The organism is Pseudomonas sp. NMI760_13 (assembly GCF_021283245.1).
Classification (GTDB): Bacteria; Pseudomonadota; Gammaproteobacteria; order Pseudomonadales; family Pseudomonadaceae; genus Aquipseudomonas; species Aquipseudomonas peradeniyensis.
Map to the genome: position 1 here is coordinate 54,334 of NZ_JAJSRC010000002.1, position 55,654 is coordinate 109,987.

The 55,654-nt window shown below is 65.8% G+C and carries 51 protein-coding genes and 1 other RNA gene (2 of these 52 running past the window's edge); 20 read left to right on the top strand and 32 right to left on the bottom strand.

Features of this window, described 5'->3' with window-relative positions; all coding sequences use genetic code 11:
• The 5 genes from LU671_RS02115 to LU671_RS02135 form a co-directional block, all read left to right on the top strand.
• Positions 1-553: the final stretch of a TonB-dependent receptor gene (locus LU671_RS02115; protein WP_232854811.1), read on the top strand. It extends 1,781 nt beyond the left edge of the window; only the last 553 of its 2,334 coding nucleotides appear in the window; its start codon lies beyond the left edge, outside the window; the stop codon is at positions 551-553.
• 17 nt (positions 554-570) lie between these two features.
• A complete protein-coding gene (locus tag LU671_RS02120; RefSeq protein WP_203648898.1) occupies positions 571-2,244 on the top strand; it encodes an aryl-sulfate sulfotransferase in 1,674 nt (557 codons plus the stop codon).
• A 326-nt stretch (positions 2,245-2,570) separates the two neighbouring features.
• On the top strand, positions 2,571-4,013 hold the full coding sequence (gene gabD / locus LU671_RS02125) for an NADP-dependent succinate-semialdehyde dehydrogenase (protein ID WP_028688580.1): 1,443 nt from the start codon (positions 2,571-2,573) through the stop codon (positions 4,011-4,013).
• Positions 4,014-4,196: 183 nt separating this feature from the next.
• The gene (gene gabT, locus LU671_RS02130) at positions 4,197-5,474 is read left to right on the top strand and encodes a 4-aminobutyrate--2-oxoglutarate transaminase (protein ID WP_203648896.1); all 1,278 of its coding nucleotides are present in this window, start codon (positions 4,197-4,199) and stop codon (positions 5,472-5,474) included.
• A gap of 137 nt (positions 5,475-5,611) precedes the next feature.
• A complete protein-coding gene (locus LU671_RS02135) occupies positions 5,612-6,937 on the top strand; it encodes a response regulator (protein ID WP_232854812.1) in 1,326 nt (441 codons plus the stop codon).
• Positions 6,938-7,049: 112 nt separating this feature from the next.
• Here LU671_RS02135 and LU671_RS02140 read toward each other — a convergent pair whose 3' ends face one another.
• The 3 genes from LU671_RS02140 to desA form a co-directional block, all read right to left on the bottom strand.
• Complete coding sequence (locus LU671_RS02140) at positions 7,050-7,502, bottom strand: type II toxin-antitoxin system PemK/MazF family toxin (protein ID WP_232854813.1); 453 nt, start codon at positions 7,500-7,502, stop codon at positions 7,050-7,052.
• Positions 7,503-7,653: 151 nt separating this feature from the next.
• A complete protein-coding gene (locus LU671_RS02145) occupies positions 7,654-8,643 on the bottom strand; it encodes a GGDEF domain-containing protein (protein ID WP_232854814.1) in 990 nt (329 codons plus the stop codon).
• Positions 8,644-8,783: 140 nt separating this feature from the next.
• Positions 8,784-9,968, bottom strand: coding sequence for a delta-9 fatty acid desaturase DesA (gene desA / locus LU671_RS02150; protein ID WP_050703307.1), 1,185 nt, complete (start codon positions 9,966-9,968; stop codon positions 8,784-8,786).
• A 151-nt stretch (positions 9,969-10,119) separates the two neighbouring features.
• Here desA and dibA point away from each other — a divergent pair, with 151 nt between their 5' ends.
• On the top strand, positions 10,120-12,015 hold the full coding sequence (dibA, locus tag LU671_RS02155) for a phosphodiesterase DibA (protein WP_232854815.1): 1,896 nt from the start codon (positions 10,120-10,122) through the stop codon (positions 12,013-12,015).
• A gap of 172 nt (positions 12,016-12,187) precedes the next feature.
• On the opposite strand, the gene LU671_RS02160 is transcribed toward dibA, so the two are convergent.
• The 7 genes from LU671_RS02160 to LU671_RS02190 form a co-directional block, all read right to left on the bottom strand.
• On the bottom strand, positions 12,188-12,832 hold the full coding sequence (locus tag LU671_RS02160; protein ID WP_125466000.1) for a methionine ABC transporter permease: 645 nt from the start codon (positions 12,830-12,832) through the stop codon (positions 12,188-12,190).
• Positions 12,822-13,931 carry a methionine ABC transporter ATP-binding protein gene (locus tag LU671_RS02165; protein WP_232854816.1) on the bottom strand — a complete coding sequence of 370 codons (1,110 nt, stop codon included), beginning with the start codon at positions 13,929-13,931 and terminating at the stop codon, positions 12,822-12,824. The genes LU671_RS02160 and LU671_RS02165 overlap by 11 nt, the downstream gene beginning before the upstream one ends.
• Before the next feature lies 1 nt (position 13,932).
• Entirely contained in the window at positions 13,933-14,733 is an 801-nt protein-coding gene (locus LU671_RS02170; protein WP_232854817.1) for a MetQ/NlpA family ABC transporter substrate-binding protein, read from the bottom strand.
• A complete protein-coding gene (locus tag LU671_RS02175) occupies positions 14,726-16,117 on the bottom strand; it encodes an LLM class flavin-dependent oxidoreductase (RefSeq protein WP_203648870.1) in 1,392 nt (463 codons plus the stop codon). Before LU671_RS02175 ends, LU671_RS02170 begins: the two co-directional genes overlap by 8 nt.
• Entirely contained in the window at positions 16,117-17,298 is a 1,182-nt protein-coding gene (locus tag LU671_RS02180; RefSeq protein ID WP_203648868.1) for an SfnB family sulfur acquisition oxidoreductase, read from the bottom strand. The genes LU671_RS02175 and LU671_RS02180 overlap by 1 nt, the downstream gene beginning before the upstream one ends.
• Positions 17,299-17,444: 146 nt before the next feature.
• Positions 17,445-18,689: an SfnB family sulfur acquisition oxidoreductase gene (locus LU671_RS02185; RefSeq protein ID WP_203648860.1), complete on the bottom strand. Its 1,245-nt coding sequence runs from the start codon at positions 18,687-18,689 to the stop codon at positions 17,445-17,447.
• 375 nt (positions 18,690-19,064) lie between these two features.
• The gene (locus LU671_RS02190; protein ID WP_232854818.1) at positions 19,065-20,045 is read right to left on the bottom strand and encodes an NADPH:quinone oxidoreductase family protein; all 981 of its coding nucleotides are present in this window, start codon (positions 20,043-20,045) and stop codon (positions 19,065-19,067) included.
• 157 nt (positions 20,046-20,202) lie between these two features.
• Between LU671_RS02190 and LU671_RS02195 the strand changes: the two genes are divergently transcribed.
• Entirely contained in the window at positions 20,203-20,604 is a 402-nt protein-coding gene (locus tag LU671_RS02195) for a flagellar basal body-associated protein FliL (protein WP_110734175.1), read from the top strand.
• On the opposite strand, the gene LU671_RS02200 is transcribed toward LU671_RS02195, so the two are convergent.
• The 4 genes from LU671_RS02200 to LU671_RS02215 form a co-directional block, all read right to left on the bottom strand.
• Positions 20,605-21,714 carry an ABC transporter permease gene (locus LU671_RS02200; protein ID WP_232854819.1) on the bottom strand — a complete coding sequence of 370 codons (1,110 nt, stop codon included), beginning with the start codon at positions 21,712-21,714 and terminating at the stop codon, positions 20,605-20,607.
• On the bottom strand, positions 21,715-24,438 hold the full coding sequence (gene rbbA, locus LU671_RS02205; protein ID WP_232854820.1) for a ribosome-associated ATPase/putative transporter RbbA: 2,724 nt from the start codon (positions 24,436-24,438) through the stop codon (positions 21,715-21,717). It abuts the gene before it with no gap.
• Entirely contained in the window at positions 24,435-25,394 is a 960-nt protein-coding gene (locus LU671_RS02210; protein ID WP_050703321.1) for an HlyD family secretion protein, read from the bottom strand. Before LU671_RS02210 ends, rbbA begins: the two co-directional genes overlap by 4 nt.
• A gap of 93 nt (positions 25,395-25,487) precedes the next feature.
• On the bottom strand, positions 25,488-25,937 hold the full coding sequence (locus LU671_RS02215; protein ID WP_232854821.1) for an EVE domain-containing protein: 450 nt from the start codon (positions 25,935-25,937) through the stop codon (positions 25,488-25,490).
• A gap of 176 nt (positions 25,938-26,113) precedes the next feature.
• On the opposite strand from LU671_RS02215, the gene LU671_RS02220 reads away from it, so the two are divergent.
• Positions 26,114-26,269 (top strand): hypothetical protein, encoded by a 156-nt coding sequence (locus LU671_RS02220; RefSeq protein ID WP_203648837.1) that lies wholly within the window; start codon positions 26,114-26,116, stop codon positions 26,267-26,269.
• Positions 26,270-26,276: 7 nt separating this feature from the next.
• Here LU671_RS02220 and LU671_RS02225 read toward each other — a convergent pair whose 3' ends face one another.
• From LU671_RS02225 to LU671_RS02240, 4 genes are all read right to left on the bottom strand, one after another.
• Positions 26,277-26,885, bottom strand: coding sequence for a 5-formyltetrahydrofolate cyclo-ligase (locus tag LU671_RS02225; protein ID WP_232854822.1), 609 nt, complete (start codon positions 26,883-26,885; stop codon positions 26,277-26,279).
• A 61-nt stretch (positions 26,886-26,946) separates the two neighbouring features.
• A non-coding RNA gene (ssrS, locus tag LU671_RS02230) (6S RNA) lies at positions 26,947-27,126 on the bottom strand.
• A 17-nt stretch (positions 27,127-27,143) separates the two neighbouring features.
• Positions 27,144-27,461, bottom strand: coding sequence for a cell division protein ZapA (locus tag LU671_RS02235; protein ID WP_203648834.1), 318 nt, complete (start codon positions 27,459-27,461; stop codon positions 27,144-27,146).
• Entirely contained in the window at positions 27,458-27,667 is a 210-nt protein-coding gene (locus tag LU671_RS02240) for a TIGR02449 family protein (RefSeq protein ID WP_023631616.1), read from the bottom strand. Before LU671_RS02240 ends, LU671_RS02235 begins: the two co-directional genes overlap by 4 nt.
• Before the next feature lie 146 nt (positions 27,668-27,813).
• Between LU671_RS02240 and LU671_RS02245 the strand changes: the two genes are divergently transcribed.
• Genes LU671_RS02245 through LU671_RS02265 form a run of 5 tightly spaced genes read left to right on the top strand, consistent with a single transcriptional unit; the run spans position 27,814 to position 32,626 of the window.
• Positions 27,814-28,368, top strand: coding sequence for a YecA/YgfB family protein (locus tag LU671_RS02245; RefSeq protein ID WP_232854823.1), 555 nt, complete (start codon positions 27,814-27,816; stop codon positions 28,366-28,368).
• 21 nt (positions 28,369-28,389) lie between these two features.
• Entirely contained in the window at positions 28,390-29,724 is a 1,335-nt protein-coding gene (pepP, locus tag LU671_RS02250) for a Xaa-Pro aminopeptidase (RefSeq protein WP_232854824.1), read from the top strand.
• Entirely contained in the window at positions 29,721-30,920 is a 1,200-nt protein-coding gene (gene ubiH, locus LU671_RS02255) for a 2-octaprenyl-6-methoxyphenyl hydroxylase (protein WP_186712116.1), read from the top strand. Before pepP ends, ubiH begins: the two co-directional genes overlap by 4 nt.
• Positions 30,917-31,399: a DUF4442 domain-containing protein gene (locus LU671_RS02260; protein WP_203648827.1), complete on the top strand. Its 483-nt coding sequence runs from the start codon at positions 30,917-30,919 to the stop codon at positions 31,397-31,399. Before ubiH ends, LU671_RS02260 begins: the two co-directional genes overlap by 4 nt.
• Positions 31,400-31,408: 9 nt before the next feature.
• Positions 31,409-32,626 carry a 2-octaprenyl-3-methyl-6-methoxy-1,4-benzoquinol hydroxylase gene (locus LU671_RS02265; RefSeq protein WP_203652568.1) on the top strand — a complete coding sequence of 406 codons (1,218 nt, stop codon included), beginning with the start codon at positions 31,409-31,411 and terminating at the stop codon, positions 32,624-32,626.
• 33 nt (positions 32,627-32,659) lie between these two features.
• Here the strand turns inward: LU671_RS02265 and LU671_RS02270 are convergent, their stop codons facing one another.
• Positions 32,660-33,460, bottom strand: coding sequence for a phosphatase PAP2 family protein (locus LU671_RS02270; protein ID WP_232854825.1), 801 nt, complete (start codon positions 33,458-33,460; stop codon positions 32,660-32,662).
• A gap of 108 nt (positions 33,461-33,568) precedes the next feature.
• Between LU671_RS02270 and hslO the strand changes: the two genes are divergently transcribed.
• The 3 genes from hslO to LU671_RS02285 all read left to right on the top strand — a co-directional run bounded on the left by hslO (position 33,569) and on the right by LU671_RS02285 (position 36,843).
• Complete coding sequence (gene hslO / locus LU671_RS02275; RefSeq protein ID WP_232854826.1) at positions 33,569-34,471, top strand: Hsp33 family molecular chaperone HslO; 903 nt, start codon at positions 33,569-33,571, stop codon at positions 34,469-34,471.
• 179 nt (positions 34,472-34,650) lie between these two features.
• Positions 34,651-36,192, top strand: coding sequence for a phosphoenolpyruvate carboxykinase (locus LU671_RS02280; protein WP_186712112.1), 1,542 nt, complete (start codon positions 34,651-34,653; stop codon positions 36,190-36,192).
• A gap of 216 nt (positions 36,193-36,408) precedes the next feature.
• Positions 36,409-36,843, top strand: a complete 435-nt coding sequence (locus LU671_RS02285; RefSeq protein WP_186712110.1) for an acyl-CoA thioesterase — start codon at positions 36,409-36,411, stop codon at positions 36,841-36,843.
• Here LU671_RS02285 and LU671_RS02290 read toward each other — a convergent pair.
• The 5 genes from LU671_RS02290 to fdhD form a co-directional block, all read right to left on the bottom strand.
• The gene (locus LU671_RS02290; protein ID WP_232854827.1) at positions 36,833-37,489 is read right to left on the bottom strand and encodes a response regulator; all 657 of its coding nucleotides are present in this window, start codon (positions 37,487-37,489) and stop codon (positions 36,833-36,835) included. The genes LU671_RS02285 and LU671_RS02290 overlap by 11 nt on opposite strands.
• A gap of 118 nt (positions 37,490-37,607) precedes the next feature.
• Entirely contained in the window at positions 37,608-38,417 is an 810-nt protein-coding gene (locus LU671_RS02295) for a CheR family methyltransferase (RefSeq protein ID WP_232854828.1), read from the bottom strand.
• Positions 38,418-38,626: 209 nt separating this feature from the next.
• A complete protein-coding gene (locus LU671_RS02300; RefSeq protein ID WP_050703337.1) occupies positions 38,627-39,106 on the bottom strand; it encodes a glycine zipper domain-containing protein in 480 nt (159 codons plus the stop codon).
• Positions 39,107-39,467: 361 nt separating this feature from the next.
• Positions 39,468-41,813 (bottom strand): FdhF/YdeP family oxidoreductase, encoded by a 2,346-nt coding sequence (locus LU671_RS02305; RefSeq protein ID WP_232854829.1) that lies wholly within the window; start codon positions 41,811-41,813, stop codon positions 39,468-39,470.
• A gap of 8 nt (positions 41,814-41,821) precedes the next feature.
• Positions 41,822-42,649 carry a formate dehydrogenase accessory sulfurtransferase FdhD gene (gene fdhD, locus LU671_RS02310; RefSeq protein WP_203648788.1) on the bottom strand — a complete coding sequence of 276 codons (828 nt, stop codon included), beginning with the start codon at positions 42,647-42,649 and terminating at the stop codon, positions 41,822-41,824.
• Positions 42,650-42,824: 175 nt separating this feature from the next.
• Here fdhD and lysM point away from each other — a divergent pair, with 175 nt between their 5' ends.
• On the top strand, positions 42,825-43,265 hold the full coding sequence (gene lysM, locus LU671_RS02315) for a peptidoglycan-binding protein LysM (RefSeq protein WP_028689196.1): 441 nt from the start codon (positions 42,825-42,827) through the stop codon (positions 43,263-43,265).
• 111 nt (positions 43,266-43,376) lie between these two features.
• Here the strand turns inward: lysM and yrfG are convergent, their stop codons facing one another.
• Entirely contained in the window at positions 43,377-44,039 is a 663-nt protein-coding gene (gene yrfG, locus LU671_RS02320; protein WP_232854830.1) for a GMP/IMP nucleotidase, read from the bottom strand.
• A gap of 64 nt (positions 44,040-44,103) precedes the next feature.
• Here yrfG and nudE point away from each other — a divergent pair, with 64 nt between their 5' ends.
• Positions 44,104-44,670, top strand: coding sequence for an ADP compounds hydrolase NudE (gene nudE, locus LU671_RS02325; protein ID WP_232854831.1), 567 nt, complete (start codon positions 44,104-44,106; stop codon positions 44,668-44,670).
• On the top strand, positions 44,667-45,494 hold the full coding sequence (gene cysQ, locus LU671_RS02330) for a 3'(2'),5'-bisphosphate nucleotidase CysQ (RefSeq protein WP_232854832.1): 828 nt from the start codon (positions 44,667-44,669) through the stop codon (positions 45,492-45,494). Before nudE ends, cysQ begins: the two co-directional genes overlap by 4 nt.
• A 112-nt stretch (positions 45,495-45,606) precedes the next feature.
• Here the strand turns inward: cysQ and LU671_RS02335 are convergent, their stop codons facing one another.
• The 7 genes from LU671_RS02335 to rfbB are packed head-to-tail and all read right to left on the bottom strand — an operon-like array spanning position 45,607 to position 52,669.
• Positions 45,607-46,062, bottom strand: coding sequence for a thioesterase domain-containing protein (locus LU671_RS02335; RefSeq protein WP_203648777.1), 456 nt, complete (start codon positions 46,060-46,062; stop codon positions 45,607-45,609).
• Positions 46,059-47,465: a sigma-54-dependent transcriptional regulator gene (locus LU671_RS02340; RefSeq protein ID WP_232854833.1), complete on the bottom strand. Its 1,407-nt coding sequence runs from the start codon at positions 47,463-47,465 to the stop codon at positions 46,059-46,061. Before LU671_RS02340 ends, LU671_RS02335 begins: the two co-directional genes overlap by 4 nt.
• Positions 47,462-49,276: a sensor histidine kinase gene (locus LU671_RS02345; protein ID WP_232854834.1), complete on the bottom strand. Its 1,815-nt coding sequence runs from the start codon at positions 49,274-49,276 to the stop codon at positions 47,462-47,464. The genes LU671_RS02340 and LU671_RS02345 overlap by 4 nt, the downstream gene beginning before the upstream one ends.
• A gap of 39 nt (positions 49,277-49,315) precedes the next feature.
• Positions 49,316-50,176: a dTDP-4-dehydrorhamnose reductase gene (rfbD, locus tag LU671_RS02350; protein ID WP_232854835.1), complete on the bottom strand. Its 861-nt coding sequence runs from the start codon at positions 50,174-50,176 to the stop codon at positions 49,316-49,318.
• The gene (gene rfbC / locus LU671_RS02355) at positions 50,173-50,718 is read right to left on the bottom strand and encodes a dTDP-4-dehydrorhamnose 3,5-epimerase (protein WP_186712097.1); all 546 of its coding nucleotides are present in this window, start codon (positions 50,716-50,718) and stop codon (positions 50,173-50,175) included. Before rfbC ends, rfbD begins: the two co-directional genes overlap by 4 nt.
• Complete coding sequence (rfbA, locus tag LU671_RS02360; protein ID WP_203648764.1) at positions 50,715-51,590, bottom strand: glucose-1-phosphate thymidylyltransferase RfbA; 876 nt, start codon at positions 51,588-51,590, stop codon at positions 50,715-50,717. Before rfbA ends, rfbC begins: the two co-directional genes overlap by 4 nt.
• Positions 51,587-52,669, bottom strand: a complete 1,083-nt coding sequence (gene rfbB / locus LU671_RS02365) for a dTDP-glucose 4,6-dehydratase (protein ID WP_203648756.1) — start codon at positions 52,667-52,669, stop codon at positions 51,587-51,589. Before rfbB ends, rfbA begins: the two co-directional genes overlap by 4 nt.
• A gap of 187 nt (positions 52,670-52,856) precedes the next feature.
• Between rfbB and LU671_RS02370 the strand changes: the two genes are divergently transcribed.
• On the top strand, positions 52,857-55,654 hold the 5' portion of the coding sequence (locus tag LU671_RS02370) for an aminotransferase (protein ID WP_232854836.1). 103 nt of this gene lie beyond the right edge of the window; the window shows 2,798 of its 2,901 coding nt (coding positions 1-2,798); its start codon is at positions 52,857-52,859; its stop codon lies off the right edge, out of view.

The following is a 55,654-nucleotide window of genomic DNA, read 5'->3' on the forward strand; positions in this document are numbered from 1 at the left end:
CAACCGTGTGCAGTACCTGGCCAACGCTGGCAGCGTGCGTTCTCGCGGCCTGGAGTTCGAAGCCACGGCCCTGCCGATCCGAGGCCTGACGGTGAACTTCAACGGTTCATGGAACGACGTGCGCTACACCGACTACAAGGATGCGCCGTGCCCGCCCGAGGTGAGCCTGGCCAACCCTGCGGCCACCTGCGACCTGTCCGGTCACCAGGTGGTTGGTGCTTCCAAGTACATCGCCAACCTCAACGGCCAGTACAAGTGGCAGCTCGGCGAACGCATCGAGCCCTACGTCACCGCCAGCTACGCGTTCCGCTCCAAGGCCGTCGGCACCATCGATGACTCCGACTACGGCCAGATCCCCAGCTACGCCATCGTCAACCTGTCCACCGGCGTGCGCCTGGACCAGGGCGACGGCGTGCTCGACCTGTCGCTGTGGGTGAAGAACGCCGGCGACAAGACCTACTTCACCAGCCTGTGGAACTCCGCCAACGGCGGCTATGCCGGCGTGCTGGGCACTCCGCGCACCGTGGGCGCCACCGCCCGTTACGACTTCTGAGCACAAGGAGCTTTGCCATGAATGCCAAGACCCAACCGCACGACCTGCCCGAAGGCGCCTGCCTCACCGCCAAGGTACCCGACCGCGACCAAGCCCTGCTCGGCGACGTGGTGGTCAACCCTTACCGCCTGGCGCCGCTGACCGCGATCATCCGTGACGGCGGACGCACCCTGAGTGCCGCCCATGTGCGGGTGCTGGGCCGCGGCGAGGGCGGTGTCGATATCGTCTACGACGTGTCCGACCGCTCGCTGTGGACCTACGGCGGCATCCCGGTATTCGGCCTGTACCCCGACCACGTCAACCAGGTCGAGGTGAGCTACAAGCTCGATGGCGAACGTATCCGCGAGCGTTACGAAATCTACGCCCCGGCGGTGCGCCTGCCGGTGGTGGCGAAGCAGACCGCCGCGCTGCCCGAGGTGGAGCCGGTCAAGGTCGCGCCCGGTTTCGAGCAGCGTCTGTACCTGTTCAACCACCTGCTGGCCGAGATCCCCGGTGGGCGTGCCTTCAAGTGGAACGGCCTGGGCGGCGCCGCCGAGTGGGACTCGGTAGGCAACAACTGGATCGCCGACAGCAACGGTGACGTGCGCTGGTACCTGGACATAGAGCAGATCCACGACTCCAACCACCGCGACGGCCTGGGCGGCACCATGGGCTTCCACCAGACCCGTGACGGCAAGCTGATCTGGGGCCAAGGCCAGACCTACTCCAAATACGACCTGCTGGGGCGCAAGGTGTGGCAGCGCAACCTGCCGGACAAGTTCGCCGACTTCTCCCACGAGATCCGCGAGACGGTGAACGGCAGCTACCTGCTGCGGGTCGGCACCAGTGACTACCGTCGCCCGGACGGCAAGCGCGTGCGCTCGATCCGCGACCATATCATCGAGGTCAACGAGGCCGGCGACGTGCTGGACTTCTGGGACCTGAACCAGATCCTCGACCCGTACCGCGGCGAGCTGCTGGAAACCCTGGGCAAGGCCGCGATCCAGCTGCCGGACGGTGTGCAGAAACAGGACGACCGGCTGGCCAACGAATTGGCCGAAGGCGACCTGCCGTTCGGCGACACTCCCGGCGTCGGTACCGGGCGCAACTGGGCCCACGTCAATGCCATCGACTACGATGCCGATGACGACAGCATCATCGTTTCAGCACGGCACCAGGGCGTGGTGAAGATCGGCCGCGACAAGCAGGTGAAGTGGATTCTCGCCGCGCCGCAAGGCTGGCCGGCACGTTTGCAGGACAAAGTTCTCAAACCGGTGGGCGAGGGTTTCGAATGGTCCTGGACCCAGCACACTGCCTGGCTGACCGGGCGCGGCACGCTGACCGTGTTCGACAACGGCTGGGGCCGCGACTTCGGGCCGACGAAACTGAGCGGAAACTACAGCCGGGCGGTGGAGTACCGCATCGACGAGGCCAAGGGCACGGTCGAGCAGGTGTGGCAGTACGGCAAGGAGCGCGGTGACGAGTGGTACAGCCCGATCACCTCGGTGGTGGCGTACCGGGCAGAGACTGATACCCAGTTCATCTACTCGGCTTCGGTGAATTTCCTGACGCCCGAGAAGCTGACGACCAGCGTGCTCAATGAAGTGCGTCGCGGCACCCAGGAGGTGGCGGTGGAGCTGAAAGTGCACAGTCGCCAGCCGGGCAGCGTGGGCTACCGGGCGCTGGTGATCGAACTCGACAAGGCTTTCTGATCCAATCCTTCCCCCGGCAGGTTATCGACTAACCTGTGCTGGCCTCTTCGCGGGTAAACCCGCTCCCACAGGTTCACCGCCGATCCTGTGGGAGCGGGTTTACCCGCGAATGGGCGACGCGAATTTCGGACAGGGTGTTCAACCATTCGTTCTTTTTTTCGAACAGCCTATTGTCCAACACCCCAACCCCCGCTTAGCATTCCGTTTGAGATTTCAAACGCTCGGCACCCAGGCGTCGAACACCCTGGTGCACGAATTTGTGACGGCCGCCCCCGCTCGGGGGCGCCTTTTCAACAATCAATAATTCGCAGTAAAGGGAAGCCGACATGCAGCTCAAAGACGCTCAGTTGTTCCGCCAGCAGGCCTTCATCAACGGTGAATGGCTGGATGCGGACAGCGGTCAGACCATCAAGGTGACCAACCCGGCCACCGGTGAGGTGATCGGTACCGTGCCGAAGATGGGCGCCGCCGAGACCCGCCGCGCCATCGAGGCCGCCGACAAGGCGCTGCCGGCCTGGCGCGCACTGACTGCCAAGGAGCGTGCCGGCAAGCTGCGTCGCTGGTTCGAGCTGATGATCGAGCACCAGGACGACCTGGCCCGCCTGATGACCACCGAGCAGGGCAAGCCACTGGCTGAAGCCAAGGGCGAGATCGCCTATGCCGCCTCGTTCATCGAGTGGTTCGCCGAGGAAGCCAAGCGCGTGTACGGCGACGTCATCCCTGGCCACCAGCCGGACAAGCGCCTGATCGTCATCAAGCAGCCGATCGGTGTAACCGCCGCCATCACCCCGTGGAACTTCCCGGCCGCGATGATCACCCGTAAAGCCGGCCCGGCCCTGGCCGCCGGTTGCACCATGGTGCTCAAGCCCGCTTCGCAGACCCCGTACTCCGCCCTGGCCCTGGTCGAGCTGGCTACCCGTGCCGGCATCCCGGCCGGTGTGCTGAGCGTGATCACCGGCAGCGCCGGCGAAGTCGGCTCCGAGCTGACCGGCAACTCCCTGGTGCGCAAGCTGTCCTTCACCGGCTCCACCGAAATCGGCCGCCAGCTGATGGAAGAATGCGCCAAGGACATCAAGAAGGTTTCCCTGGAGCTGGGCGGCAACGCTCCGTTCATCGTGTTCGACGACGCCGACCTGGACAAGGCGGTCGAAGGCGCGATCATCTCCAAGTACCGTAACAACGGCCAGACCTGCGTCTGTGCCAACCGCATCTACGTGCAGGACGGTGTCTACGACGCGTTCGCCGAGAAGCTGAAAGCCGCCGTGGCCAAGCTGAAGATCGGCAACGGCCTGGAAGAAGGCACCACCACTGGTCCGCTGATCGACGGCAAGGCTGTCGCCAAGGTCCAGGAGCACATCGAGGACGCCGTCGCCAAGGGCGCCAAGGTGCTGTCCGGTGGCAAGATCATCGAAGGCAACTTCTTCGAGCCGACCATCCTGGTCGACGTGCCGAAAACCGCCGCCGTCGCCAAGGAAGAGACCTTCGGCCCGCTGGCGCCGCTGTTCCGCTTCAAGGACGAGGCCGAAGTCATCGCCATGTCCAACGACACCGAATTCGGCCTGGCCTCGTACTTCTACGCCCGCGACATGAGCCGCGTGTTCCGCGTCGCCGAGGCCCTGGAATACGGCATGGTGGGTATCAACACCGGCCTGATCTCCAATGAAGTGGCGCCGTTCGGCGGCATCAAGGCTTCGGGCCTGGGCCGTGAAGGCTCCAAGTACGGTATCGAGGACTACCTCGAAATCAAATACCTGTGCATCAGCGTCTGATCGCCAGGTAAACGCTTTTACCTCTGCCAGCGGGGCGCGAGAGCGACGTCTCGCTGGCCTTTTTGACATAGCGGTACCTGGTGGCCAGGGCATGTGTGGCAGTCGATCAACGAATACTGTGCACGCCTGCATCCAGCCACCCCCGAATAAAAGCGCCGCAGAACCGGCGCAATTGAGGGCACTATGAGCAAGACCAACGAATCCCTGATGCAACGCCGTGTCGCCGCCGTCCCACGTGGCGTCGGCCAGATCCACCCGATCTTCGTCGATACCGCGAAGAACTCGACGGTGATCGACGTCGAAGGCCGCGAACTGATCGACTTCGCCGGCGGCATCGCGGTACTGAACACCGGCCACCTGCACCCGAAAGTGGTAGCCGCCGTGCAAGAGCAGCTGACCAAGGTCAGCCACACCTGCTTCCAGGTGCTGGCCTACGAGCCCTACGTCGAGCTGTGCGAGAAGATCAACAAGCTGGTCCCAGGCAACTTCGACAAGAAGACCCTGCTGGTCACCACCGGCTCCGAAGCCGTTGAAAACGCCGTGAAGATCGCCCGTGCCGCCACCGGCCGTGCCGGCGTGATCGCCTTCACCGGCGGCTACCACGGCCGCACCATGATGACCCTGGGCCTGACCGGCAAGGTTGTGCCGTACTCCGCTGGCATGGGCCTGATGCCAGGCGGCATCTTCCGCGCCCTGTTCCCGAGCGAACTGCACGGTATCAGCGTCGACGACGCCATCGCCTCGGTCGAGCGCATCTTCAAGAACGACGCCGAGCCGCGTGATATCGCCGCGATCATCCTCGAGCCGGTACAAGGCGAAGGCGGCTTCCTGCCAGCGCCGAAAGAGCTGATGCAGCGCCTGCGCGCGCTGTGCGACCAGCACGGCATCCTGCTGATCGCCGACGAAGTGCAGACCGGCGCCGGCCGTACCGGTACCTTCTTCGCCATGGAACAGATGGGCGTCGCGCCTGACCTGACCACTTTCGCCAAGTCGATCGCCGGCGGTTTCCCGCTGGCCGGTGTGTGCGGCAAGGCCGAGTACATGGACGCCATCGCCCCGGGCGGCCTGGGCGGCACCTATGCCGGTTCGCCGATCGCCTGCGCCGCGGCCCTGGCCGTGATCGAAGTGTTCGAGGAAGAGAAACTGCTGGACCGCAGCAAGGCTGTCGGCGAGCGCCTGACCGCCGGCCTGCGTGAAATCCAGAAGAAGCATTCGATCATCGGCGATGTCCGTGGTCTGGGCTCGATGATCGCCGTGGAAGTCTTCGAGAAAGGCACCCACACCCCGAACGCCGCCGCCGTTGCCCAGGTGGTCGCCAAGGCTCGCGACAAGGGCCTGATCCTGCTGTCTTGCGGCACCTACGGCAACGTCCTGCGGATCCTGGTTCCGCTGACCGCCGAAGACGCGCTGCTGGACAAAGGCCTGGCCATCATCGAAGAGTGCTTCGCCGAACTGGCCTGAAAAATGTGACACGCTTCAGAAAAAAACCCGCCTCGGCGGGTTTTTTTTGTGCCGTTGGCCGGCATCAGGCGCTAAGGTTGTACGAGGATTCCGTGGAAGCTGCGATGGATCGCGCGTCATAGCCTGGAGAATAGCCCATGAGCGCTGTCGACCCCGTCCCCCCCTGCGTGCTGATTGCCGAAGGCGATCCCTGGGTGCGCGACATGCTCAGCGAAATGCTGCTCAGCGTGCGCTGCGACGCCCGCCTGCAGGTCTGTGCCGATGGCTCCGAGGCGCTGAGCGCGCTGGCGGCCAAACCCGACCTGATTATCGCCGCCCGTGAACTCTCAGGGTTCGACGGCCTCGATCTGCTGCGCAAGGTGCGCGCCAAGGGCGACAAGCCCGGCTTGCCGTTCATCCTGATGAGTGACCGCACCGATAGCGCCAGTGTGCGCGAGGCGCTGCCGTTGCACCCGACCGCCTACCTGAGCAAGCCACTCGACCTGGATAACCTGCGCAAGCGCCTGGAAAACCTGCTGCTGGCGGTGGGTGAGCAGATCGCCTGCCCGGTACCGCCGTTGCAGCCGGGCGCGCAACTGCCGGCCTACCTGGAACAGCGCCGGGCCAGCGCCGATGGCGGCCCGCTGTTCGCCGATGTGCAGGTGGCGGTCAAGCGTGCCCTCAACCCTCACGGCCTCAACCTCAAGGTGCTTGAGGAAGAGGTGCGCAACGACCCGCAGATCACCGGCGTGCTCATCGCCGCCGCCAACAGTGCCGCCCTGCACCGCGAAGCGCCGGTACAGACCCTGCTGCAGGCACTGAACAAGCTTGGCAGCACCCAGAGCATGAACCTCATCCTCGGCCTGACGCTCAAGCGCAGCGCCCGTTTGACCGACCCGCTGCTGGCGCGGCACGCCACCCATTACTGGAACCTGTCGCTGCACACCGCCGAGTACGGCCGCACCCTGGCGCGCATGCTCGAGGTGGACGAAGCACGCTGTTACTGTGCGGGGCTGCTGCACTGCCTGGGTGACCTGGCGGTGCTGCGCACCTTGCAGGAGTGGCGCCTGGCCGGTGGCGAGCTGGACGAGGACCAGGTGGAGCTGTCGCTCAACGAATTCGGCGCGCCGTTCGGCTCGGCGCTGCGCACCCGCTGGCGCCTGCCGCTGGACCTGCGCGAGCTGATCGCCGCGGTGTACCAGCTGGGCGGCGGCGTCTACTCCCGGGAGATCCTGGCGATGAACCTGGCCGGGCAGCTGTCGCGGCTCAAGCCCAGCGAAGGGCTGGAGAAGGTCGCCAGCAGCAAGACGGCGCGCTTGCTCAAGCTTGGGTTGCCGGAGCTGTCGCGGCTGCGCAAGGTGGACCCTGAGGCGCTGGCGCGGGAGGAGGCCGAGCGTCAGGAAGCACAGGCTGCCGAAAGCGAATTGGAGGTCGTGCCAATGGCGAGCGCAGCTGAAGGCGCTGGAGAGGAAAAACAGATTTGAGAGGGCAAAAAACCCAGCATGGGCTGGGTTTTTGCAGGTCCCTCAAGGGGGATAAGACGCAGAGTGCCTCTAAGGGCTACGCGTCTCACGATAGGTAAAACGGTGGAATCTGTCAATTTTTGAGCAGACTTCCAGCGTTTATGACTTTCACCATGGCGCGCTGAATCCGCTCGATTAACTCACGGTCCAGAACCTGATCCAGGTACCCTCGGTTCAGGGCGCGCGGTTTGAACAGGCGCTCACGACTTACCTGTGCGACCAGATCCGCTTTGGCCCAGCGCTCTTGCTGCTTGAAGTATGGAAGGTCTTGAATCAGGTCGGCAGGAAGGTGGACATGCCAACCTCGACCAGCCTTGTGCATATCTTTCGTGGTGGACAGTGGCACGACAATGCAGGCGTTCGAATTGATCTTGCTGTTGATCACCACGACAAGGCGGTGCTTGACCATCTCCGGTCGCAATCGGAAGTCAAAGCGGCTTGAGCAGGTACCGCCCTGCTCGAGACGATAATCACCGAAGTTGCATTCCAGCAACTGCCCGATCCTAGGCTCGAATCTGATTGCCATACACCACCCTGGTACAGTTCCAGGGGTTCAGGATGACATCCTCAGATTCTAGAAACGTGGCCGCACAGGCAAAAGAGAAAGTTCGTACCTGGGTCCTGCGCGGTAGAAGAGAGCCTCTGTCAGGCTATTCACCGTTCGGCAGGTAAGAGGATCATCCGCGGACAATCTGGTTTTTGCCCTGACGCTTGGCTCTGTACATCGCCGCATCGGCCCGGGCGAACAGGCTGTCGAGGGTGTCGTCTTCGTCGGTCAGCCCGGTCAGCCCCTGGCTAACCGTCACACCGTAGGTCTGCTGCCCATGGCTGAAGCTCAACCGCTGGATTTCCCGCTGCAGACGCTCGGCAATCTGCTCGGCCACCTGCGCGGTGCAGCCGGGGAACACGGCGGCAAACTCCTCGCCACCGATTCGCCCGAACTGATCGCCACGGCGCAGGACGGCCTTGCCGCTGTCGGCGATGCGCTGTAGCACCTGATCGCCTTCCTGGTGGCCGTAGGTGTCGTTGATGTGCTTGAAATCGTCGATGTCCAGCAGCAGGAAGGCCATTGGCGTGCCGTCCTCGCGGGCGCTGTCGAAGGCCTGCTGGGCGCATTCGAAGAAGTGCCGGCGGTTGCTGCTCTGAGTGAGCACGTCGGTGGTGGCCAGCCGTTGCAACTCGCCTTCGAGCTGTTTCTTTTCGGTGATGTCCTCGGCGATGCCGACGATGATCACCCGCTGGTCGCCCTCGCGCTGCTGGTTGATGTAGCACTTGTCGCTGAGCCAGCGCACCTCGCCGGCGGCATTGAGGATGCGGTACTCACGGTCCTCGACGGTGCCCTTGACCAGCACCTGGGCCAGGCTGCGCTCTGCGTACTCCAGGTCGTCCGGGTAGATGGCGTCGCGCCATTCGTTGTAGTCGGCCAGTACCAGGCTGGCCGGGCGGCCGAAGATGCGCTCGTAGGCGGGGCTGACGTAGAGCACCTGGCGGGTTTCCCAGTCGAAGGCCCAGAGCACGGCGTTGACGCTGTCGAGCAGCGAGCTGTACAGCTGCTCGCGTTCGCTCAGGCGAGCCACTTCGCCTTGGGCGTGGAGCAGGGCCAGCAGGGTCTGGGCGGCTTCTGGGCGGGGAGTGCTGGCAGGTGTGGGTGGGAGGTCTTTGGCCATGAGCACGGAACATTTCTCGACGATGGGCGTGCGGCCACGGTCCGGCCCGCCACGCGGGCGATATGCCGGGTTTGAGTCGGTTTTCGGGGGGGAAGTTCCGGCCGGCACGCCCCATTGCGGGGCATGCCGATCAACGGTGTTCAGGCGCCGTTGGGGCGCAGCGAGTAAGTCTTGAGCTGGGCGGCGAAGTCACGCAGCGAGTGGATGCCACTGGCCTCAGCCTCGTGCACCCAATCCTTCATCGCGGCGAGCATGTCATGGCCGTTGGCGCTGGTGCGCGCCCAGATCTGCTGCAGTGCCAGACGCTTTTCGTAGATGGTCTTGAGTGCCTGGCTGTGGGCCAGCATCGACTCGATGCGCACGTGGTGGCGGTCCTGCAGCAGGCTGGTCTCCCGCGAGAGCAGGCGCTTGGCACGGCGGAAACGGTGGCGCACCGAGGCGTCGACCTTGTCCAGTTCCTGCTTGACCAGCGGGCCGATCACCAGCTTGCGGTACTGGGCCATGATCTGGAAGCGGTTGTTGAGGATGGCCATGGCGGTGTCCATGTCCAGCGACGCCTTGCCTTCCACGCGATGGGCGATGGGCGCGACGCGCTGCACCTTGGCCAGGCGCAGCAGGCTCAGCAGGCGGATCCACATCCAGCCCATGTCGAACTCCCAGCGCCGCACCGAGAGCTTCGCCGAGTTGGGGTAGGTGTGGTGGTTGTTGTGCAGTTCCTCGCCGCCAATGATGATGCCCCACGGCACCAGGTTGGTGGCGGCGTCGCGGCATTCGAAGTTGCGGTAGCCCACGGCATGGCCCAGGCCGTTGACCACGCCAGCGGCCCAGAACGGGATCCACATCATCTGGATCGCCCAGATGGTGATGCCGATGGTGCCGAACAGCAGCAGGTCGATCACCGCCATCAGGGCGATGCCGCCGAGCTTGTAGCGGGTGTAGAGGTTGCGCTCGATCCAGTCGTCCGGGCAGTTCTTGCCGTAGATACGCAGTGTTTCCTCGTTGCGCGCCTCTTCACGGTACAGCTCGGCGCCCTTGCGCAGCACGGTGCCCAGGCCCTTGTGCACCGGGCTGTGCGGATCGTCCGGGGTTTCGCACTTGGCGTGGTGCTTGCGGTGGATGGCGGTCCACTCGCGGGTGTTCTGCGCGGTGGTGAGCCACAGCCAGAAACGGAAGAAATGCTTGAGCCCCGCGTTCAGCTCCAGGGCGCGGTGCGCCGAGTAGCGGTGCAGGTAGATGGTGACGCTGACGATGGTCAGGTGGGTCATCAGCAGGGTGACGGCGACCAGTTGCCAGGCCGACAAGTCGAGTAGACCGTAGTACCACATAACGGGAAAGACCCTCGAAAACTCAGGGGGAACAGCACTCGCATTATCCCCGGGTGGGTAAATAAAACCAGTCGCTCTTTTAGATAGGAGGTCACAGGGTGTTTCAGCCCTTATAATGCCCCTTCCTTTTTCATGGGCTCATCCACCCGACATGTCTGTTTCCGTTCGCGACGCCTTGCGCATGGCCGGGCTCTACGTGGTGTTCTCGATCCTCTGGCTGGCAGCGTCCGAGGGGGTTCTGCACAGCATGACCGAGGACCCGCTGGCACTGACCGTGGGGCGTCAGATCAACGTCGTGGTGTGGGTGCTGCTCAGCGCCCTGCTGATCTTCGTCTCGCGCGCCCGGCTGCTGAACTTCATCGGCATCGGCGCGCGCCTGCGCAGTGAAGACCGCGAGCGCCTGCGCATGGCCGCGGCGGTGTTCGACAGCACCCTGGAGGGTGTGCTGGTGACCGACCGCAATGGCCTGATCGTGCATGTCAATCGCGCATTCATGCGCATCACCGGCTATCAGCTGGAAGAGGTCATCGGCCAACGCCCGAGCAAGTTCAAGTCCGGCCGCCATGGCGCGCCGTTCTACCAGCAGATCTATGCCGCCCTGGCCGAGAAGGGCGAGTGGAGCGGAGAAATCTGGAACCGCCGCAAGAGTGGCGAGATCTACCCGCAGTGGCAGACGATCTGCGCCATTCGCGATGACAGTGGCGCGCTCAGCCATTACGTCGCGGTCTTCAGCGACATCAGCGCGATCAAGCACACCGAGGAAGAGCTGGCCTATCTCGTCCATCACGACCCGCTGACCGGCCTGCCCAACCGCCTGCTGTTCAACGACCGCGCCATGCAGGCGATGGCCGCGGCCCAGGCCAACAAGCGCGGCTGCGCCCTGCTGCTTCTGGACCTCGACCATTTCCAGAGCATCAATGACGGCCTCGGCCACACCATCGGCGACCAACTGCTCAAGCTGGTCGGCGAGCGTCTGCGCGAGGTGCTGGGCAGTGGCGTGACCCTGGCCCGGCTGGGCGGCGACGAGTTCGGCGTGCTGGCCGAGAACTGCCAGCAGGTCGGCCAGGCCGGCAAGCTGGCGCAATCGATCATCGAGCGTTTGAAGGAACCGTTCTGCTTCGAAGGCAACCGCCTGTTCATCAGTGTCAGCATCGGCATCAGCCTGTTCCCCAGCGATGCACTGAGCGCCGAGCAGTTGCTGCGCAACGCCGACTCGGCGCTGTTCAAGGCCAAGAGCAACGGCCGCGCCTGTTACGCGCTGTACACCGAGGAGCTCACCGCCCATGCCCAGCAGCGGGTCGAGACCGCCGGCGAGTTGCGCCGTGCCCTGGAGCAGCAGGAGTTGCGGGTGTTCTTCCAGCCGGTACACGACCTGTTCACCGCTCGGATGATCGGCGTCGAGGCGCTGGTGCGTTGGCAGCATCCCCAGCGGGGCCTGGTCCCGCCCGGGGAATTCATCCCCATCGCCGAGCGCACTGGGCTGATCGCCGAGATCGACGCCTGGGTCCTGCACCAGGCCTGCCGGCAGATGGTGCAATGGCAGACCGAGGGGCGACAGCTGGCGTTCGTCGCGGTGAACATCTCCAGCCGCCTGTTCAGCCAGCGTGACCTGTACCGGCAGGTGGCCGATGCATTGCACGACACCGGGCTGGATCCTGCGCTGCTCGAACTCGAAGTGACCGAGAGCGCGGTGATGGAAGACCCTGAAGTCGCTCTGGAGCAGTTGCACCGCCTGCGCGAACTGGGCGTGACATTGGCCATCGATGACTTCGGCACGGGCTATTCGTCATTGCTGCGGCTTAAGCGGATGCCCGTGCAGAAGCTCAAGATCGACCAGGGCTTCGTCGCGGGCCTGCCCCATGACGAGGACGATATCGCCATCGTGCGGGTAATCATCGCCCTGGCCCGGAGCATGGGCATGCAGGTGCACGCCGAAGGGGTCGAGCAGGCGGAGCAGGCGCGGTTCCTGCTGGAACAGCAATGCCAGCTGGGGCAGGGCTACTGGTTCGGGCGGCCGGTGCCGGCGGCGGAGCTGCACTGGGGCTAAGCCTTGTGCATACCGTTGTAGGAGCGGCCTTGCCGAGGCGTCGGACCGGCCGGAAAGGGCTGCGAGGCGGCCCCAGGATTTCAGCGTTGATACAAAAATTGCCGGGGCCGCTTTGCGGCCCTTTCCGGCCGGTCCGACGCCTCGGCAAGGCCGCTCCTACACCCGAAATACATCAACGCTTGTTCAAACCTTTGGCCAGACGGTCCCCGCCCAGCTGGATCACCGCCACCAATGCCACCAGCATCACGATCACGGTCAGCATGATCTGGCTGTCGAAGCGCTGGTATCCATACCGGTAGGCGATATCCCCCAAGCCACCGGCGCCGATCGCGCCGGCCATGGCCGACGAGTTGATCAGTGTCACCAGGGTGATGGTGAAGCCGCCGACGATACCCGGCAGGGCCTCGGGCAACAACACGTGCCAGACGATGTGCCAGCGCCGGCAGCCCATGGCCTGGGCGGCTTCGATCAAACCATGGTCGACCTCGCGCAGGCTGACCTCGGCGATCCGCGCGAAGAACGGCGTGGCGGCGATGGTCAGCGGCACCACGGCCGCCCACACGCCATAGGTGGTGCCGACCACCAGGCGGGTGAAGGGGATCAGCGCGACCATCAGGATCAGGAACGGGATCGAGCGGAACAGGTTGACGATGGCGCCCAGCACCCGGTTCAGTGCCGGGGCCTCGAAGATCCCGCCCTTGTCGCTGGTGACCAGCAGCACCGCCATCGGCACCCCGACGAGCAGTGCGACCAGCGAGGACACGCCGACCATCAGCAGGGTGTCGAGCAGGCCTTGCAGCAGGCGATCAATCCACATGGCCGAGTACCTCCACATCCGCGGCCCAGCGACGGGCGCGTTCGAGCAATTGGTGGGTGTCCAGCGGCGAGCCGCGCACGGACAGGATGAACTGCCCCAGGGCATGCTCGCCGATGGTCTCGACGCCGCCCTGGAGCAGCCGCACGCGCCCGCCCAGGTCGTTGAACAGGGCGCTCAGCTCCGGTTCGCCGACCAGGGTGAGCTTAAGCACCACGGCCGCGTCGCGGCTGACCGGCTGGGCGCGCAGGCTGGCCTGCAAGGCTGCCGGCAGCTTGGTCTGCAGCGGTGCGAGCAGGGTGCGGGTGACGTCGTGGCGCGGCGTACCGAATACCTGCCAGACCTCGCCCTGCTCGACGATCTCGCCACGTTCGAGCACCACCACGCGCTGGCAGATGTCGCGGATCACCGCCATCTCGTGGGTGATCAGCACCACGGTCAGGCCCAGGCGCCGGTTGATGTCGCGCAGCAGTTCGAGGATCGAGGCGGTGGTTTCCGGGTCCAGCGCCGAGGTGGCCTCGTCGCACAGCAGGATCTCGGGGTCATGTACCAGGGCCCGGGCGATGCCGACGCGCTGCTTCTGCCCACCTGACAGCTGCGCCGGGTAGACGTGATGTTTTTCCGCCAGGCCGACCAGCTCCAGCAGCTCGCGCACCTTGCGCTGGCGCTTGGCCTTGGCCACGCCGGCCACCTTCAGCGGGAGCTCGACGTTCTGCCACACGGTCTTGGCCGACATCAGGTTGAAGTGCTGGAAGATCATGCCGATGCGCCGGCGCAAGGCCACCAGGCGGTCCTCGTCGAACGGCGCGATATCCACCTGGTCGATCAGCACCCGGCCCTGGCTGGGTTGCTCCAGGCGGTTGATGGTGCGCAGCAGCGAGGACTTGCCGGCGCCGCTGCGGCCGATGATGCCGAAGATCTCGCCCCGGCGGATGTTCAGGTCGATGCCTTGCAGTGCCGGCTGGCCCTGGCCCGGATAAGTCTTTCCCAGGCCGAGGAAACGTATGTGCGCCTGGTTCACCTCCGGGCGCAGGGCCGTTTCCTCGGCCTTGAGCGGTTCGGCGGGCGGGATGGGCGCCCTGAGGGCGCTGGCCTGGGCCATGTCAGCCTTCCCACCCGGCCTGGTAGAGCTTGCCATGGGCCTTGTCCAGGGCGGCGCGCACGACCGGCGAGTGTTGGTAGATATCGACGAACTTGGCCAGGCGCGGGTCGTTCTTCTCCTGCGGGCGGATGACGAACTGGATCACGTATTCCTTGTTCTCCAGGCCGTCGAACAGCAGCGCCGAGGTGGCGTCGAAGCTGTTGGCCAGGCGGATGTAGGCCGGGTAGCCCTGGACCAGGTCGGCGTCATCGTAGGCGCGTACCAGCTGCACGGCTTCGACCTGGAGAATCCGGATCTGCTTCGGGTTGGCGACGATGTCGTCCTCGGTGGCTTTGTAGCCCACGCCCGGCTTGAGGGTGATCAGCCCGGCCTTGGCCAGCAACTGCAGGCCACGGCCACTGTTGATCGGGTCGTTGGCAATGGCCACGCTGGCGCCCTCGGGCAGTTCCTGGAGACTCTTGTATTTTTTCGAGTACAGGCCGACGTTGTTGATGATCCCCGGCGCGTACGGGACCAGGTCGAAGCCGGCGGCGGCCTTGGCGTTTTCCAGGAACGGGATGTGCTGGAAGTAGTTCACGTCGATATCGCCGCTGTTGAGGCTGACGTTGGGCGCGATCCAGTCGCTGAACTCGATCAGTTTCACTTCCAGGCCTTGTTTATGGGCCTCCTCCACCGCCGCCTCCAGGGGGATGGCAAAGGCGGCGGTGGTGCCGATCTTCAGCGGCTCGGCGGCAAAGGCGGCGGCGGACAGGCCGAGGCCCAGGGCAATGGCCGCGACGGGCCGGAACAGTTTCTCAAGCATGGTGCAGGGCTCCAGTCGGGGCAGGGTCGGGGGTGTTGCGGTAGCGGGCGCCGGGGTGTCCGCCGGGCAGGCGCGGCTCGCCGCTGGCGAACAGCTTCTCGCGCAGGGTGCCCTCGGCGTAGGCGGTCTTGTAGCGCCCGCGGCGTTGCAGGGCGGGGACCACCAGCTCGATGAAGTCCTCGTAGCTTTCCGGGGTGACGGTGCGGGTCAGGTTGAAACCGTCCAGGCCGGTTTCGTCGATCCAGGCGATCAGTTGCTCGGCCACCTGCTCGGCGTCGCCTACCAGGGTCACGTAGCGACCGCCCAGGGCGTGCTGTTCGAGCAGGCGGCGGCGGGTCCATGCGCTTTCCTGCAACTGGCGGGTGGCGGACTGGATGGCGTTGCCCTTGGCGAAACCGATGGGCTCGTCCAGTTCGTAGCGCGAGAAGTCGATACCGGTGGAGCTGGCGAAGTGCGCGACCCCGGCCTCGGCGCTGGCGTAATGCAGGTACTCGGCGTGCTTGGCCTGTGCCTGGGCCTCGGTCGAGGCGACGATCACGGTGATGCCCATGAACACCTTGACCGCCTGTGGGTCGCGCCCGGCCGCCTTGGCCGCGGCGCGCACCTTGTCGACCTGGGCGCGGGTGGCGACCTTGTTCTGGCCGCTGATGAACACGCACTCGGCATGGTTGCCGGCGAAGGCCAGCCCGCGTGGCGAACTGCCGGCCTGGAACAGCACGGGCGTGCGCTGCGGCGAAGGCTCGCACAGGTGGTAGCCCTCGACCTTGTAGAACTCGCCGTGGTGCTCGACCTTGCGCACCCTGTCGGGGCGGGCATAGACCCGCTGCTCGCGGTCGGCGACCACGGCATCGTCGGCCCAGCTGCCTTCGAGCAGCTTGTACAGCACCTGCAGGTACTCGTCGGCCTGGTCGTAGCGGCGGTCGTGCTCGGGTTGCTGCTCCAGGCCCATGGCCCGGGCGGCGCTGTCGAGGTAGCCGGTGACGATGTTCCAGCCGACCCGGCCATTGCTCAGGTGGTCGAGGGTGGAAAGGCGCCGGGCGAACAGGTAGGGCGCCTCGTAGGTCAGGTTGGCGGTAAGGCCGAAGCCCAGGTGCTTCGTCACCGCCGCCATGGCCGAAACCAGCAGCAGCGGATCGTTGACTGGCAGCTGGATCGACTCCTTTAGCGTCACGTCCAGCGACTGGCCATAGACGTCGTAGGTGCCGACGATATCGGCGATGAACAGCCCGTCAAACAGCCCCCGCTCCAGCAGGCGAGCCAGGTCGGTCCAGTAGTCGAGGGTCTTGTAGCGCGTGGAGGTGTCCCGTGGGTGGGTCCACAAACCGTGGTTGATGTGCCCGATGCAGTTCATGTTGAAGGCATTGAGCAGGATCTCCTTGGCCATCAGATGGTCCCCCGGCGCGGCGGCTTCTCGTCGTTGAGGTAGTAGTTGCCGATGGCGTGGTACTTCCAGCGCACCGGGTCGTGCAGGGTGTGCACCCGGGCGTTGCGCCAGTGGCGGTCGAGGTTGTGCTCGGCCAGGGTGGCCTGGCTGCCGGCCAGTTCGAACAGCGTGGTACCGGCGGCCAGGGAGATCTCGGTGCTGATCGCCCGGGCCTCGGCCACGGCGATGGAAGCGGCGGCCAGGGTCTGGGCGTTGCTGTCGGCCTGGGCGATGTCGAGGATTTCCCCGGCGCGCTCGAGCAGCGCCTCGGTGGCGTGCAGGCGGATCGCCAGGTGGCCGAAGCTCTTCAGGGTCAGCGGGTCGTCGCTGGCCTTGTCGAGGCCGGAGTCGATCCAGGGGCGGCTGCGGGTGCGCACGAAGTGCAGGGCGTCCTCGTAGGCGGCGCGGGCGATACCGGTGTCGATGGCGGCATGGAGGATCTGCGCCAGCGGGCCGACCGTGGTCGGGCGTTCGAAGGCGCTCTGGAACGGCACCACGTCCTCGGCGCGGACCGCCACGTGGTTGAACACCACCGAGCCGCTGCCGGTGGTGCGTTGGCCGAAGCCGCTCCAGTCGTCGATCACCTCGATGCCTTGGCTGTCGGCGGGCACGAAGGCCAGGTGCGACACATCCTGCTCGTCGATCACCAGGGTCGGGATGCGCTGGGCGTAGATCGCGCCGGTGCAATAGAACTTGCGGCCGTCGATGCGATAGTGGTCGCCGTCGCGGCTCAGGCGGGTGGTGCGCTCGTGGGCGTTCTTGGTGCCTAGCTCGGCCAGGGCGTTGCCGAAGCGGCGGCCAGCGAGGACTTCGGCGTAGAGGCGTTTCTGCTGTTCGGGGCTGCCGTTCACCCGCAGCACTTCCAGGGCGTAGAAGTGGTTCTGCGGGATCTGCCCGAGCGAGGCGTCGGCCTGGGCGATGCGGGCGATGACCTTGGCCAGGGTGACGTTGGACACCCCGGCGCCGCCAAAGGCCTTGGGCACGCTGATGCCCCACAGGCCAGATTGCACGAAGCGTTCGAGTTCGGCATGGGGCAGGCGGCGCTCGCGGTCGCGCAGGGCGCTGTCCTGGCGCAGGTGTTGGGCGAGTTCGTCGGCGACGGCCAGGGCCTGGGCGTCGGTGGTGATGATGGATGCAGTCATTTTGCTCTCCGGAGCCTGGGGACGTCGTGCGCCTCTTCACGGGTAAACCCGCTCCCACAGGTACAGCGCTGTTATCGGAATCAGTGCGATCCCTGTGGGAGCGGGTTTACCCGCGAAGGGCTGCGCAGCAGCCCCAAGGCTCGAAATCAGATCCAGGAATGGCGGGCAGGCAGGGTGCCGTTGAGGTGGTAGGCGCCGACGGCGTGGTACTTCCAGCGCACCGGGTCGTGCAGGGTGTGGACCCGGGCGTTGCGCCAGTGCCGGTCGAGGTTGAACTCGGCCAGGCTGGCGCGGCTGCCGGCCAGCTCGAACAGCTTCTCGCTGGCCTGCAGCGAGATCTCGGTGGTGAGCACCTTGGCTTCGGCCACGGCAATCGAGGCACGGGCCGCGGCGGCGGCATCGATCACGCCGGCGTTCACCTCGTCGAGCACCTTGGCAGCCTTGCGCAGCAGGGCCTCGGCGGCATGCAGTTCGAGCTTCAGGCGACCGATGTCGGCGATCACATAGGGGTCGTCGCTGTTGCGTTCGACCTTGGCCTCGATCCACGGCCGGGACTTCTCCCGAACGAACTGGATTGTGTCCTCGATCGCCGCTTCGGCGATGCCGGCGTCGATCGCCGCCTGGATCAACTGCGAGGCGGCGCCCTGGATGCTGGGTTCCTCACGCAGGCGCCAGTTGTCCACCACCAGGTCGGCGTCCACCGGCACCTGGTCGAGCAGCACGGTGCCGCTGGCGGTGGTGCGCTGGCCGAAGCCGGACCAGTCGTCGACGATGCGCAGCCCAGGGCTGCCGCGACGGACGAACGCCAGGCGCTGGCGACCATCGTCGTCCAGCGCCTTGACCGCCACCCAGTGGGCGTACAAGGCACCGGTGGAATAGAACTTCTCGCCGCTGATGCGATAGCCATCGCCATCACGGGTAAGGCGCGCCTTGAGCGTCAGGGTGTCCTTGGTCCCGCGCTCGGGGCCGGCATTGCCGATGCGCCAGCCGTCGAGCACCGAGCGGAAGATCAGTTCCTGCTGGGCCTGGGTGGCGGTCAGGCGGACCAGTTGCAGGATGCCGAACTGGTTCTGCGGAATCTGCCCCAGCGCCGGGTCGGCGGCACTGATCAGGCGGAACACTTCGGCGATGGTGGCGAAGGACACCTCGGGGCCGCCGAAGGCCTTGGGCACGCTGATGCTGCCCAGGCCGCTGCGGGTGAACTGTTCGATCTCGGCCCAGGGCAGCTTGCGCTGCTGGTCACGTTTGGCGGCCTGCTGGCGGGCCACCTCGGCCAGTTCGCGGGCGGCCTGCAGGGCCTCTTCGTCGTTGCGCAACACCGTGGCCGGCAGCAGCAGCGGCGAGCTGTCGAGATCGCTGTGGAATCGGGTAGTAGTTGGTTGGCTGGACATCAGTACCGCTCCTTGGCTGCACTCAATGCCCTGGCGTTATGCACTGGGGTGATTGTGATCCTGACCATTCCTAACCTCACAAAGTTGAAAGCGTCGCCTCAGCTGATGGCGACAGACGTTTGCTGGTCCGGTGGTCCGGTCGATATACCCTATTCGTTTAGAAAAAGTTTATGAACTACCGTTTAGGAATATGGATAGAAGAACTGCAGGGTCGGCCCTGTCGTGCAGGGAAATGCTATCCCTGTGGGAGCGGGCTTGTCGGACCGCCGCACCGCCGCGAACACCGGCGAAGCCGGTGCCATACACCGCGCTGGATTCTTCGCGGGTAAACCCGCTCCCACAGGGTTAAGTCAAATCAATGGTTTACGTGAGCGGTCAGCGCGGGATCGTCACCACCAGCTTGCCCACCGCCTGGCGCTGCGCCAGGCGTTCGATCGCCGCGCCACCCTCGGCCAGTGCAAAGGTCTGCGACACCAGCGGCTTCAACTTGCCTTCGGCGTGCCAGGCGAACAGCTGGCGGAAGTTGGCCGCGTTGTCCTCCGGCTGGCGCTGGGCGAAGGCGCCCCAGAACACCCCGAGCACCGCCGCGCCCTTGAGCAGGGTCAGGTTCACCGGCAGTTGCGGGATCGTGCCGCTGGCAAAGCCCACCACCAGCAACCGCCCGTTCCACGCCAGCCCGCGCACGGCCTGGTCGAACAGCGCGCCGCCGACCGGGTCGTAGATCACGTCCACGCCCTGGCCGCCGGTCAGGCGCTTGATCTCGTCCTTGAGGTTGGCCTGGCTGTAGTCGATCAGTTCGTCGGCCCCGGCCGCCTGGGCGATTGCCAGTTTCTCGGCGCTGCTGGCCGCGGCGATCACCCGCGCGCCCAGGGCCTTGCCGATTTCCACCGCCGCCAGCCCGACGCCGCCCGAGGCGCCGAGCACCAGCAGGGTTTCGCCGGCCTTGAGCTGGCCGCGCTGGGTCAGGGCGTGCATCGAGGTGCCGTAGGTCATGCCGAACGCGGCGGCGGTGGTGAAGTCCATGCCCGCCGGGATCGGCAGCACGTTGTAGAACGGCACCGCCACCCGCTCGGCGAAGGCGCCCCAGCCGGTCAGGGCCATGACCCGGTCGCCGACCTTGAACGCGCCGGCCTTCTCGCCGACCGCGGCCACCACGCCGGCCGCCTCACCACCCGGGGCGAACGGCAGCGGCGGCTGGAACTGGTACTTGCCTTCGATGATCAGGGTGTCGGGGAAGTTGACCCCGGCGGCGTGCACGTCGAGGAGGATCTCGTTCTTCTTGGGCGCGGGGCTGGCGACCTCTTCCAGGACCAGGTCCCGCGCCGGGCCCAGGGCTTTGCACAACAAGGCTTTCATCAGGGCTATTCCTTTGCGTGTGGTGGCCGATAAGTGTAGGAGGGCCACCCCCAGGGTCAACGAGCATGGCCGGCCCTGATGAGCCGGCATAAGCCCGGGCTTGGGTTTGGCCGGCGCGCTGGGTAAGCTGGCGCCAACTGTATTGAGGAGCGAATTCGTGAAAGCGTGGATCTTGATGGTGCTGGCCCTGATGCTGCCAGTGGCGGCGATGGCCGAGGAAAAGGAAGGCGAGCCCAAGGTCGCCTACATCAGCCTCAGCCCGCCCTTCGTCGGCAACTACGCCCTCGACGGCAGCCCCAAGCTGCGTGTGTTCAAGGCCGACGTCGCCCTGCGCGTGACTGGCGATGCCGCCGCCACCGCGGTCAAGCACCACGAGCCGCTGATCCGCAACCAGCTGGTGGCGCTGTTCACCCAGCAGGGCGTGGACAACATGAGCAACGTCGAGGCCAAGGAAAAACTGCGTCAGGAAGCCCTGAAGCAGGTGCAGCAGGTGATGGAGTCCGAAGAGGGCAAGCCGATCGTCGAGGACCTGCTGTTCAACAACCTGATCGTGCAGTGATCAGGCGGCGAGGCTGCGGCGAAAGCGCGCCAGGGCCACGCCGAAGAACACCAGGCCGATCGCGGCCAGGGCCGCCACATCCGGCCACACCACGTTCAGTCCGGCGTCGCGGAACAGGATCGCCGCGCCGAGGCTGACGAAGTGGGTCGAGGGCGAGCCCTGCATGACCCACTGCAGCCACTGCGGCATGCTGTCCAGCGGCGTGCTGCCCCCCGAGAGCAGCAGCATCGGGATGATCACCGGGATCGCCAGCAGGCCGAACTGCGGCGTCGAGCGCGCCAGGGTGGCGAGGAAGATACCCAGCGCCGTGCTGGCAAACAGGTACAGCGCGGTCACCCCCAGGAACAGCCCCATGGAGCCCGCCAGCGGCACGCCCAGGGCGCCCTTGACCACCACTTCAAGCGATATCCAGGTACAGGCCACCACCACCAGGGCGTTGCTGGCGATCTTCGCCAGCATGATTTCCAGCGCCGTCAGCGGCAGCACCAGCAGGTGATCGAGGGTGCCGTGCTCACGCTCGCGCAGCAGCGCGGTGCCGGTGAGGACGATGGCCAGGATGGTGATGTTGTTGACGATCTGGATCACCGCCAGGAACCAGCCTCCTTCCAGGTTGGGGTTGAACAGGGCTTTCGGGTTGAGCAGGGCCGGGCTGCTGGTGCCGCGGCCGGCGTACTCCAGCAGTTCGCGCTCGAAGATCCGGCCGATGTAGCCGGCCCCCATGAAGGCCTGGCTCATGGCCGTGGCATCGACGTTGACCTGCAGCTCCGGCGAGCGCCCGGCCAGCAGGTCGGCCTGGAAGTTCACCGGCACGTTGACCACGAAGGTGTACTGGCCGCTGTCCATGGCCTGGTCCAGGCGATCCGCCGGCAGTGCCACGGCGGGCTGGAACTCCGGCGGCTGCAGCGATTCGGCGAGCTTGCGCGAGACGGCGCCGTGGTCTTCGTCGACCACCGCGACACTGGCGTTGTGCACGCCGATCACGGAGCCTGCGGCGGGCATGTAGATCGCCACGCTGAAGGCGTACAGCAGGAACAGCAGCAACACGCTGTCGTGACGCAGGCTGGTGAGTTCCTTCAGGCCCAGGCGCAGGGTGTGGGAGAGGCGGCTCATTCAGGCCTCCTGCTTTTTCAGCATGGCCAGGCTCAGCCCGGTGAAGGCGGCGAAGAAGCCCAGCAGCGCCAGGCACTGCGGCCACAGCTCGCGCAGGCCCAGGGCCTTGGTGAAGGTACCGACGGCAATGTCGAGGAAGTAGCCGGCCGGGAACAGCTGGCCCATCAGCGCCGCCGCGCCGTCCAGCGACGAGCGCGGCACGATCAGGCCGGAGAACTGGATGGTCGGCAGGCTGGTGATGATCATGGTGCCGAGGATCGCTGCTATCTGCGTGCGGGTGAAGGCCGAGATCAGCAGGCCCAGGCTGGTGGTCGCCAGCAGGTAGGCCAGGCCACCGCAAGCGAGGGCCAGCGGGCTGCCCTTGAGCGGCACGCCGAACAGCCAGCGGTTCATCGCCACCAGCAGCGCCAGGTTGACCAGGCTCACCGCGAGGTAGGGCGCCTGTTTGCCGAGCAGGAACTCCAGGCGGGTCAGGGGCGTGGCGTAGAAGTTGGTGATCGAGCCCAGTTCCTTTTCCCGGACGATGCCCAGCGCGGTGAGCATGGCCGGGATGAAGGCCAGGATCAGTGCCATGACGCCGGGGCCGATGGCGTTCACGCTGACCACGTCCTGGTTGTAGCGAAAGCGCGTTTCCAGGCGTACCGGCTGCTGGCGCGCCACCGGGTGCGGGCCGAGGGCGGCCAGCTGCTCAAGGTTGGCCTGGTGCACGGCCTCCACATAGTTGCGGCTGGTCTCGGCGCGAAACGGCATGCCGCCATCGAGCCAGGCGGCCACCACCGGCTGGCGCCCGGCATGCAGGTCGCGGCCGAAACCCGGCGGGATTTCCAGGGCCAGCTTGATCTCCGAGCGTTGCAGGCGCTGGTGCAGCTGGCGGGCATCGCGAATCGGCGCCTGCTCGGCGAAGTAGCGCGAGCCCCGGAAGGCCTCGAGGTAGGTGCGGCTCTGCGGACTTTGGTCCTGGTCGTATACGGCGAAGGCGAGGTTCTCTACATCCAGCGAGATGCCGTAGCCGAAGATCACCATCATGAACAGCGCGCCAAGCAGGGCGAAGGCCAGGCGCACCTTGTCGCGCAGCAGCTCCTTGCCTTCGCGGCTGGCCACCGCCAGCAGGCGGCGCAGGCTGAAGGCCTGGCGCAAGGCGGGCGCTGGGGCGGCGGCCTGTTCCAACCCTGCATCGGCCTGCGCCTGGGCGGGCGCGTCCTGGGCTTGTTCGAGGCAGCGCACGAAGGCGTCTTCCAGGGTCTCGCCGCCGAACTGGCGCTGCAGCGCCAGCGGGGTGTCGCAGGCCAGCACCCGACCGGCGTGCATCAGCGAGATGCGGTCGCAGCGCAGGGCCTCGTTCATGAAATGGGTGGACAGGAAGATGGTTACGCCCTGCTCGCGGGACAACTCCACCAGCAGGCGCCAGAAGTCGTCGCGGGCCGCCGGGTCGACCCCCGAGGTCGGCTCGTCGAGGATCAGCACTTCCGGGCGGTGCAATACCGCCACGGCCAGCGACAGGCGTTGGCGCAGGCCCAGGGGCAGGGCGCCGGACGGCTGGTCGGCAATGGCGCCTAAGTCGAAGCGTTCGATGAGCTCGGCGATGCGCGGCGCGCTGTCGGCCTTGGCCAGGTCGAACAGGCGGGCGTGCAGTTCGAGGTTCTGTCGGGCGCTCAGTTCGCCATACAGCGAATAGCTCTGGGACATGAAGCCGACCCGCTTGCGCGTGGCCAGGTCGCCGGCATCCACCGGGCGGCCGAGCAGGCTGGCGCTACCCTCGCTGGCCGGCATCAGGCCGGTGAGCACCTTCATGGTGGTGGTCTTGCCGCAGCCGTTGGAGCCGAGGAAACCGAAGATCTCGCCGCGGCCGATGGCGAAGCTGACCTTGTTCACTGCAGTGAAGTCACCGAAGCGCAGGGTCAGGTCGTGGGCCTCGATGGCGATAGGCCCGTCGTCGGCCTGGCGTTGCGGAATGCGCAGGGGCTCGGGCTGTGCGCGGCCGGCGCCCTGGAAGTGGGTGAAGGCGTCGTCCAGCTTGCCGCTGGGCGTAACCGCCGCCAGTTCGCGGCTGAGGCCGGCGGCCAGCAGGCGGCCAGCGTCGAGCATCAGGCAATGCTCGAACTGCTCGGCCTCTTCCATGTAGGCGGTGGCCACCAGCAGGGTCAGCTGCGGGCGCTGGGCGCGCACCTGCTCGACCAGCTCCCAGAAGCGCCGTCGCGACAGCGGGTCGACGCCGGTGGTCGGCTCGTCGAGGATCAGCAGGTCTGGCTCGTGGATCAGCGCGCAGCACAGCCCCAGCTTCTGCTTCATGCCGCCCGAGAGCTTGCCGGCCGGGCGCTCGGCGAAGCGCTCCAGGTCGGTGGCGCGCAGCAGGCTGGTCATGCGTTGCTCGCATTCGGCGCGGCCCAGGCCGAACAGGGTGGCGAAGAAACGGATGTTCTCGCGGATCGACAGCTCCGGGTACAGGTTGTTGCCCAGGCCCTGGGGCATGAAGGCAACCTTGGGATACAGCGCGGTGCGGTGGCGGCGCTGGCGGATCGAGCCACCGAGCACCTGCAACTCGCCTTGTTGCAGGCGCTTGACCCCGGCGATCAGTCCAAGCAGGGTCGACTTGCCGGCGCCGTCCGGGCCGATCAGGCCGCAGCGGGTCCCGGCCGGCAGGCTGAACGCGAGGGTGTGCAAGGACTGCAGGTCGCCATAGCGATGGCTGACACCCTCGGCCCGCAGGGCGATCGCCGCGTTCATTGCAGGTTGGCCGGCCAGCCCACATCGGCGGTGCGCACGTACCCGGCGCCGGGCATGCCTGGCTTGGCCTGGGGCACGGCACTTGGTTCGGTCAGGCGCAGCTTGACCCGGAACACCAATTTTTGCCGCTCATCGCGGGTCTCGACCTGTTTCGGAGTGAACTGCGCCTTGGCCGCGACGAACGCCACCTTGGCCGGCAGGGCCTTGTCCGGCAGGGCGTCGAGCACGATCCGCGCCTGGTCGCCGACGGTCAGCCGGCCGGTGGTGGCGGCGGGCAGGTAGAGGTTCATGTACTGGTCGCTGGGGTCGATCAGCATCAGCACCCGGCCACCGGCGCCGAGCACTTCGCCGGGTTCGGCCAGGCGCAGCTGGATGATGCCGTCGATGGGCGCGCGCAGGCTGCTGTCGTCGATCTCGCTGGTGAGCTGGGCGACCTGGGCCTCGGCGGCGCCGATGGCGGCCTTGATCGCCGCCAACTGGGCCCGGGCCGCGACCACGGCCGCGGTGGCGGTGTCGTAGCGGGCCTGCTGCTGGTCGAGCAACTGCTGGCTGGCGAACTTGCGCTGGTAGATCTCGCGCACCCGCTTGAGTTCCTGGCTGGCCAGCAACAGTTCGCTCTGGCGCAGCTGAACGCTGGCCTGGGCGGCGGCATAATTCTCGCGGGCGCGCAGCACTTCGGCCTCGGCCTGGCTACGCTGGGCCTCCATCGTGCGGGTGTCGATGCGTGCCAGCAACTGGCCGCGGGTGACCTTGTCGCCTTCGTCGACCAGCACCTCGGCCAGGCGCCCGGGGATCTTGCTGGCGATCTGCACCTCGGTGGACTCGAGGCGTCCGTTGCCCATGCTCAGGCCTTCGGGCAGGCGGTCGTGAAGAGACTTCCAGTAGCCCAGCCCGCCTGCCGCCAGCAACAGCAATACCAGGGCGGAGGCGAAGATTCTGGGGGCTTTTCTATTCATCGGTCTGCATCCTGCGGCTAGCACGCCTTATCCTGGCGCGACGCGCTTCCTTGCGCGTTGATATTGGTCAAACCCCTGACAATAGCCGCACAATCAGCTCAGCGCGAGGATCGCCGCCCATTGTTCTGCGGTCACCGGCATCACCGACAGGCGGCTGCCCTTTTGCACCAGTGGCAGTTCCTCGAGCGCCGCCTGCTGCTTGAGCAGGCCCAGGCCAAGCACCTGGCGGAAGGTCCGCACATGCTCGACGTCCACCGCGCTCCACGGGTTCTTCTCGGCGCTGGCCTTGGCGTCGTGGTAGTGGCTGTGCGGATCCAGGGCGGTTGGATCCGGGTAGGCGGCGGCGCTGATCCGGGCGATGCCGGCGATCCCCGGTTGCGGGCAGCTGGAGTGGTAGAAGAAGAATTCGTCGCCTACGCTCATGGCCCGCAGGAAATTGCGTGCCTGGTAGTTGCGCACCCCGTCCCAGCGGGCGTTGCCCAAGCGTGCCAAGGCTTCGATGGAGAGCTCGTCGGGCTCGGATTTCATCAGCCAGTAGGCCATGGATGCTGCTCCTGAAAGAGTTTGAAATAACTCGTTGCATGAAACCGACAGTCGGTTGGCGTCAACGTTTGCCTGGCGACTCATGTTGTCGGAAAATGCGCCGATTTTAAGCTATACGCTCCGGCCGCCATCAAGAAAGCCGCCGAGCCTGGACAGTTGTTCTTGGGGGACGATCAATGAAACAACGTAAACCGGACCTGCTCTGGATTCTGGCCTTCGTCTTCGGGCTGGGCGTGGTCACCACCGGTTACGCGCAAGGCTTCTGGGAACGCAAGCTGGATGCCGCCTACCAGCAGGCGCCTGTTGATCCGGCGCAGCAACAGCACCGCTGATCGCACCTCACTTCGGTGCCAGGTACCAACCTCGGTCCGAGACCGTGCCTTGCAACGGTACATCCCAGCTCGCCTGGTTGAGCCGCTCCACTTTCTGGCATTCGTGCGCCAGCCCCAGCAGCAAGGGCTTTTTCCATGTCTGGCGCCGGCCCTGGTAGGCCAGGCTGCGGTCATAGAAGCCACCGCCCATGCCCAGGCGCCCCCCCACCTCGTCGAAACCGACCAGCGGCAGCAGGATCAGGTCCAGCGCCCAGATCGGCCGTTGCCGCTTGCGTTCGATCACCGGCTCCAGGATGCGAAAACGGTTGGGCCGCAGTGCCTCGCCGGCCTCGAAGCGCTGGAACACCATGCGCGTGCGCGGCCAGGCGTGCAGCACCGGCAAGTAGACGCGCTTGCCGCGCTTGTGCGCCTCGCGCAGCAGCAGGCGTGGGTCGATCTCGCCGTCATTGGGCAGGTACAGGGCGATATGCCGGGCGCGGCGGAACAGCGGATCCTGCGCCAGTTGGCGATACAGACCTTCGGCGGCCTGGCGTTGCTGGGCGGGTGTGAGTGCGCGGCGGGCATTGCGCAGGAAGCGGCGAAGCTGGGGGCGGGTGAGCGGCGCGGTGTCGGTCATGGCACGGGCGATCCCAGAAGAAACGAAAAGCCCGCCGTTGGAGGCGGGCAGTTCTGAATGCAGGCTCCCCGACAAGACCGCTATCGGTGTAGCCCTTGAACCCGAAAGTTCAAGGTGGAGATTGCAGGGGGCGTTAAGGCTTTCCGTCGGGCGGACATGCACACCGGCCCCAGCGTGCAACCCCCGTGGTTGTGCGTATCGGCTCAGGGACATAACCGACTGGCGCATCCCCCAGGGAGTGGCGCCAGTATACCAATCTCAGTCGCTTTTGCTAACCGGATCGTCGGACAGGGCCTGATCGACCCGTTCCAGCAGGTCGCGCACCTGCTCGCGGGTGGTGCCGCCGCTGGTCGCTTCGGGGCGTTCCTGGCGGTGCAGCAGCTCGTGGGTGATGTTCAGCGCGGCCATCACGGCGATGCGGTCAGCGCCGATCACCTTGCCGCTGCTGCGGATCTCGCGCATCTTGCCGTCCAGGTAACGAGCGGCGCCGACCAGGTTGTTGCGCTCCTCGGGCGGGCAGATGATCGAGTATTCCTTGTCGAGGATCTGGACGGTGACGCTATTGCTTGAACTCATGAGTCTTGCTCCAGGGCCTTGAGGCGCAGGATCATCGATTCGATCTTGCGTTTGGCGATCTCGTTCTTTTCGATCAGGTGGGCGCGTTCCTCGCGCCAGGATCGTTCCTGAGCTACTAAGAGTGCGTTTTGCCGCTTTAGTTGCTCGACCCGTTCGATCAGCAACTCGAACCGGCTCATCAGTGCTTGCAGGTCGTTCTCTTGCATGGGTTGCACTCGATTCCTTCACTCGCCTGGCGATCATGCCTGCCCCAAGGGCGCGACGGCCAGTGCCGATGGTCTTGGCGCGCCTGCCGGTGCTAGGATACAAGGTCTCCATTCTAGTCATTGCGCCGTCTGGCGCCTAGCTGCCCATGCCCAATACCCAATCGCCCTACATCGCCTTCGCCATGTTGCTTTCGAGCAATGGCCACCCCGTCACCCCTGCCGAGCTGCATGGCCTGCTGATCGGTCGCAGTTGCGCCGGCGCCGGCTTCGATGCCGATGCCTGGCTGGCCGATGCCGCCCAGTTGCTCGAGACCGAGCCCGGTGACTCGGTGCGCAACGCCCTGGTCGGCCTGCAAGAGATGGTCAAGGCCGAGCTGACCGGCGAGGACGTCGCCATCGTCCTGCTGCTGCCTTCCGATGATGCCGCACTCAGCGACCGCGCCACCGCGCTGGGGCAGTGGTGCCAGGGCTTCATCACCGGCTTCGGCCTGAACGCCGGCGGCAAGGACCTGTCCACCGATGCCAAGGAAGTGCTCCAGGACCTGGTGGCCATTTCCCAGGTCCAGGAAGCGCTGGAAGAGTCCGAGGACGGCGAGAGCGACTACATGGAGGTCATGGAGTACCTGCGCGTCGCCCCGCTGCTGCTGTACACGGAGCTGGCCGCACCCGCCGCGCCCGCGCCAAAGCCATCGCTGCACTGATCTGAACGGGGTCGTTTGCCCATGAGCCACATACCCAAGGCGGAGTACGCCCGTCGGCGCAAGGCGCTGATGGCGCAGATGGTCCCCAACAGCATCGCCATCCTGCCGGCCGCGGCGGTCGCTATCCGCAACCGCGACGTCGAGCATGTCTACCGCCAGGACAGCGATTTCCAGTACCTGAGCGGCTTCCCCGAGCCTGAGGCGGTGATCGCCCTGATTCCGGGGCGCGAGCATGGCGAGTACGTATTGTTCTGCCGCGAGCGCAACCCCGAGCGCGAGCAGTGGGACGGCCTGCGTGCTGGCCAGGAAGGCGCAGTGCGTGATTTCGGCGCCGACGATGCCTTCCCCATCAGTGATATCGACGAGATCCTGCCGGGCCTGATCGAAGGCCGCGAGCGGGTCTACAGCAACATGGGCAGCAACGCCGAGTTCGACCGCCGGCTGATGGAGTGGATCAACGTGATCCGCTCCAAGGCCCGCCTCGGCGCCCAGCCGCCGAACGAGTTCGTTGCCCTGGATCATCTGCTGCACGACATGCGCCTGTATAAATCGGCGGCGGAAGTGAAGGTCATGCGCGAGGCCGCGGCGATCTCAGCCCGTGCCCATGTGCGCGCCATGCAGGCCTGCCGGGCCGGGCTGTACGAGTACAGCCTGGAAGCCGAGCTGGACTACGAGTTCCGCAAGGGCGGGGCGAAGATGCCGGCCTACGGCTCGATCGTCGCTGCCGGGCGCAATGGCTGCATCCTGCACTATCAGCAGAATGATGCGCCGCTCAAGGAAGGTGACCTGGTGCTGATCGACGCCGGTTGCGAGATCGACTGCTACGCCAGCGACATCACCCGCACCTTCCCGGTCAGCGGGCGCTTCTCGCCGGAACAGAAAGCCATCTACGAGCTGGTGCTCGCAGCCCAGGCCGCGGCGTTCGCCGAGATCGCCCCGGGCAAGCACTGGAACCACGCCCACGAGGCGACCGTGCGGGTGATCACCGAAGGGCTGGTGGCGCTGGGCCTGCTCAAGGGCGAGGTGCAGGCATTGATCGACAGCGAGGCCTACCGTGCCTTCTACATGCACCGGGCCGGGCACTGGCTGGGCATGGATGTACACGATGTGGGCGAATACAAGGTCGGTGGCCAGTGGCGCGTGCTCGAGCCGGGCATGGCGTTGACCGTCGAGCCCGGCATCTACATCGCCGCCGACAACCAGGCCGTGGCGAAGAAATGGCGCGGCATCGGCGTAAGGATCGAGGACGACGTGGTGGTAACCAGACAAGGCTGTGAAATCCTCACTTCAGGCGTGCCGCGCACGGTCGCCGAGATCGAGGCGCTGATGCACGACGCCCGCAAGGACGCCGCATGAACCGGGTCAACCTGGCGATCATCGGTGGCGGCCTGGTGGGCGCGAGCCTGGCCCTGACGCTGCAGGCCGCGGCCAAGGCCCGTGGCTGGAAGATCCTGCTGATCGAGCCGTTCGCCCCCGGCGACAGCTTCCAGCCCAGCTATGACGCACGCTCCTCGGCGCTGTCCTACGGCACCCGGCAGATCTATGAGCGCCTGGGGCTGTGGCAGACCATCAGCCGCCGCGCCGAGCCGATCCGGCAGATCCAGGTGTCCGACCGCGGCCGCTTTGGCGGCACCCGCCTGGACGCCCTGGAGGAGGGCGTGCCGGCACTCGGCTACGTGGTCGAGAACGCCTGGCTTGGCCAGTGCCTGTGGCAGGCGATCGACAACGAAGTGATCAGCTGGCGCTGCCCGGCGCAGGTGCAGGCGATGCAGGCCATCGCCGGTGGCTACCGCCTGCAGCTGGATGACGACACTTCGCTGGAATGCGACCTGGCGGTGCTGGCCGACGGCGGCCGTTCGGGCCTGCGCGAGCAGCTGGGCATCCATGTGCGCAACACGCCCTATGACCAGAGCGCGCTGATCGCCAATATCACCCCGGGTGAAGCCCACGCCGGCCAGGCCTTCGAGCGTTTCACCGAGCAAGGTCCGATGGCCTTGCTGCCGCTGGCGGACAACCGCTGCGCGCTGGTCTGGACCCGCCAGGGGATGGACGCCAGGCGCCTGGCCGAGCTCGACGAGCGCAGCTTCCTGCGCGAGCTGCAGGAGGCCTTTGGCTATCGCCTCGGCGCCCTGCGCCAGGTCGGTGCCCGCCATCTCTACCCACTGTCGCTGGTCGAGGCCGAGGAGCAGGTACGCCCGCACCTGGTGGTGCTGGGCAATGCCGCCCACAGCCTGCACCCGATCGCCGGCCAGGGCTTCAACCTGTCGCTGCGCGACGTGCAATCGCTGGCGGACGCCCTGCTGGCCGGCCCGGCACTGCCGGGCGACCTGGCCACGCTGCAGGCCTATCACCAGCGCCAGCGCCTCGACCAGGCCCTGACCATCGGCTTCTCCGACCAGGTCACCCGCCTGTTCGGCAGCAGCCAGCCACTGCTGGCTGCCGGGCGCAACCTCGGCCTGCTTGGCCTGGACCTGCTGCCACCGGCAAAAAGCTGGTTCGCCCGCCAGGCCATGGGCCTGGGTACCCGCCCCGACCCGCGAGGCCGCCCATGAGCGATGTTCGCCGGCTCGCACGGCGGGCACGGATGCTGCGCTGGTTGTTGAACTTCTACCCGCCCTACCTGGGCGCCGGCATCCATATCCAGGAAATCAGCCCGGACATGCGCAGCGTCAAGGTGCGCATGAAGCTGACACGGTGGAATCGCAACTACGTCGGCACCCAGTTCGGCGGCAGCCTGTACGCGATGGTCGATCCGTTCTACATGCTGCTGCTGATCGAGCAGTTGGGGCGTGAATACATCGTCTGGGACAAGGCCGCCAGCATCGATTTCATCTCGCCGGGCAAGGGCCCGGTGTATGCCCAATTCCACGTCGACGACGCGCTGCTGGACGAGATCCGCCAGCAGACCGCCAGCGGCAAGAAATACCTGCCGCGGTTGCAGGTGGAGATTCGCGACGGCGCCGGTGAGCTGGTGGCGCGGGTCGACAAAACCCTATACGTGCGGCTCAAGCCGCAAGCGAGGCAGGCGTAAGGCATGGAAATGCGCGCAGATCTGTTGATTGTCGGTGCCGGTATGGTCGGCAGCGCCCTGGCCCTGGCCTTGCGCCACAGTGGTCTGGAGGTGCTCCTGCTTGATGGCGGCCCGATGACGGTCAAGCCGTTTGACGGCGAGGCACCTTTCGAACCACGGGTCAGTGCCCTGTCGGCCGCCAGCCAGCGCATTCTCGAGCGCCTCGGCGCCTGGGACGGCATCGCCCGGCGGCGTGTCTCGCCGTACTCGGACATGCATGTCTGGGACGGCAGCGGCACTGGCGAGATCCATTTCTCCGCGGCCAGCGTGCATGCCGAGGTGCTGGGTCATATCGTCGAGAACCGCGTGGTCCAGGATGGCCTGCTGGAGCGTCTGCACGACAGCGATGTCGGGCTGCTGGCCAACGCTCGCCTGGAGCAACTGCGCCGCTCCGGTGATGAGTGGCTGCTGACCCTGGCCGATGGCCGCAAGCTGCGCGCGCCGCTGGTGATCGCCGCCGATGGCGCCAACTCGGCGGTACGCCGCCTGGCCGGCTGTGCAACACGTGAGTGGGATTACCTCCACCACGCCATCGTCACCAGCGTGCGCTGCAGCGAGGCACACAGGGCCACGGCCTGGCAGCGTTTCACCGACGAAGGCCCGCTGGCGTTCCTGCCGCTCAGCCGCGATGGTCGCCAGGACTGGTGCTCGATCGTCTGGTCGACCACCCCGGAGCAGGCCGAGCAGGCCATGGCGATGGACGACGCGGCCTTCCGTCAGGCTCTTGAGCGGGCTTTCGAGGGGCGTCTGGGCGATGTGCTGGAGGCAGATCCGCGGGTCTGCGTGCCGCTGCGCCAGCGCCATGCCAAGCGCTACGTGGAGGAGGGGCTGGCGCTGATCGGTGATGCGGCTCACACCATCCACCCATTGGCCGGGCAGGGAGTCAACCTGGGCTTTCTCGACGCCGCGGTGCTGGCCGAGGAACTGGTCCGTGCCTGCGAGCGTGGCGAGCGCCTGGCCGATGTGAAGGTGCTGAGCCGCTTCGAGCGGCGACGGATGCCGCACAACCTGGCGTTGATGGCGGCGATGGAGGGCTTCGAGCGTTTGTTCCAGGCCAATCCGCTGCCCCTGCGCTGGCTGCGCAACAGCGGCTTGAAGCTGGTAGAGCAGATGCCCGAGGCCAAGGCGCTGTTCGTGCGCCAGGCCCTGGGGTTGTCCGGGGACTTGCCGGAGCTGGCCAGGGCTTGAGGGCCGGGGCCGCCTGGCGGCCCCGGCAATGGATCAGGCGGTGCGCATCACGCTCATGCGCCCGACCAGCGGCAGCTTGCCGAGCAGGCCGAACAGCGGCACCGTCCAGCGCACCAACGCCTCGCTGGCCTTGGCCGCCAGGGGCGTGTGGCAGCTCCAGCCCAGTGCCAGCACCGCCATCAACAGGCCGCCGATGTAGTCGTCCTGCCCCCAATGGGCGCCGGCCACCAGGCGCGGCAGCATGAACAGCAAGGCCAGTGCCCAGATCACCAGGTGCTGCACCAGGCGACGGCTGAACAGGCTCATGAACAGCGCCCAGATCAGCAGCACCGAGGCGTGGTCACCCGGGAAACTCTGGCTGGAGCGGTCCTTCAGTTCCCACTTCGCTTCCATGTGCGGATAGAAGTCGCTCAGGTGCACGGCGTCGTCGAACACCATCGACGGGCTGTTGTGTTGCCAGCCCATTGCGCTGACCCACTTGGAAAACAGCGCGCGAATCACCACTAAGAGGAGTAGGGTCACCAAAAAGCCGAAAAAAGCCTGGCGCGCTTGGGTAGCCCTGAATACCCAATCGCCGCGGATCAGCAGCGACAGCATGATCAGGCCGACCAGGATGTCGAAGGGGCGCAGGCTGCCGACTGCCCAGATCGACCGCCAGACCAGGTTGTCGGCCAGTGGCGCATTGAGGCTGTGGAATAGCCATTCGTCGAAAGTCAGGCACAGGATCTGGCAAACGGGCCACAACCAGAAACACAGTAGTGCGATGGGCAGCAGGGTGCAGGCTGCCAATGGTCCCCAGGACCACCTTGCTTGGAACAGTGGTCGATTGTCCATAAAATACCTCGATATCCAGCAGGAAGTGAGCGCCTTGTGAGCGCTCTGCGACGGACCTTTCGGTCTCCTGTAATTATTTTGTAATCATTTTTAGAAAGCCAGACAACCATGAGCGACTTGCCAGATACCGATTTCACTCAACGCTTCCTGTTCGACGACCGCGACGTGCGCGGCGAGATGGTCGCGCTGGAACGCAGCTACGCCGAGGTGCTGGCCAAGCACGCCTACCCGCAGCCGGTAAAGCATCTGCTCGGTGAACTGATGGCCGCCGCCGCGCTGCTGGTCGGCACCCTGAAGTTCGACGGGCTGCTGGTGCTCCAGGCGCAGTCCCAGGGCCCGGTGCCGCTGCTGGCCATCGAGTACACCAGCGAGCACGACATCCGTGGCCTGGCGCGCTATGAAGCCGAGCAGATCAAGGTGGATGCCAATCTGGCCGACCTGATGCCGGGCGGTCACCTGGTGCTGACCATCATTCCGGTCAACGGCCAGCGCTACCAGGGCACCGTCGAACTGGACGGCAAGGACCTGTCGGAGTGCTTCACCAACTACTTCGTCATGTCACAGCAGGTGAACACCTGCATCTCCCTGGCCGCCGATGGTGCTCGCGCCCGTGGCCTGCTGGTGCAGCAACTGCCGGCCGAGATCCACAAGGACAGCGAGGACCGCGAGGAAAGCTGGGCCCACGTCAAGGCCCTGGCCAGCACCGTGAAGACCGAGGAACTGCTCGGTCTGGACAACGAAACCGTGCTGCACCGCCTGTACCACGAGGACGCGGTTCGCCTGTTCGATATCCAGCCGCTACGCTTCCGTTGCAGCTGCTCGCGCGAGCGTTCCGCCAACGCCCTGGTCAGCCTCGGCGAGCAGGATGCCAAGGCGCTGGTGGCCGAATGCGGCGGCCAGGTCGAGATCGATTGCCAGTTCTGCAACGAGCGCTATCTCTTCGATGCAAGCGATGTCGCGCAATTGTTTGCCGGTGGCGGCACCGAGGCGCCGTCAGAAACTCAGCACTGAAACGGTTAACTACAGGAAAAACTCCTGTCGAATTGCGCAAAAACGCAGTTCTGACAGGAGGGGCCTACTTTTTTTGGGCGTTTCTGGCATAATCCGGCCACTTTTTTCGCTGTAGTAGTTTTTTCGAGACGACTACAAAACGTTTGGAGCACTCGGCCTCGGGCCGGATGGGGTATCTCATGACGCAAGCCAACAACACCGTGTACACCGACCTGAGCGTCGATGAGCTGGTAAAAGAAGCGCTGTCCCGCGGTGAAGGCGTGCTGGCCGATACTGGCGCGCTGGTGGTGGAAACCGGTCATCGCACCGGCCGTTCGCCGGCTGACCGTTTCATCGTCGAAGAACCGTCCACCCAGGACCAGATTGGCTGGGGCCCGATCAACCGCAAGTTCCCGGCCGACAAGTTCGATGCCCTGTGGGACCGCGTCGAGGCGTTCAACAACGCCCAGGATCACTTCGTTTCCTACGTTCACGTAGGCGCTGCGGCCGAGCACTACCTGCCGGTCAAGATGACCACCCAGACCGCCTGGCAGAACCTGTTCGGCCGTTGCCTGTTCATCAACCCCGAGCAGTACAACCCAGCTGGCCGTGGTGAGTGGCAGATCCTCAACGTCGCCAACTTCGAGTGCGTGCCTGAGCGTGACGGCACCAACTCCGATGGCTGCGTGATCATCAACTTCGCCCAGAAGAAGGTGCTGATCGCCGGCATGCGTTACGCCGGTGAAATGAAGAAAGCCATGTTCTCGGTGCAGAACTTCCTGCTGCCGGCCGCCGACGTGCTGCCGATGCACTGCGCCGCCAACATCGGCGAAGAGGGTGACGTCACCCTGTTCTTCGGCCTGTCCGGCACCGGCAAGACCACCCTGTCGGCCGACGAAAGCCGTTACCTGATCGGTGACGACGAGCACGGCTGGGGTGAGGGCGTGGTGTTCAACATCGAAGGCGGTTGCTATGCCAAGTGCATCGACCTCTCCGAGAAGAACGAGCCGGTCATCTGGAAAGCCATCAAGCACGGCGCGGTGCTGGAAAACGTCGTGATCGACGCCAACAAGCACGCCGACTACGCCGACGTGAGCCTGACCCAGAACAGCCGTGCCGCCTACCCGCTGGCGCACGTCGAGAAGGTCTCGGCAGAGAACCTGGGCGGCGAGCCGAACGCGGTCATCTTCCTGACCTGCGACCTGACCGGCGTACTGCCTCCGGTGTCGATCCTGAACAACGAGCAGGCGGCCTACCACTTCCTGTCCGGCTACACCGCGCTGGTCGGTTCCACCGAAATGGGTTCGGGCGGCGGCATCAAGTCGACCTTCTCCACCTGCTTCGGCGCACCGTTCTTCCCGCGTCCGGCCGGCGTTTACGCCGAACTGCTGATCAAGCGTATCAAGGCGTTCGGTTCCAAGGTCTACCTGGTCAACACCGGCTGGACCGGTGGTGGCTACGGCGTCGGCAAGCGTTTCAGCATCCCGACCACCCGTGGCGTGATCGCTGCCATCCAGAGCGGCGCTCTGGTCGGTGCCGAAACCGAGCACCTGGACATCATCAACCTGGACGTGCCGAAGGCTGTTCCAGGCGTCGAGACCGAACTGCTCAACCCACGCAACACCTGGGCTGACAAGGCTGCCTACGACGAAGCCGCCAAGGGCCTGGCCACGCTGTTCACCGAGAACTTCAAGAAGTTCGACGTTTCCGACGCCATCAAGGCCGCTGGTCCGCAGCTCTAAGCTGCTGCCGGTTCGGAAGAAAAGCCGCCCTTCGGGGCGGCTTTTTCGTATCTGAAAGCCCGCTTTGGGTGCTGTGTCTACTGAGGCTATCGCAGGGAAGGCCAGCTCCTACAGGATTTACACACCGTTCCTGAAGGTTTGTCGGATAGCCGCATCAATACAGCACGGCCAGAATCTGTTTCACTTGCAGGGCACCCACCAGAAAGCAGATGCCTCATGACAGAATCCCCCCAACGCTCCGCCTTCTCCCATTTCCACCCCATCCTTACCCGCCCGCAGGACAACGACCATAACGGTCACCTCGCCGGCGCCACCGTGCATGCCTTTTTCGAAACCGCCATCCAGGCCTTCCTGGTCGAACAGGCCGAGCTGGACCTGCGCGACGGTGAGCTGGCCGGCTTCGTCGTCAGCTCGGCGGCGGATTTCTTCGCCTTGCCGGGCTTTCCCGACGTGCTCGAGGTGGGCCTGGGCGTGACGCGCCTGGCGGGCAGTACCGTGGAGTTCCGCCTGGCGCTGTTCCGCCCGGGCGAGGCCGAGGCCTGCGCGGCGGGGAGTGTGGTGCAGGTGTTCATCGAGCGGGCCTCGGGGCGTCCTGTGGCGCTACCGGAGACGCTGCAGCTGATCCTCGCCGGGCTGTCGCTCAATCGTTGAGGCGAATGATCCCCTCGCGCACGGCGAACAGCACCAGGCCGGGCACGTCGTGGATCTGCAGGCGGTGCATGATCTGCGAGCGGTGAGCCTCGACGGTCTTGATGCTTAGGCCCAGGCCGTCGGCGATGGAGCGAGTGGTCTCGCCACGGGCGATCAGGCGCAGGATCTCCAGTTGGCGGGTGGTCAGCGGCGGTGTCTGGACCTGACTGACGACGCGCTTGCGGCTGTGCTTCAGGGCCTGGCCGATGACCATCGGCAGCACCGCCGACGACAGGTACTGGCCGCCACCACGCAGGGTCTGCAGGGCCTGCTCCAGTTCGCTTACCGTGGCGCTCTTGAGCAGGAAGCCATGGGCGCCCAGTTGCAGGCAGCTCATCACATGCTCGAGCTCCGAGCGTGGCGAGAACATCAGCACCCGGCAGGCAGGGGCGCGGATGAACAGCTCCTGCAGGGCCTGCTGGCTGTCCAGCTCGCCGCTCATGTCGAGCACCACGATGTCCGGCTTGAGTTTTTCCGCAAGGCTCACGGCCGTCATGGCATCGCCGGTGTCGCCCACCACGACGAAATCTTTCTTCTGTTCAAGCAGGGCACGCAGGCCGGCGCGGAAGAGCGGCGAGTGATCGGCAAGCAGGATTCGGCAGGGCATGGATAAGGGCCTGTTTCGCAAGGGAAGGGGGGCGGCAGGCCTGCTCGATCCGAAAGCGCACTGCCGCGCGGTTGCGCGATCAGTCCTTGTCTGCCGATGGGCGCGGCAGTGCCTCTTATCATAGGCGTTCGAACACCGACGGCAGTAGTGGACGCAGGGGCAGGCCCAGGGCGTGGACGCTCTCGCTGTGACCGATGATCATCAGGCCACCGGGGCGCAGGTGTGCCAGCAGGCGCTGGAGTACCTCGTTCTTGTACCGTGGCGCCAGGTTCGACAACAGGTTGCGCAGCAGGATGACGTCGAAGCGGCCGAGCTGTTCGGGCAGGGGCCGGATCAGGTTGAGCGCCTCGAAGCGCACCTGCTCGCGCAGGGCCGCCGTGACCCGCAGCCGGCCAGCCATCTCGTCGACGCCGCACAGGCAGTGGCGGGCCAGCCAGCCTTCGGGGAAGTAGCGTGCCTGGGCGATGTCGTAGATGCCGGCAGCGGCGGTCTCCAGCAGTTGTGGGTCGAAGTCGCTGGCCAGCACCTGCCAGTCGGGATGGCGGGCGTTTTCGGCGGCGACCATGGCCAGGCTCCAGGCTTCCTCCCCGGTGGCGCAGGCGGCGCTCCACAGGCGTGCGGGGTGGTCAAGGTCGGCCAGCCAGCGGGCCAGGCATTCGAAGTGGCGATGCTCGCGAAAGAAGTAGCTGTCACGGGCGACCAGCAGGCGCAGCAGGTGCTCGTGCTCCTCCGCGCCTCGGGGGCTGTCGAGCAGGGCGAGGTAGCGTTCGAAGTCCGTCAGGCCCAGGGCCTTGAGGCGCTTGTGCAGGCGCGCCGCGACCACGGCACGGCGATCGTCGGCCAGTTGCACGCCGGTGGCCTGCACGACCCGCTGGCGAATTGATGCAAAGCTGGCTTCGCCGAGCAGTGGCGGGCGACGACCGGGCATCCTTCAGCCTCTCCTGGCCCGGGGCAGACAGACGGGGTCGGTGATGATCGTGCGCATTCCCTGCGTCCTGTGCTTGATCGAAACAGCGATGATAACTAGTGGCTAGTGGCCTCCATATCGGGGCAGCCCCTAATCCTCTGGCGGGTATGCAAACGAAAAGGCCCTGCCGATGAGGGCAGGGCCTTAGGCCTCGGGCGTAAGCCTGGCCATCAGTCATGGCGCCAGTGGCGCTTGTGCTTGCGATGGCCGTAGTGGTGGCCGCGGTCGTAGTAGCGGCGATCGTCGTAGTCGCGACGGTAGCGACGTTCGTGGCGTTCGTCTTCGTCGGCCTTGTTGCCCATGTAGTTGCCCAGTGCGCCACCAGCGCCACCACCGGCGGCTGCGCCGATGTAGCTACCGGTGGTGCCGCCCACGGAGCGACCCACCACGTTGCCGCCTGCGGCGCCCAGTGCGCCACCGATGGCCGCTTCGCCACGCTGGCGCTTGTCGGCACCCAGCGCACCGCCGGCCGCGCCGCCCAGACCGGCACCGATGGCGCCACCGGTGCTACCGCCGATGGAGTTGCCCACCACGGAGCCCAGTACCCCACCCAATGCGCCGCCAATGCCGGCTTCGGTGGTGCCGCCTGCCATGGCAACGCCGCTGAGCAGACCAAAAGACAACAACAGAATCGAGGAGTACTTCTTCATCAAGAGAGCCTCAGAGGGATGACGAAGCGGAATTTGAGGCTCGCCGAGGCGCCTGGCAATCGGAATCCGACGAGTAGCACGAGTTGTACACAATTCTCTAAGTTATTGAATTATGTATGAAACTTTCTCGATTTTCGGTTGTCTGAGCTATTTATGACGAAGCCCTGAACCGTTGCGGAACAGGGCTTTTTTGTGGGCAATTGCTCGGAATCTGCGCTTGCCCTTGTAGGAGCGGCCTTGTGCCGCGAAAGGGGTGCGAAGCGCCCCCACGATTTGTGCATCAAGCAGATATCGCCGGGGCCGCTTTGCGGCCCTTTCCGGCCGGTCCGACGCCTCGGCAAGGCCGCTCCTACAGGACGGTTCAGATGATGCGCCCGTCGTCCCGCGCCCGCTCCAGCTTGATGGCGATGAACTTCGACGTCGGCGTATGGCTGCCGTCGCCGATGCTTTCCAGCGGCACCAGCGGGTTCACCTCTGGGTAGTAGGCCGCCGCCTGGCCGGCGGGAATGTCGAACGCCAGCAGGGTGAAGCCATGCACCCGGCGCACATGCTCATCGCCCCACAGCGACACGATGTCGACCTTCTGCCCTGGCTGGAAGCCCAGGCGGACGATGTCGGCTTCGTTGACGAACAGCACGTCGCGCTGGCCGCGCACGCCGCGGTAGCGGTCGTCCATGCCATAGATGGTGGTGTTGTACTGATCGTGCGAACGCATCGACTGCATGATCAGGTCCGGCAACTGGCCGCTGGCGCGCACGCGCTCGTCGAGCAGGCTGTCGGGCAGCAGGTTGGCCTTGAAGTTGGCACGGCCGCTGGCGGTCTTCCACTGGCGGCTGCCGGCGCTGTTGCCCAGATAGAAGCCGCCGGGCAGGCGCAGGCGTTCATTGAAGTCGGCAAAGCCGGGGATGGTGTCAGCGATCAGGTCGCGGATGCGCGCGTAGTCGGCCACCAGCCAGTGCCAGTCCACCGGCTGCTTGCCCAAGGTGGCGGCGGCGATGCCGGCGACCACGGCCGGCTCCGAGCGCATCTGCCGGGACAGCGGCTTGAGCTGGCCGTTGGAGGCATGGACCATGCTGAACGAGTCCTCCACCGTCACCGCCTGCGGGCCTTCGCCCTGCAGGTCGATATCGGTGCGGCCCAGGCACGGCAGGATCAGCGCTTGCTTACCGTGAACCAGGTGGCTGCGGTTGAGCTTGGTGCTGATGTGCACGGTCAGCTCGCAGTTGCGCAGCGCCTGCGCGGTGCGCTCGGTGTCCGGCGTGGCCTGGGCGAAGTTGCCGCCCAGGCCGATGAACACCTTGGCCCGGCCGTCGAGCATGGCGTGGATCGCCTCGACGGTGTTGTGGCCGTTGTGGCGCGGCACCGGGAAGCCGAAGCGCTTTTCGAGGGCGTCGAGCAGGAAGACTGGCGGGCGTTCGTTGATGCCCATGGTGCGGTCGCCCTGCACGTTGCTGTGGCCGCGCACCGGGCACAGGCCGGCGCCCGGCACGCCGAGGTTGCCGCGCAGCAGCATCAGGTTGACGATTTCCTGGATGGTCGGCACCGAATGACGGTGCTGGGTGATGCCCATGGCCCAGCACATGATCACCCGCTTGCCTTTGCAGTACATGCGCGCCGACAGTTCGATGTCGGCCAGGGTCAGGCCCGATTGCGCCTGGATCTGCTCCCACGGGGTGGCATCGACCGCTGCCAGGTACTCGTCCACGCCATGGCCGTGCTCGGCGATGAAGGCATGGTCGAAGATCGCCGGCTCGCCCTTGGCCTGGGCTTCACGCTCCCACTGCAGCAGGAACTTGGCCATGCCGCGCAGCAGCGCCATGTCGCCGCCCAGGGCCGGGCGCAAGAACGCCGTGTTGGTCGGGCGATCGGTGTTGGTCAGCATCTCCAGCGGGTTCTGAGGGTGCTGGAAACGCTCCAGGCCACGCTCCTTGAGCGGGTTGACGCAGACCACCTGGGCACCGCGCTTCACCGCGTCACGCAGTGGGTCGAGCATGCGTGGGTGGTTGGTGCCGGGGTTCTGACCCAGGACGAAGATCGTGTCGGCGTGCTCGAAATCGTCGTAGGTGACCGTGCCCTTGCCCACGCCGACGCTTTGACCCAGCGCCACGCCACTGGCCTCGTGGCACATGTTCGAGCAGTCGGGGAAGTTGTTGGTGCCGTAGGCGCGCACGAACAGCTGGTACAGGTACGCCGCCTCGTTGCTGGCCCGGCCGGAGGTGTAGAACTCGGCCTGATCAGGGCTGGACAGGTTGTTCAGGTGACGGGCGATCAGGGCGAAGGCCGCGTCCCAGTCGATCGGCCGGTAACGGTCGGTGACCGGGTCGTAGACCATCGGCTCGGTCAGGCGGCCCTGGTATTCGAGCCAGTAGTCGCTCTGCTCGCGCAGCGCGCTGACGCTGTAACGGGCGAAGAACGCCGCATCGACGCGACGCTTGGTGGCCTCCCAGTTGACTGCCTTGGCGCCGTTTTCGCAGAACTTGACCATGCCGCTTTCGGGCGAGTCGCCCCAGGCGCAGCCGGGGCAGTCGAAACCGCCGTTCTGGTTGGTCTTGAGCAGGGCGCGGATGTTCTTCAGGGCGTTGTCGCTGCCTACCCAGGCCTTGGCCACGCTGCGCAGCGCGCCCCAACCGCCGGCGGGTCCGGGGTAGGGCTTGTAGCGAGGGGTGGAGGCGGGGGCGTTGTCTGGCAGTTTTTCGTAGGAGGTCACGGCTGTTGCTACTCCGCCGCTGGGCTGAACACCCGCGGTGCGCTGTGTTTGGGCAGATGGATAAGGTTGAGGTTGTGCTTGCGCGCCCATTGCAGGGCCAGGCCCGTGGGCGCGGAGAGGCTGACCAGGGTCTGGATACCGGCGCGCAGGACTTTCTGGATCAGCTCCAGGCTGCAGCGGCTGGTGACGATGGCCAGGCCGCCGGTGGTGTCGATGCGCTGGCGCAGCAGGGCGCCGATCAGCTTGTCCAGGGCGTTGTGCCGGCCGATATCCTCGCGACCCAGCAGCAGCTGGCCGTCGCGGTCCATGAACAGCGCCGCGTGCACCGCGCCGCAGTGCTGGCCGAGGGGCTGGAAGGCGTCGATGCGCTGGCGCAGGTCCTTCAGCCAGTGCGCGGGCGGCAGCGGCGCGCCAGGCAGCACGTCCAGCTCGGGCAATGCCTGCTCCAGGGCCTCGACGCCGCACAGGCCGCAGCCGCTGGTGCCGGCCAGCTGACGGCGCTGGTTCTTCAGGTTCCAGAAGGCGCGGCTGGAGATCTCCAGGTCGGCATACAGCGCCGAGCCGCTGCCGGAGAGCTTCACGTCGTAGATTTCTTCGGTACCGGCGACGATGCCACTGCCCACGCTGAAACCGACGGCGAAGTCTTCCAGGTCGGTCGGGCTGACCAGCATCACCGCCTGGTTCAGGCCGTTGTAGACGATGGCCAGGGCCACTTCCTCGGCCAACGGCGTGCTTTCGCGAGCTGTGTCGGTGAGCTGGACGTAGTCGTAGGTGTTACTGGCGGCGGGCAGCGCAAAAGACGTGGACGCCGCGCAGACCGGTGGCTTGCTGTTCATCGGGGCGAATACCGGCTGGCAGTTTGACCCCACAAGCCTAGGCCCCTGTGCCGGTGGCGTCTAATCGCTAGCGTCTATGCCGTGATAGAGCGCGTCGATTGGTCGCAGTGGGGCGGGATGAGGGATCCTGGCCTAGACTCCTGCTTCCATGGATTCACCATCAAAGGAGCGCCACATGAGCCTGTTCAGTTTCGTGAAGGAAGCCGGCGAGAAGTTGATCGACCTGCTGACGCCGGGCAATGCCAATGCCGAGGAACAGTTGAAGAAGCACGTCCAGGACGTGGGTCTGGGCAACCCGAACATCTCGGCCACTGTAGAGGGCGACAAGGTCATTCTCAAGGGCGAGGTGGCCAGCCAGGAAGAGAAGGAGAAGATCATACTGGCCGCCGGCAATATCGCGGGGGTGGCTTCGGTGGATGACCAGATCACCGTCACCGGGCCGGTGGCCCAGGCGGCGCGGTTCGTCGAGGTCGAGAAAGGCGACACCCTGAGCGCCATCTCCAAACGGGTCTATGGCGATGCCAACAAGTACCAGAAGATCTTCGAGGCGAACAAGCCGATGCTGAAGGATCCCAACAAGATCTATCCGGGGCAGGTGCTGCGTATTCCGGATTAATCTTCATCGTCTGATCCGGCTCTTTCGCGGGTAAACCCGCTCCCACAGGTACTGCACCACATTCAAGGACTGTGCAACTCCTGTGGGAGCGGGTTTACCCGCGAGAGGCCCTCACAGGCCAACCAGTAACTCCCGGTAATCCTCGACCGCCGCAAACTCCTGGGTATCCCGAGGCTCCGCCCGACTGTCCGGCTGGCGCACCGCCAGTAGATGCCCCACCCCGAACCGCCGGGCACTGCGCAGAATCGCCAGGGTGTCGTCGATGAACAGGCTGCGCGCCGGTTCGAAGCCGATATCCGCGTGCAACGCGTCCCAGAACTGCGGACTCTCCTTCGGATACCCATAGTCATGCGAACTGATCAGCCGTTCGAAGTACGGCGCCAGTTCCACCCGCTCCAGTTTCAGCGACAGTGAATCGCGGTGCGCATTGGTGATCATCACCACCCGCTTGCCCGCCTTGCGCACGGCCGCGAGGAAGGTGTCGGCATCCGGCTTGAGGGCAATAAGGTCGGCGATCTCCTGTTTCAGCTCGCGGATCGGCAGGCGCAGCTCACGGCTCCAGAAGTCCAGGCAGTACCAGTTGAGTGTGCCGGCATGCTGTTCGAACAGCGGGCGCAGCTCAAGCTCGGCCATGGCCCGGCTGACGCCATGCAACTCGGCGTAGCGCTGGGGCAGGTGCTCCAGCCAGAAGCGGTTGTCGTAGTGCAGGTCGAGCAGGGTACCGTCCATGTCCAGCAGGACGGTATCGATGGCGGACCAGGGAAGAACGGGCATGGGAAATTCTCGATCAGTCGGCAAGCCACGGTATAGTAACCCGTTCACGCCAAGGAGCCGCCCCATGCGCCAGAAACCCACCGTCCTCAGCCGCGAGATCGTCGCCAGCAGCCGCCTGTTCCGGGTCGAGGCCGTGCAGTTGCGCTTTTCCAACGGCACCGAGCGCACCTACGAGCGATTGGTCGGTCGTGGCAACGGTTATGGCGCGGTGATGATCGTGGCCATGCTCGATACCGAGCACGCGGTGCTGGTCGAGGAATATTGCGGCGGGACCGATGAATACGAGCTGTCCCTGCCCAAGGGCCTGATCGAGCCGGGCGAGGACGTGCTGGCTGCCGCCGACCGGGAGCTCAAGGAAGAGGCCGGGTTCGGCGCACGCCAGCTGGAGCACCTGACCGAGCTGTCGCTGTCGCCCGGCTACATGAGCCAGAAGATCCAGGTGGTGCTGGCCTCGGACCTGTACGAAGAACGCCTGGAGGGTGACGAGCCCGAGCCGATGCGGGTCGACAAGGTCAACCTGCGCGAGCTCTCGGCCCTGGCCATGCACCCGCAGTTCACCGAAGGTCGGGCGCTGGCGGCGTTGTACCTGGCCCGTGACCTGCTGATCCAGCGTGGGGTGCTGAGGGTATGAACGATCGGCAATTGATGCAGGACGTGGTGAATCTCGCCCGTTCGGCCGGCGAGGCGATCCTGCCGTTCTGGCGCGCCGATGTGGCCGTGACCAGCAAGGCCGACGATTCGCCGGTGACCGCTGCCGACCTGGCGGCTCATCGGGTGATCGTGGATGGGTTGCAGGCGCTGGCACCGCAGATCCCGGTGCTGTCCGAGGAAGATTGCGAGATTCCGCTGGCCACCCGCCAAGGCTGGCAGCGCTGGTGGCTGGTCGATCCGCTGGATGGCACCAAGGAGTTCATTGCCGGTAGCGAAGAGTTCACCGTCAATATCGCGCTGATCGAGAACGGCGAGGTGGTGTTCGGGGTGGTGGCGATGCCGACCAATGGCCGCTGTTATTTCGGCGGGCGCAACCTGGGGGCCTGGCGTGTGGAGCGTGATGGCGGTGCGCAGCCGATCCAGGTACGCAACGCGCCACCGCAGGGGGCGAAGTTTACCGTCGTCGCCAGCCGTCGGCATTCCAGCCCGCAGCAGGAGGCCCTGCTGGCCGGGTTGAGTGGTGCGGTGGGTGAGCTGGAGCTGGCCAATATCGGCAGTTCGCTGAAGTTCTGCCTACTGGCCGAAGGCAGTGCCGACTGTTATCCGCGGTTGGCGCCGACCTCGCAGTGGGATACGGCGGCTGCGCAGGGCGTGCTGGAAGGGGCCGGGGGTGAGGTGATCGGGCTGGATGGGCTGGCGTTCCGGTATCCGGCGCGGGAGTCGTTGCTCAATCCGTTTTTCCTGGCGTTGCCCAAGGCTGCCGGTTGGCGGAAGGCGTTGGTTGAGCTGGTGGACGCTATCTGAGCTTGAGATAGCTGGGGCTGCTTTGCAGCCCTTTCGCGGCACAAGGCCGCTCCTACAGGGGATCACGTTTCCCTGTAGGAGCGGCCTTGTGCCGCGAAGGGCCTCCAAGCTTTCAGCGATGCAACACGTACTGCCCGCTGAACCTCACCGCAGGCTCGTCGCTACCCTCGTTGCTCACCACCGTCTCCAACGTCAGCCGCGCCCGCCCGCGACGCTGGTACATCGTCAGGAACCGCTCCCAGGTCTTCTCGTCCGGCGCCGGGCACTGTGCCACCGCCGTACCGGTAACCGGCAGCGGATAACTGATCTGCCCTTCCTGGATGACGATATGCCCGTCATCGATCCCCAGCTCGCGCAGGCGCAGGTGCAGCCAGCCCCAGCCCACCAACACCGCGCCGCAGTACAGGCTGCCGCCGAACATGGTGCTCTTGTGGTTGACGTTGGGGGCCAGCGGCAGCTTCAGGCGCAGACAGTGCCGCTGCCAATCGATGACTTCCATCCCCATCTCGCGGGTCAGGGGAATATCACTGTGCAACACGGATTGCAGGTACTGGCTGTCGGTGCTCATGGACGGTTGTCCTCCTGGTCGTCGTGCCCGCCGCCGCCGTCGAAGCTCAGGCCATGCTTGCGCAGCTTGTCGTGCAGGGTCTTGCGCGGGATGCCGAGGGCTTCGGCGAGGCTGCGCATCGAGTTGTGCGGTTGGCCCAGCTCGGCGGCGATCAGCGAGCGTTCGAACTGCTCGACCTGCTCGCTGAGGTTGCCGGTTGGCACGGGCACCTGGATGTCATGGATCGCCGCGGGCGCCTGGCCATCGAGGGCCAGCTCAAGGCCCAGGGCGAAGCGTTCGGCTGCGTTCTGCAGTTCGCGCACGTTGCCCGGCCAATCGTGGCGCAGCAGCACGGCGCGCTGCGCCGGTTGCAGGCTGTGGGGCGGCAGGCCGTGGCGCTCGCTGGCGGCGTCGGCGAAGTGCTGGAACAGCACGAGGATGTCATCGCCGCGCTCGCGCAACGCGGGAATACGCAGCGGCGCGACGTTGAGGCGGTAGTACAGGTCGGCGCGGAAGCGGCCCTGGTCGGCAGACTGGCGCAGGTCTTCCTTGGTCGCGGCAATGATGCGGATATCCAGCGGGATCAGCTGGTTGCCGCCCAGGCGTTCGACAACCCGTTCCTGCAGCAGGCGCAGCAGCTTGACCTGTACATCCAGGCTCATGCTCTCGATCTCATCGAGGAACAGTGTGCCGCCGTTGGCGAACTCGAACTTGCCGATCCGGCGTTTCTGCGCCCCGGTGAAAGCCCCGGGCTCGTGGCCGAACAGCTCGCTCTCGACCACGGACTCGGCCAGGGCGCCGGCGTTGATCGCCACGAACGGGCCGTCGCGGCGGCTCGACAAGTCGTGCAGGGCACGGGCCACCACCTCTTTGCCCGCACCGGTCTCACCGAGGATCAGCACATCGGCGCGGGTCCCGGCGAGAGCGCCGATCTGCTCGCGCAGGCGCTGCATGCCCGGCGACTGGCCGACCAGGCGCGTGGCCAGCTGCTGGCGGTCGCTCAGGGCCAGGCGCAGGCTGCGGTTGTCCAGCACCAGGCGGCGCAGGGCCAGGGCACGGCGCACGCTGTCGAGCAGGGCGTCGCTGGCGAAGGGCTTTTCGAGGAAGTCGTAGGCGCCGGCGCGCATTGCCTGCACCGCCAGCGGCACATCGCCGTGGCCGGTGATCAGCAGTACCGGCAGCTCGTTGTCGCGGGCATGCAGTTGTTCCAGCAGTTGCAGGCCATCGATGCCGGGCATGCGGATATCGCTGACCACCACCCCTGGCCAGTCTTCCTCGATGCGCCCGGCCAGGCCCTGGGCGTCGGCCAGGGCCACGACCTTGAGCCCGGCCAGGTCCAGGGTCTGGCTCAGGGCCTGGCGCAGGTGCGGGTCGTCGTCGACCAGGAGCACCTGGGCGTGGCTGTCGATCAGTGTCTCGGTCATGCCGAGGTGTCCTCCGAAGATTGCAGGTTGGCGCCGGGCTTGGCCACACGCAGTTTCAGCGTCAGCAGGGCACCGCCTTCCGGGTGGTTGCCCAGCAGCAGCTCGCCGCCCAGCGCATGCATCAGGCTTTCACAGATGGCCAGGCCCAGGCCCAGGCCCTGGGTGCGGGTCTTGGTGGTGAAGAACGGTTCCTTGGCGTGCTCCAGGGCCTGGCGGCTGAAGCCGGGGCCATTGTCGCGGATGTACAGGTAGACGCAGTCATCCTGGCGTTCGGCACTCAGCCACAGCCTGCGTGGGTTGGCTTTCTCGGTGAGGGCATCGAGGGCGTTGGCCAGCAGGTTGCCCAGCACCTGGCGCAGGCGGGTCTCGCCGGCCTGCACCCACAGGGTAGCCTCGGGCAGGTCGCGCACCAGTTCCACGGCCATGGCCCGGCGGCGCTTGGCCAGCAGCGCGAGGGCGTCGTCCAGGGCCGGTTGCAGGGCCACGCTTTCCGGGGCGTGCTGGTCGCGGCGGGCGAAGGCGCGCAGGTGGGCGATGATCGAGGCCATGCGCCCGGTCAGCTCGCCGATCAGCTTGAGGTTGCCGCGCACGTCCTCGGTGCGCTGATGATCAAGCAGGATCTCGGCGTTCTCGGCGTAGCTGCGGATGGCCGCCAGCGGCTGGTTCAGCTCGTGGCTGATGCTGGCCGACATGGTGCCGAGCACCGATAGCTTGCCGGCCTGGACCAGTTCGTCCTGGGCGCGCACCAGCTCTTGCTGGGCGCTCTCGCGCTCGAGCACCGCGCTCTTGAGTCGGGTGTTGAGGCCTTCGAGGTCGGCGGTGCGTTCGATCACGCGGTTTTCCAGCTCCTGGCGGGCACGGGCCTCGAAATCGATACGGTCGATGTAGTGGCGACGGCGCTGCATCACCAGGCCAGCCAGGAGCATGGTCACCAGCAGCGCGCCGCCGCCGATGGCCATGACCGTCTGCACCGAGCGGTCGACCAGCAGGCGCGGGGCGAGGATGCTCACCTGCCAGCCGGTTTCCTTGATGTCGCGGGTCTGGATCAGCCAGGCGGCCTGGTCGAGGGTCAGCGGCTGCGGCGCCTGGGTCGGGTAGGGCTGGATGGCGACGATGGCCTGGCGCTCGGCCGCGGTCAGCTCGCGGGTGGCGCGAAAGCGCCAGTCCGGGCGCGAGGTGAGCACCACCACGCCGTTCTGGTCGGTCAGCAGCAGTTGTTCCGGAGTGCGGCCCCAGAGGGTCTCGGTGTGATCGAGATCGACCTTGACCACCAGCACGCCGATCACCTTGTCGCGGTCGTGCACGGCGGCGGCGAAGAAGTAGCCGCGCTTGGCCGAGGTGGTGCCTTGGCCGAAGAAGCGCCCCAGGCGGCCCTCCATTGCTTCGATGAAGTAGGGGCGGAACGAGAAGTTGCGGCCGACGAAGCTGTCCTGCTTGTCCCAGTTGGAGGCGGCCAGGGTGTTGCCGCTGACATCCATCAGGTACATCACCTCGGCGCCGGTCTGCTGGGTGATGTGCTTGAGCAGGCGGTTGGCGTTGGTCACCGCCTCGAGGCGCAACGGGTCGGCCAGCACGCTGCGCAGCGCCGGCAGGTCGCCGAGGATCTGCGGCAGGGTTTCATAGCGGTGCAGGGTGCCCAGCAGGTTGGCGACGTAGAGGTCGAGGGTCTGGCGGTTCTGCGAAGCCAGTTCGTCCTGATAGTAGCGCTCGGCCAGGTGGTGCAGCGGCCACAGCAGCGGGGCCAGGCACAGCGCCAGCAGGGCCAGGCTGCGCCAGCGGGGGCGGCGGGGAGGCGTGGGTCTTGGGATCATTGCGATAATGGCGCCAGTAGGATCTGGCGCAATTATGCGCTACTTGAGGCAGTCGATGAGTGCATCGTGCCAGTGTGGCTGGCTGACCTGCCATTCGTGGGCCAGGCGCGAACAGTCCAGGCGCGAGTTGAGCGGTCGCTTTGCCGGTGTCGGGTATTCGCTGGAAGGGATCGGCAGCAATTCGGCGCAGGGCAGGCCACGGGTCTTGAGCTGTTCGCCGATGGCCTGGGCGAAGCCGAACCAGGAGGTTTCACCCTGGGCGGTCAGGTGGTAGGTGCCCCAGGCGCCGGCCTGGCCGTTCTGCCAGCGCTCGATCAATGCACGCGTACTGGCTGCAATTGTGGCTGCCCAGGTCGGGGCGCCGATCTGGTCGTCCACCACTTTCAGTTGAGCGCGTTCCTGAAGCAGGCGCTGCATGGTCAGCAGGAAATTGCGCCCATGCAGCGAATAGACCCAGCTGGTGCGCAGGATCAGGTGTTCTGCGCCTGCTGCGCGGATCGCCTGTTCTCCGGCCAGCTTGCTGCGTCCGTAGATTCCCAGGGGGTTGGGCGCGTCGTCCTCGTCGTATGGCGTGGCCTTGCTGCCGTCGAAGACATAGTCGGTGGAGTAGTGGATCAGTGGCACGCCAAGGCGTGCGGCTTCCTCGGCCACTATTCCTGGCGCCTCGGCATTGATGGCGAAGGCCAGTTCCGGCTCGTTCTCTGCCTGATCCACCGCAGTGTGTGCCGCCGCATTGATGATCAGGTCGGGGGTCTGTCGGCGCAGTGGTTCGCGCAGCTGTTCCGGTCGGGCCATGTCGAACTGGTCGCGGCCAACCAGGCACACCTCGCCCAGTCCGGCCAGGGCGCCCTGCAACGCCTGGGCAACCTGGCCATTGTGGCCGCAGACAAGGATTTTCACGGGAACAGCTCCGCATCCTTGAACAATTTGCCGGCCTGGTCCTTGGCGGACAGGATCGGTGCTTCCAGCAGGCCCCAGTCGATCGCCAGCTGAGGGTCATCCCAGCGGATGCAGCGTTCGGCGCTCGGGGTGTAGTAATCGGTGGTTTTATAGAGGAAGTCGGCCGACTCGCTCAGCACCAGGAAGCCATGGGCAAATCCTGGTGGTATCCAGAATTGACGGTGCTCCACGGCGCTCAGTCGCGTCGCGACCCACTTTCCACAGGTAGGTGAGCTTTGCCGCAGGTCCACGGCGACGTCGAGGACCTCGCCCTGCATGACCCGCACCAGTTTCCCCTGGGGATTGTCGATCTGGTAGTGCAGGCCGCGCAACACGCCCTTTTGCGAGCGTGAGTGGTTGTCCTGCACGAAGTTCACGTCAACGCCAGCCTTGTCGGCAAAATCCCGTGCGTTGAAGCTTTCGAAGAAGAAGCCACGGCTATCACCAAAAATCTTCGGTTCGATGATCAGAACATCCGGGATGGCCGTGGCGATGATATTCATGGGGTCTCTTCTATCAATTTACTGAGGTACTGTCCGTACCCCGTCTTCTTAAGTTCTTCGGCCTTCTTCTGCAATTCTTGACGGCTGATCCAGCCTTTCTGATAGGCGATCTCTTCCAGGCACGCGATTTTCAATCCCTGCAGGTGCTCGATGGTCCGCACATACTGGGAAGCTTCCAGGAGGCTGTCGTGGGTGCCGGTGTCGAGCCATGCAAGGCCGCGCCCCAGGCGCTCCACGCGCAGGTCGCCACGCTCCAGGTAGGCGTTGTTGATGTCGGTGATCTCCAGTTCGCCGCGTGGGGAGGGTTTGACCCCCTTGGCAATCTTCACCACATCGTTGTCGTAGAAGTACAGGCCGGTAACCGCATAGCTGGACCTTGGCTTGGCTGGCTTTTCTTCGATCGACAAGGCCCGGCCATTGCCGTCGAACTCGACCACGCCGAAGCGCTCGGGGTCCTTGACCCAGTAGCCGAACACCGTGGCGCCGGCCTGGTGCTTGACCGCGCGCTGGAGCTGTTCGCTGAAACCCTGGCCATGGAAGATGTTGTCGCCCAGGATCAGGCATACCGAGTCGTTGCCGATGAACTCCTCGCCAATCAGGAAGGCCTGGGCCAGGCCGTCGGGTGACGGTTGCTCGGCATAGCTGAGGTTGATGCCGAACTGGCTGCCGTCACCGAACAGCTGGCGGTACTGCGGAAGGTCGGCGGGCGTGGAGATCAGGAGGATATCGCGGATACCCGCCAGCATCAGGACAGAGACCGGATAGTAGATCATCGGTTTGTCGTAGATGGGCAGCAGCTGCTTGGAGGTGGCCAGTGTGATCGGGTGCAGGCGAGTGCCGGAGCCGCCGGCGAGGATGATGCCCTTGGTCATGCGATCGAATCCTTGTAATCGTTGTTGCCCAGTCGTTCACGCTGATAGCTGCCATCCTGGACATGGCGGCACCATTCAAGGTTGTCCAGGTACCACTGGACGGTCTTGCGCAGGCCTGTCTCGAAGGTTTCCTCGGGAACCCAGCCCAGTTCGCGCTCGATCTTGCTGGCGTCGATGGCATAGCGCTGGTCGTGGCCCGGGCGATCCTTGACGAAGGTGATCAGGTCAGCGTAGTTCGCAATTCCTGCAGGGTGTTGCGGAGCCAGCTCCTCGAGCAGGGCACAGATGCCACGCACCACATCGATGTTCTTCTGCTCGTTGTGGCCACCGATGTTGTAGGTCTCGCCGACCTCGCCTTCGCTCACCACCTTGAACAGTGCGCGGGCGTGATCCTCGACGAACAACCAGTCACGCACTTGCAGGCCATCGCCATAGACCGGCAGCGGCTTGCCTTCGAGGGCGTTGAGAATGACCAGTGGAATGAGCTTCTCGGGGAAGTGGAACGGCCCATAGTTGTTGGAGCAGTTGGTCAGCAGCACCGGCAACCCGTAGGTACGGTGCCAGGCGCGGACCAGGTGGTCGGAGGCCGCTTTGCTCGCCGAATAGGGCGAGCTGGGGGCGTAGGGCGTGGTTTCGGTGAACAGGTCGTCGACCCCGTGAAGGTCACCGTAGACCTCGTCGGTGGAAATGTGATGGAAGCGGAAAGCCTTGCGCTCCTCGTCGTCCAGCGTGTTCCAGTAACCCCGGGCAGCCTCCAGCAGGCTGTAGGTGCCGACGATGTTGGTCTGGATGAAGTCCGAAGGACCGTCGATGGAGCGATCCACATGCGATTCCGCCGCCAGGTGCATGATGGCGTGTGGCTGGAACCGGGCGAGCACAGCACTGACGGCGGCCTGGTCGACGATATCGACCTGGGCGAACTCATAGCGCGAATTGCTGGCGATGCTCGACAGTGATTCCAGGTTGCCTGCATAGGTCAGCTTGTCGAGATTGAGGACTTCATGCTCGGTATTGCTGATGAGGTGGCGTACCAGGGCCGATCCGATGAAACCGGCTCCCCCGGTAATGAGAATACGCATGTCGGATTCCCTTTCCTTCCAATAATGACGGTGGCTAACGGGCTCACAGCTTGTCGGCTGACAAGGCGGGAGGCAAGTTGAATGCGCCGGGTTGCATGTCCAGCGCGACGAAACGCCAATTGTACGCTGCCAGCTTGCCAATTTGCCTGCCTGGTGGCGTCATACAAGAAAAACGAGGTTTTTCGCCATGCCGCTTTCCACCCTGATCCAGCGCTCCAGCTTGCCCGCTCCTTCGCTCAGCGAGGCCCGGGCCCATGCCTTGCTGCGGGCGCATTACGATCTGGAGGGAGACCTGCAGTCGCTGGGCAGCCAGCAGGACCTGAACTTCCAGGTCGATGGCCGCGATGCGCGTTATGTGCTCAAGGTCTGTCACGGCAGCTACGCCAAGGTTGAACTGGAAGCCCAGCATGCCGCGTTGGGTCATTTGCGCGAACGCGCATTGCCGGTACCTGCGGTCCGACGGGCCATCGACGGCGAGGATCTGCTGGCGCTGGATATCGATGGCCAGGCTCTACGCGTGCGTTTGCTCGATTTTATCGACGGTCAGCCGCTGACCCGCCTCAAGCACATGGCCCCGCGGTTGATGGCCGGGATGGGGGCGCTCTGTGCCAAGGTCGACAGGGCCTTGGCCGATTTCGATCACCCAGGGCTGGAGCGCACCCTGCAGTGGGACCCGCGGCACGCTCAAGCGCTGATCCAGTACCTGTTGCCGGTGTTACAGGATGCCCGACGTCGCGAGCAGGTGGCACAGGTCGCCGAGCTCGCAGCCACTCGCCTGCAACCGCTGGTCGAGCAGTTACCGGTCCAGGCCGTGCACCTGGACATCACCGACGACAACGTGGTCTGGGCCCGTGATGACCAGCGGCAGTGGCAGGTGCAGGGCGTCATCGACTTCGGCGACCTGCTGCGCACCTGGCGCATCGCCGACCTGTCGGTAACCTGCGCCGCCTTGTTGCATCATGCCGAGGGCGACCCGTTGCGCATCCTGCCAGCGGTCAGCGCCTATCACGCGGCGAACCCGTTGCAGGAGGTTGAGCTGCGCGCCTTGTGGCCGCTGGTGCTGAACCGCGCCGCGGTGCTGGTGCTCAGTAGCGAGCAGCAGCTGGCGATCGACCCGGACAACCAGTACACCCGCGACAACATCGACCATGAATGGGAGATCTTCGACACCGCCTGCGCCGTGCCCGCCGCGCTGATGGAGGCGGCGATCCTGCAGGCGGCGGGCCAGGTGCCCGTGACGCCGGACATGAGCGCTTGCGCCGCGTTGCTGCCGAGTCTTGCCGGGCAGCCGGTCGCCCGGGTCGACCTGGGCGTGCTCAGCCCCCTCTGCGAGGTGGGCAATTGGGAGCAGCCGGGCTTCGACCAGCGCCTGCTCGCCGCCCAGCCGGGGCCGGCGTGCAGCCTCCATGGGCAGTACCGCCTGTCGCAAACCCATATCGATCGGCCCGAAGAGCCGGCCACCTGTGCCCTGGGCGTGGAGCTGAGCCTGCTGCCCGGCAGCGCGCTGCAAGCCCCCGAGGCTGGTGTATGGCAGCGCACCGGAGATGGTCGTGGCTGCCTGCGAACCACGCACTGGAGCCTGTGGCTCGCTGGCCTGGAAGAGACGCCGGCCGATGGCCAGGCGCTGCTCAAGGGGCAGGCGCTGGGCGCGACCTGTGGCTTCCTCAGCGTGCAGCTGTGCCTGGATGCCGATACCCGCCCACCGTTCTTCGCCACACCGTCCCACGCATCCGCCTGGCTGGCCCTGTGCCCGTCACCGCAAGCCCTGCTGGGCTTCGACTGCGATGCCGAGCCACTGGCCGACGCGCAGGCCCTGCTGGCCCGTCGCGATGCCAGCTTCGCCCGCTCGCAGAAGCATTACTACGCCCAGCCGCCGCACATCGAGCGCGGCTGGCGCAACTACCTGATCGACATGCAGGGCCGCTCGTACCTCGACATGCTCAACAACGTCGCGGTGCTTGGCCATGGCCATCCGCGCATGGTCGCCGAGTCGGCGCGCCAGTGGTCGCTGCTCAACACCAACTCGCGCTTCCACTACGCGGCCATCGCCGAGTTCTCCGAGCGCCTGCTGGAAGTGGCCCCGGAAGGCTTTGACCGGGTATTCCTGGTCAACAGCGGCACCGAGGCCAACGACCTGGCGATCCGCCTGGCCTGGGCCTACAGCGGCGGACGCGACCTGCTCAGCGTGCTGGAGGCCTACCACGGCTGGTCGGTGGCCACCGACGCGATCTCCACCTCCATCGCCGACAACCCCCAGGCCCTGGAGACCCGTCCGGACTGGGTGCATCCGGTGGAGGCGCCGAACACCTTCCGCGGCCGCTACCGGGGCGCCGACAGCGCCGCCGACTATCTGCGCGACGTCGATGCCAAGCTGGCCGACCTCGACGCCCGTGGCCGCCAGCTGGCAGGGATGATCTGCGAGCCGGTGTACGGCAACGCCGGGGGCATCTCGTTGCCGCCGGGCTATCTGCGCGAGGCTTATGCCAAGGTGCGCCAGCGCGGCGGGGTGTGCATCGCCGACGAGGTGCAGGTCGGCTATGGGCGCCTGGGCGAGTATTTCTGGGGTTTCGAGGAGCAGGGCGTGGTGCCGGACATCATCACCATGGCCAAGGGCATGGGCAACGGCCAGCCGTTGGGCGCGGTGATCACCCGGCGCGAGATCGCCGAGGCACTGGAGGCCGAGGGCTATTTCTTCTCCTCGGCCGGAGGCAGCCCGGTCAGTTGCCGCATCGGCATGGCGGTGCTGGATGTGATGCGCGACGAAGGGCTGTGGGACAACGCCCGTGACGTCGGCCGCCACTTCAAGGCACGCCTGCAGGCATTGGTCGATAAATATCCGCTAGCCGGCGCCGCCCACGGTTCCGGGTTCTACCTGGGGCTGGAACTGGTGCGCGATCGCCAGACCCTGGAGCCGGCGACCGAGGAGACCATGATCCTGTGTGATCGCCTGCGTGACCTGGGGATCTTCATGCAGCCTACCGGCGA

Excerpts from the sequence above, each read along its gene's own strand:
- LU671_RS02120 (WP_203648898.1), top strand. The coding sequence starts at position 571 with ATGAATGCCAAGACCCAACCGCACGACCTGCCCGAAGGCGCCTGCCTC.
- gabD (WP_028688580.1), top strand. The coding sequence starts at position 2,571 with ATGCAGCTCAAAGACGCTCAGTTGTTCCGCCAGCAGGCCTTCATCAAC.
- gabT (WP_203648896.1), top strand. The coding sequence starts at position 4,197 with ATGAGCAAGACCAACGAATCCCTGATGCAACGCCGTGTCGCCGCCGTC.
- LU671_RS02135 (WP_232854812.1), top strand. The coding sequence starts at position 5,612 with ATGAGCGCTGTCGACCCCGTCCCCCCCTGCGTGCTGATTGCCGAAGGC.
- LU671_RS02140 (WP_232854813.1), bottom strand. The coding sequence starts at position 7,502 with ATGGCAATCAGATTCGAGCCTAGGATCGGGCAGTTGCTGGAATGCAAC.
- LU671_RS02145 (WP_232854814.1), bottom strand. The coding sequence starts at position 8,643 with ATGGCCAAAGACCTCCCACCCACACCTGCCAGCACTCCCCGCCCAGAA.
- desA (WP_050703307.1), bottom strand. The coding sequence starts at position 9,968 with ATGTGGTACTACGGTCTACTCGACTTGTCGGCCTGGCAACTGGTCGCC.
- dibA (WP_232854815.1), top strand. The coding sequence starts at position 10,120 with ATGTCTGTTTCCGTTCGCGACGCCTTGCGCATGGCCGGGCTCTACGTG.
- LU671_RS02160 (WP_125466000.1), bottom strand. The coding sequence starts at position 12,832 with ATGTGGATTGATCGCCTGCTGCAAGGCCTGCTCGACACCCTGCTGATG.
- LU671_RS02165 (WP_232854816.1), bottom strand. The coding sequence starts at position 13,931 with ATGGCCCAGGCCAGCGCCCTCAGGGCGCCCATCCCGCCCGCCGAACCG.
- LU671_RS02170 (WP_232854817.1), bottom strand. The coding sequence starts at position 14,733 with ATGCTTGAGAAACTGTTCCGGCCCGTCGCGGCCATTGCCCTGGGCCTC.
- LU671_RS02175 (WP_203648870.1), bottom strand. The coding sequence starts at position 16,117 with ATGGCCAAGGAGATCCTGCTCAATGCCTTCAACATGAACTGCATCGGG.
- LU671_RS02180 (WP_203648868.1), bottom strand. The coding sequence starts at position 17,298 with ATGACTGCATCCATCATCACCACCGACGCCCAGGCCCTGGCCGTCGCC.
- LU671_RS02185 (WP_203648860.1), bottom strand. The coding sequence starts at position 18,689 with ATGTCCAGCCAACCAACTACTACCCGATTCCACAGCGATCTCGACAGC.
- LU671_RS02190 (WP_232854818.1), bottom strand. The coding sequence starts at position 20,045 with ATGAAAGCCTTGTTGTGCAAAGCCCTGGGCCCGGCGCGGGACCTGGTC.
- LU671_RS02200 (WP_232854819.1), bottom strand. The coding sequence starts at position 21,714 with ATGAGCCGCCTCTCCCACACCCTGCGCCTGGGCCTGAAGGAACTCACC.
- rbbA (WP_232854820.1), bottom strand. The coding sequence starts at position 24,438 with ATGAACGCGGCGATCGCCCTGCGGGCCGAGGGTGTCAGCCATCGCTAT.
- LU671_RS02210 (WP_050703321.1), bottom strand. The coding sequence starts at position 25,394 with ATGAATAGAAAAGCCCCCAGAATCTTCGCCTCCGCCCTGGTATTGCTG.
- LU671_RS02215 (WP_232854821.1), bottom strand. The coding sequence starts at position 25,937 with ATGGCCTACTGGCTGATGAAATCCGAGCCCGACGAGCTCTCCATCGAA.
- LU671_RS02220 (WP_203648837.1), top strand. The coding sequence starts at position 26,114 with ATGAAACAACGTAAACCGGACCTGCTCTGGATTCTGGCCTTCGTCTTC.
- LU671_RS02225 (WP_232854822.1), bottom strand. The coding sequence starts at position 26,885 with ATGACCGACACCGCGCCGCTCACCCGCCCCCAGCTTCGCCGCTTCCTG.
- LU671_RS02235 (WP_203648834.1), bottom strand. The coding sequence starts at position 27,461 with ATGAGTTCAAGCAATAGCGTCACCGTCCAGATCCTCGACAAGGAATAC.
- LU671_RS02240 (WP_023631616.1), bottom strand. The coding sequence starts at position 27,667 with ATGCAAGAGAACGACCTGCAAGCACTGATGAGCCGGTTCGAGTTGCTG.
- LU671_RS02245 (WP_232854823.1), top strand. The coding sequence starts at position 27,814 with ATGCCCAATACCCAATCGCCCTACATCGCCTTCGCCATGTTGCTTTCG.
- pepP (WP_232854824.1), top strand. The coding sequence starts at position 28,390 with ATGAGCCACATACCCAAGGCGGAGTACGCCCGTCGGCGCAAGGCGCTG.
- ubiH (WP_186712116.1), top strand. The coding sequence starts at position 29,721 with ATGAACCGGGTCAACCTGGCGATCATCGGTGGCGGCCTGGTGGGCGCG.
- LU671_RS02260 (WP_203648827.1), top strand. The coding sequence starts at position 30,917 with ATGAGCGATGTTCGCCGGCTCGCACGGCGGGCACGGATGCTGCGCTGG.
- LU671_RS02265 (WP_203652568.1), top strand. The coding sequence starts at position 31,409 with ATGCGCGCAGATCTGTTGATTGTCGGTGCCGGTATGGTCGGCAGCGCC.
- LU671_RS02270 (WP_232854825.1), bottom strand. The coding sequence starts at position 33,460 with ATGGACAATCGACCACTGTTCCAAGCAAGGTGGTCCTGGGGACCATTG.
- hslO (WP_232854826.1), top strand. The coding sequence starts at position 33,569 with ATGAGCGACTTGCCAGATACCGATTTCACTCAACGCTTCCTGTTCGAC.
- LU671_RS02280 (WP_186712112.1), top strand. The coding sequence starts at position 34,651 with ATGACGCAAGCCAACAACACCGTGTACACCGACCTGAGCGTCGATGAG.
- LU671_RS02285 (WP_186712110.1), top strand. The coding sequence starts at position 36,409 with ATGACAGAATCCCCCCAACGCTCCGCCTTCTCCCATTTCCACCCCATC.
- LU671_RS02290 (WP_232854827.1), bottom strand. The coding sequence starts at position 37,489 with ATGCCCTGCCGAATCCTGCTTGCCGATCACTCGCCGCTCTTCCGCGCC.
- LU671_RS02295 (WP_232854828.1), bottom strand. The coding sequence starts at position 38,417 with ATGCCCGGTCGTCGCCCGCCACTGCTCGGCGAAGCCAGCTTTGCATCA.
- LU671_RS02300 (WP_050703337.1), bottom strand. The coding sequence starts at position 39,106 with ATGAAGAAGTACTCCTCGATTCTGTTGTTGTCTTTTGGTCTGCTCAGC.
- fdhD (WP_203648788.1), bottom strand. The coding sequence starts at position 42,649 with ATGAACAGCAAGCCACCGGTCTGCGCGGCGTCCACGTCTTTTGCGCTG.
- lysM (WP_028689196.1), top strand. The coding sequence starts at position 42,825 with ATGAGCCTGTTCAGTTTCGTGAAGGAAGCCGGCGAGAAGTTGATCGAC.
- yrfG (WP_232854830.1), bottom strand. The coding sequence starts at position 44,039 with ATGCCCGTTCTTCCCTGGTCCGCCATCGATACCGTCCTGCTGGACATG.
- nudE (WP_232854831.1), top strand. The coding sequence starts at position 44,104 with ATGCGCCAGAAACCCACCGTCCTCAGCCGCGAGATCGTCGCCAGCAGC.
- cysQ (WP_232854832.1), top strand. The coding sequence starts at position 44,667 with ATGAACGATCGGCAATTGATGCAGGACGTGGTGAATCTCGCCCGTTCG.
- LU671_RS02335 (WP_203648777.1), bottom strand. The coding sequence starts at position 46,062 with ATGAGCACCGACAGCCAGTACCTGCAATCCGTGTTGCACAGTGATATT.
- LU671_RS02340 (WP_232854833.1), bottom strand. The coding sequence starts at position 47,465 with ATGACCGAGACACTGATCGACAGCCACGCCCAGGTGCTCCTGGTCGAC.
- LU671_RS02345 (WP_232854834.1), bottom strand. The coding sequence starts at position 49,276 with ATGATCCCAAGACCCACGCCTCCCCGCCGCCCCCGCTGGCGCAGCCTG.
- rfbC (WP_186712097.1), bottom strand. The coding sequence starts at position 50,718 with ATGAATATCATCGCCACGGCCATCCCGGATGTTCTGATCATCGAACCG.
- rfbA (WP_203648764.1), bottom strand. The coding sequence starts at position 51,590 with ATGACCAAGGGCATCATCCTCGCCGGCGGCTCCGGCACTCGCCTGCAC.
- rfbB (WP_203648756.1), bottom strand. The coding sequence starts at position 52,669 with ATGCGTATTCTCATTACCGGGGGAGCCGGTTTCATCGGATCGGCCCTG.